The 42,055-nt window shown below is 60.4% G+C and carries 38 protein-coding genes; 25 read left to right on the plus strand and 13 right to left on the minus strand.

The annotated features are described in order from the left end of the window. The 3 genes from ENGE1_RS22225 to etfB form a co-directional block, all read left to right on the plus strand. Window positions 1–1,476, plus strand: a 1,476-nt coding sequence (locus tag ENGE1_RS22225; RefSeq protein WP_064360762.1) for a (Fe-S)-binding protein, incomplete at its 5' end; no start/stop codon positions are given. Next, window positions 1,476–2,714, plus strand: coding sequence for an electron transfer flavoprotein subunit alpha (gene etfA, locus ENGE1_RS22230; RefSeq protein ID WP_048254612.1), 1,239 nt, complete (start codon window positions 1,476–1,478; stop codon window positions 2,712–2,714). The genes ENGE1_RS22225 and etfA, both read left to right, overlap by 1 nt. Next, a complete protein-coding gene (gene etfB, locus ENGE1_RS22235; protein WP_043085441.1) occupies window positions 2,704–3,498 on the plus strand; it encodes an electron transfer flavoprotein subunit beta in 795 nt (264 codons plus the stop codon). Before etfA ends, etfB begins: the two co-directional genes overlap by 11 nt. 18 nt (window positions 3,499–3,516) lie before the next feature. Here etfB and gltP read toward each other — a convergent pair whose 3' ends face one another. Further along, entirely contained in the window at window positions 3,517–4,827 is a 1,311-nt protein-coding gene (gene gltP, locus ENGE1_RS22240; protein ID WP_048254614.1) for a glutamate/aspartate:proton symporter GltP, read from the minus strand. Between the two features lie 259 nt (window positions 4,828–5,086). On the opposite strand from gltP, the gene ENGE1_RS22245 reads away from it, so the two are divergent. Further along, a complete protein-coding gene (locus ENGE1_RS22245) occupies window positions 5,087–5,980 on the plus strand; it encodes a LysR family transcriptional regulator (RefSeq protein WP_045288079.1) in 894 nt (297 codons plus the stop codon). Window positions 5,981–5,997: 17 nt separating this feature from the next. Here the strand turns inward: ENGE1_RS22245 and ENGE1_RS22250 are convergent, their stop codons facing one another. The 3 genes from ENGE1_RS22250 to ENGE1_RS22260 all read right to left on the minus strand — a co-directional run bounded on the left by ENGE1_RS22250 (window position 5,998) and on the right by ENGE1_RS22260 (window position 8,901). Continuing rightward, window positions 5,998–7,209: an MFS transporter gene (locus ENGE1_RS22250; protein ID WP_064360763.1), complete on the minus strand. Its 1,212-nt coding sequence runs from the start codon at window positions 7,207–7,209 to the stop codon at window positions 5,998–6,000. A gap of 166 nt (window positions 7,210–7,375) precedes the next feature. After that, entirely contained in the window at window positions 7,376–8,641 is a 1,266-nt protein-coding gene (locus ENGE1_RS22255) for an aromatic ring-hydroxylating oxygenase subunit alpha (RefSeq protein WP_048254649.1), read from the minus strand. Between the two features lie 8 nt (window positions 8,642–8,649). After that, window positions 8,650–8,901, minus strand: a complete 252-nt coding sequence (locus tag ENGE1_RS22260; protein ID WP_043085430.1) for a hypothetical protein — start codon at window positions 8,899–8,901, stop codon at window positions 8,650–8,652. A 33-nt stretch (window positions 8,902–8,934) separates the two neighbouring features. Between ENGE1_RS22260 and ENGE1_RS22265 the strand changes: the two genes are divergently transcribed. The 5 genes from ENGE1_RS22265 (at window position 8,935) to ENGE1_RS22280 (ending at window position 13,918) form a co-directional block, all read left to right on the plus strand. Beyond that, on the plus strand, window positions 8,935–10,062 hold the full coding sequence (locus ENGE1_RS22265) for an FAD-binding oxidoreductase (RefSeq protein ID WP_269465007.1): 1,128 nt from the start codon (window positions 8,935–8,937) through the stop codon (window positions 10,060–10,062). Between the two features lie 3 nt (window positions 10,063–10,065). Continuing rightward, window positions 10,066–10,221 carry a hypothetical protein gene (locus ENGE1_RS28660; protein WP_155409082.1) on the plus strand — a complete coding sequence of 52 codons (156 nt, stop codon included), beginning with the start codon at window positions 10,066–10,068 and terminating at the stop codon, window positions 10,219–10,221. A 313-nt stretch (window positions 10,222–10,534) separates the two neighbouring features. After that, window positions 10,535–11,914, plus strand: a complete 1,380-nt coding sequence (locus ENGE1_RS22270) for an aspartate aminotransferase family protein (RefSeq protein ID WP_043086736.1) — start codon at window positions 10,535–10,537, stop codon at window positions 11,912–11,914. 55 nt (window positions 11,915–11,969) lie between these two features. Next, entirely contained in the window at window positions 11,970–13,034 is a 1,065-nt protein-coding gene (locus tag ENGE1_RS22275) for a GNAT family N-acetyltransferase (protein ID WP_048273368.1), read from the plus strand. After that, complete coding sequence (locus tag ENGE1_RS22280; RefSeq protein WP_048254620.1) at window positions 13,034–13,918, plus strand: arginase family protein; 885 nt, start codon at window positions 13,034–13,036, stop codon at window positions 13,916–13,918. Before ENGE1_RS22275 ends, ENGE1_RS22280 begins: the two co-directional genes overlap by 1 nt. Here the strand turns inward: ENGE1_RS22280 and ENGE1_RS22285 are convergent. Genes ENGE1_RS22285 through ENGE1_RS22305 form a run of 5 tightly spaced genes read right to left on the minus strand, consistent with a single transcriptional unit; the run spans window position 13,881 to window position 17,443 of the window. Next, window positions 13,881–15,110, minus strand: a complete 1,230-nt coding sequence (locus ENGE1_RS22285; protein WP_048254621.1) for a DegT/DnrJ/EryC1/StrS family aminotransferase — start codon at window positions 15,108–15,110, stop codon at window positions 13,881–13,883. The genes ENGE1_RS22280 and ENGE1_RS22285 overlap by 38 nt on opposite strands. After that, entirely contained in the window at window positions 15,107–15,487 is a 381-nt protein-coding gene (locus ENGE1_RS22290; RefSeq protein WP_048254623.1) for a DMT family transporter, read from the minus strand. Before ENGE1_RS22290 ends, ENGE1_RS22285 begins: the two co-directional genes overlap by 4 nt. Further along, complete coding sequence (locus tag ENGE1_RS22295; protein ID WP_048254625.1) at window positions 15,487–15,843, minus strand: EamA family transporter; 357 nt, start codon at window positions 15,841–15,843, stop codon at window positions 15,487–15,489. The genes ENGE1_RS22290 and ENGE1_RS22295 overlap by 1 nt, the downstream gene beginning before the upstream one ends. Further along, window positions 15,840–16,715, minus strand: coding sequence for an alpha/beta hydrolase (locus ENGE1_RS22300; RefSeq protein ID WP_048254626.1), 876 nt, complete (start codon window positions 16,713–16,715; stop codon window positions 15,840–15,842). Before ENGE1_RS22300 ends, ENGE1_RS22295 begins: the two co-directional genes overlap by 4 nt. After that, window positions 16,712–17,443 carry an HAD-IB family phosphatase gene (locus ENGE1_RS22305; RefSeq protein ID WP_048254627.1) on the minus strand — a complete coding sequence of 244 codons (732 nt, stop codon included), beginning with the start codon at window positions 17,441–17,443 and terminating at the stop codon, window positions 16,712–16,714. The genes ENGE1_RS22300 and ENGE1_RS22305 overlap by 4 nt, the downstream gene beginning before the upstream one ends. Before the next feature lie 383 nt (window positions 17,444–17,826). Between ENGE1_RS22305 and ENGE1_RS22310 the strand changes: the two genes are divergently transcribed. The 11 genes from ENGE1_RS22310 to ENGE1_RS22360 all read left to right on the plus strand — a co-directional run bounded on the left by ENGE1_RS22310 (window position 17,827) and on the right by ENGE1_RS22360 (window position 29,460). Continuing rightward, a complete protein-coding gene (locus ENGE1_RS22310; RefSeq protein WP_043085419.1) occupies window positions 17,827–18,600 on the plus strand; it encodes a winged helix-turn-helix domain-containing protein in 774 nt (257 codons plus the stop codon). A gap of 94 nt (window positions 18,601–18,694) precedes the next feature. Then, window positions 18,695–19,069, plus strand: coding sequence for a FidL-like protein (locus tag ENGE1_RS22315; RefSeq protein WP_053075606.1), 375 nt, complete (start codon window positions 18,695–18,697; stop codon window positions 19,067–19,069). 337 nt (window positions 19,070–19,406) lie between these two features. Further along, entirely contained in the window at window positions 19,407–19,904 is a 498-nt protein-coding gene (locus ENGE1_RS22320) for a LuxR C-terminal-related transcriptional regulator (RefSeq protein WP_064360764.1), read from the plus strand. 38 nt (window positions 19,905–19,942) lie between these two features. After that, window positions 19,943–20,485, plus strand: coding sequence for a type 1 fimbrial major subunit FimA (gene fimA, locus ENGE1_RS22325; protein WP_048254630.1), 543 nt, complete (start codon window positions 19,943–19,945; stop codon window positions 20,483–20,485). A gap of 107 nt (window positions 20,486–20,592) precedes the next feature. After that, window positions 20,593–21,273, plus strand: coding sequence for a fimbria/pilus periplasmic chaperone (locus ENGE1_RS22330; RefSeq protein ID WP_048254631.1), 681 nt, complete (start codon window positions 20,593–20,595; stop codon window positions 21,271–21,273). A gap of 80 nt (window positions 21,274–21,353) precedes the next feature. Continuing rightward, complete coding sequence (locus tag ENGE1_RS22335) at window positions 21,354–23,942, plus strand: fimbrial biogenesis usher protein (RefSeq protein ID WP_048254633.1); 2,589 nt, start codon at window positions 21,354–21,356, stop codon at window positions 23,940–23,942. Between the two features lie 11 nt (window positions 23,943–23,953). Next, entirely contained in the window at window positions 23,954–24,487 is a 534-nt protein-coding gene (gene fimF, locus ENGE1_RS22340; protein ID WP_048254634.1) for a type 1 fimbrial adaptor subunit FimF, read from the plus strand. Between the two features lie 12 nt (window positions 24,488–24,499). Further along, window positions 24,500–25,003, plus strand: a complete 504-nt coding sequence (gene fimG, locus ENGE1_RS22345; protein ID WP_048254636.1) for a type 1 fimbrial minor subunit FimG — start codon at window positions 24,500–24,502, stop codon at window positions 25,001–25,003. 15 nt (window positions 25,004–25,018) lie between these two features. Further along, window positions 25,019–25,927, plus strand: a complete 909-nt coding sequence (locus tag ENGE1_RS22350) for a fimbrial protein (RefSeq protein ID WP_043085408.1) — start codon at window positions 25,019–25,021, stop codon at window positions 25,925–25,927. Window positions 25,928–26,217: 290 nt separating this feature from the next. Next, window positions 26,218–27,636, plus strand: a complete 1,419-nt coding sequence (locus ENGE1_RS22355) for a sugar porter family MFS transporter (RefSeq protein ID WP_106913025.1) — start codon at window positions 26,218–26,220, stop codon at window positions 27,634–27,636. Between the two features lie 702 nt (window positions 27,637–28,338). Beyond that, window positions 28,339–29,460, plus strand: a complete 1,122-nt coding sequence (locus tag ENGE1_RS22360; RefSeq protein WP_045288058.1) for a ribosomal protein uL16 3-hydroxylase — start codon at window positions 28,339–28,341, stop codon at window positions 29,458–29,460. Window positions 29,461–29,633: 173 nt separating this feature from the next. On the opposite strand, the gene fumA is transcribed toward ENGE1_RS22360, so the two are convergent. Continuing rightward, window positions 29,634–31,283 carry a class I fumarate hydratase FumA gene (fumA, locus tag ENGE1_RS22365; protein WP_048254640.1) on the minus strand — a complete coding sequence of 550 codons (1,650 nt, stop codon included), beginning with the start codon at window positions 31,281–31,283 and terminating at the stop codon, window positions 29,634–29,636. Window positions 31,284–31,337: 54 nt separating this feature from the next. Continuing rightward, window positions 31,338–32,843 carry an anion permease gene (locus ENGE1_RS22370; RefSeq protein ID WP_043085404.1) on the minus strand — a complete coding sequence of 502 codons (1,506 nt, stop codon included), beginning with the start codon at window positions 32,841–32,843 and terminating at the stop codon, window positions 31,338–31,340. Window positions 32,844–33,496: 653 nt separating this feature from the next. Between ENGE1_RS22370 and ENGE1_RS22375 the strand changes: the two genes are divergently transcribed. After that, window positions 33,497–36,271 (plus strand): flavocytochrome c, encoded by a 2,775-nt coding sequence (locus tag ENGE1_RS22375; RefSeq protein ID WP_048254642.1) that lies wholly within the window; start codon window positions 33,497–33,499, stop codon window positions 36,269–36,271. Between the two features lie 85 nt (window positions 36,272–36,356). Beyond that, window positions 36,357–37,322 (plus strand): FAD:protein FMN transferase, encoded by a 966-nt coding sequence (locus tag ENGE1_RS22380; RefSeq protein WP_048254651.1) that lies wholly within the window; start codon window positions 36,357–36,359, stop codon window positions 37,320–37,322. Here ENGE1_RS22380 and dcuR read toward each other — a convergent pair. Together dcuR and ENGE1_RS22390 are read right to left on the minus strand one after the other, a co-directional pair. Next, window positions 37,303–38,022, minus strand: a complete 720-nt coding sequence (gene dcuR, locus ENGE1_RS22385; RefSeq protein ID WP_043085398.1) for a two-component system response regulator DcuR — start codon at window positions 38,020–38,022, stop codon at window positions 37,303–37,305. The two genes, ENGE1_RS22380 and dcuR, sit on opposite strands and share 20 nt — an antisense overlap. After that, window positions 38,019–39,641 carry a sensor histidine kinase gene (locus ENGE1_RS22390; RefSeq protein ID WP_048254653.1) on the minus strand — a complete coding sequence of 541 codons (1,623 nt, stop codon included), beginning with the start codon at window positions 39,639–39,641 and terminating at the stop codon, window positions 38,019–38,021. The genes dcuR and ENGE1_RS22390 overlap by 4 nt, the downstream gene beginning before the upstream one ends. A gap of 173 nt (window positions 39,642–39,814) precedes the next feature. Here ENGE1_RS22390 and ENGE1_RS22395 point away from each other — a divergent pair, with 173 nt between their 5' ends. From ENGE1_RS22395 to ENGE1_RS22400, 3 genes are all read left to right on the plus strand, one after another. Continuing rightward, window positions 39,815–40,732: an N-acetylmuramic acid 6-phosphate etherase gene (locus tag ENGE1_RS22395; RefSeq protein ID WP_045288053.1), complete on the plus strand. Its 918-nt coding sequence runs from the start codon at window positions 39,815–39,817 to the stop codon at window positions 40,730–40,732. A gap of 185 nt (window positions 40,733–40,917) precedes the next feature. Beyond that, on the plus strand, window positions 40,918–41,181 hold the full coding sequence (locus ENGE1_RS29525; RefSeq protein WP_139212191.1) for a hypothetical protein: 264 nt from the start codon (window positions 40,918–40,920) through the stop codon (window positions 41,179–41,181). Between the two features lie 52 nt (window positions 41,182–41,233). Then, window positions 41,234–42,052: an RES family NAD+ phosphorylase gene (locus ENGE1_RS22400; RefSeq protein WP_255265522.1), complete on the plus strand. Its 819-nt coding sequence runs from the start codon at window positions 41,234–41,236 to the stop codon at window positions 42,050–42,052. The last annotated feature ends 3 nt before the right edge of the window (window positions 42,053–42,055 follow it).

Raw genomic sequence — 42,055 nt, forward strand, 5'->3', positions numbered from 1 at the left:
CAGTGGCTGCTGTCGGCCCTGCTGGTGGCGGGGATTGTCTGGGGGCTGGGCGAGCTGCTGTTCGGTATGGGCTGGGGCGGGCCGATGAAGCACGCCTTTGCCGGGACGCTGCACCTGGCCTTCCACCGCCGCCCGGAGCGCTTCGGCGGCGGCCGCTCCACCGGCCTGAAAAGCGTCGATCTCAGCGCCCCGAAGCTGGGCGTCGAAAAGCCCGCCGACTTCAAGTGGAACCAGCTGCTGGGCTTCGACGCCTGCGTGCAGTGCGGCAAGTGCGAGGCGATGTGCCCGGCCTTTGCCGCCGGGCAGCCGCTGAATCCGAAAAAGCTGATCCAGGATCTGGTGGTGGGCCTGGCGGGCGGCAGCGACGCGAAATACGCCGGGAGTCCCTATCCCGGCACCTGCGTCGGCGAGGCGCAGGGCGCCCCGCATCAGCCGATCGTCGGCGGTCTTATCAAAGAAGAGACGCTGTGGTCCTGCACCACCTGCCGCGCCTGCGTCGAGGAGTGCCCGATGATGATCGAGCACGTTGACGCCATCGTCGATATGCGCCGCTTTATGACCCTCGAAAAGGGCCAGACGCCGGGCAAGGGCGCCCAGGTGCTGGAGAACCTGATCTTCACCGACAACCCCAACGGCTTTAATCCCCGCAGCCGCACCCACTGGGCGGCGGATCAGAACCTGCCGCTGATGAAAGAGGTCAAAGAGGCGGAGGTGCTGTTCTGGGTCTCCGACGGCGCGTTCGACATGCGCAGCCAGCGCATTCTGCGTGCGTTCGTTAAAGTGCTGCGCGCCGCGAGGGTGAACTTCGCGGTGCTCGGCGACGAGGAGCTGGACAGCGGCGATCTCGCCCGCCGCCTCGGCGACGACGCTACCTTTCAGCGGCTGGCCAAAAGCAACATCGGCACGCTGGGCAAATACCGTTTTAAGCAGATCGTCACCACCGATCCGCACGCCTTCCACTGCCTGAAAAACGAGTACCCGGACTTTTATCCCGAGGGCCAGAAGCCGGACTATGAGGTGCTGCACCACACCACCTTTATTAACGCCCTGGTAAAGGGCCACCGGCTGGTGCTCGATCGCTATAAGGGCGGCGACGTGACCTATCACGATCCCTGCTACCTCGGGCGCTACAACGGCGAATACGACTCGCCGCGCGAGCTGCTGGCGGCGCTGGGAATTTCGCTTAAGGAGATGGACCGCTCCGGCTTCCGCTCCCGCTGCTGCGGCGGCGGCGGCGGCGCGCCGGTGGTGGACGTCCCCGGCGAGCGGCGCATTGCCGATATGCGCATGGACGACGCCCGCCAGACCGGCGCGGCGCTGGTGGCCGTCGGCTGCCAGCAGTGTACCGCCATGCTGGAGGGCGTTCCTGAACCGCGCCCGGAGGTTAAAGACATTGCCGAACTAGTGGCCGACGCGCTGGTGGATGACGACGCCGAGCGCCGTCCGGCTGCCGCCACTGCTGCGGAGGCGATCTGATGAGCGACATCTTTCGCCGCGACCCGCGCCGGGAGTGGATCCTGCGCAACCGCCTGCACCCTGAGCACCAGCAGTTGGCGCAGCCTTCGCTGGAGACGCGCGGCCCGTCCGGCCTGCTGCGTAAAAATCCGCACGCGGTGGGCTTTATCGGCCCCAGCGGCATCAAGCGCATCGACCGGCTCAACGTCGGCAACCTCGTTAGCCTGGCCGGCCGCCGCGCCACCGCCGCGCCCGCGCAAGCTGAATTGCCGCTGCACTGCGTCGAACAGCCGGAGTACGTTGTTGCCGTGGTGCCCGACATGCCGGGCGGCCGCCTGAGCGCCCACGACAAAGACGTTATCGGCCAGGCCCACGCCCTGATCCGCCACGCCGGCGGCGCGGGTGCGGTGCTGGTGATTACCTTCGGCGAGCACCGCGAGGAAGGCTTCTGCACCGCCGGGGCCGACCGCCTGCTGGCCGTGAGCGGCAGGCGCTACGACGGCTACGCCCCGGAGCAGCGCACGCACGCGCTCGCCCAGGTCGAGCGCGAAATTGCGCCCCGCTACTGGCTGTTCCCGGACAGCGTTGCCGGCGGCTTCGAGCTGGGCTGCCGCCTGTCGGCGCGGCTCGGCGAGCGCCCGGCCACCCGGGTGTGGCGGGCGGACAGCGAGACCTGCGTCAGCCGGGCGGCCAGCGGCTCAGTGGACATCACCCGCGTTACGCCGCGCGTGCTGCTGCTGGCCGAAGAGTGCGCTGAACCGATTGACGAAACCCGCCACGAGGCGCTGCCGATGGCGCCCGGCAAAGTGCCGAAGCGGCCGTCGCGCATCGAGGACTGCGGCTCCGTTGCCGTCGATCCCGGCGCGGTGCCGCTGGCGGAAGCCGAATTTATTCTCTCCGCCGGCAACGGCATCCGCGACTGGCCGCAGTTTCACCGCACCGCCGACGCGCTCGGCGCCACCGAAGGCGCCAGCCGCGTCGCGGTGGACGACGGCCACATGCCGCGCGCCCGCCAGGTGGGGGCCACCGGCACCTGGGTCACCGCCCGGGTCTATATCGCCGTCGGCATTTCCGGCGCGGTCCAGCACCTGCAGGGCATCGGCCAGTGCGAAAAGGTGATTGCCGTCAATACCGATCCGGGCTGCGATATGGTCAAGCGCGCCGCCCTGAGCGTCATCGCCGATAGCAGCGAGATCCTGGCCGCGCTGGAGCAGCTGGTGCTGGCCCACCGTAAAGAGGAGCTACACAATGCAGCCTGATAACCATAATCTCACCTGCCGGGTGACGGCGCTGGTCTCCGTCGGCAGGCACCCGGAGTCCGGCCGCGCCCGCCGCGCCGAGCAGGACGCCCGCGCCGTCGAAATGGGCATGGCGCTCTCCTGCTACGGGCTGGAGGTACTCCACGCCGGCGATCCCGCCGCCGAGGCGCTGCGCAGCTACGCCGGAATGGGCGTCCCCTGGCTGCGGGTGCTGGCCATCGGCGAGCAGGACGACGCGGTAGCGGCGCTGGGCGACTATCTGCGCGGCCGGGATCCGGACATCATCCTCACCGGCGGCCGGGCCGAAAGCGGCGAATCCTCCGGCATGCTGCCGTTTCTGCTCGGCGAGGCGCTGGGCATTCCGGTGGTCACCGGCGTCGCCGATATCGTTAGCCTCAACGACAAAGAAGCCAGCGTGCTGCAGGCCCTGCCGCGCGGCCAGCGCCGCGCCCTGCGGGTATCGCTGCCGTTTATCGCCAGCGTCGATATGGCCGCCCCGGCGCCCCGGCAGAACGCCCTCGGCCCCGCCGCCCGCGCCCGCATCGACATAGAGGACAACGTCTGCCGCGAAGCGGACGAGGCCCGCCGGGCCTGGCAGGAGGAGCCCGCCCGCCCGAGGCCGAAGCGCCTCAAGGTGGTGAAGGCGAAAACCGCCGCCGACCGCTTCCGCGCCGCCACTGCAAAATCGCAGAGCGCGGGGGGGAGGGTGCTGCGCGATAAGCCGACGCGCGAGATGGCGCAGGCGATATTTGATTTGCTGCTGGAGGAGGGGGTGGTGCGCTAGCGCCGCCGGCCCCGCCGCTCAGCCCGCCGACCGCGCGCTGCGGTTGAATACCTGCGCTTCATAGGCCAGCGCCCGGCCGCTGTCGAAATCATTCTCCCACTTGGCAATTACCAGCGCGGCCAGGGCGTTGCCCACCACATTGAGGGCGGTGCGGGCCATATCGAGGATCCGGTCGATCCCGGCAATAAAGGCCAGCCCCTCTAACGGGATGCCGACGCTCCCCAGGGTGGCAAGCAGGACCACAAACGAAGCGCCCGGTACGCCCGCCACGCCTTTCGAGGTAATCATTAGCGTCAGCACTAAAATAATCTGCTGACCGACGCTCAGGTCAATGTGGTACAGCTGCGCAATAAAGATGGCCGCAATGCTCTGGTAAAGCGTCGAGCCGTCGAGATTAAAAGAGTAACCGGTCGGGATGACAAAGCCGGTGATGGATTTTGCGGCGCCATAGTGCTCCATCTTCTCCATGATCCGCGGCAGCACGGTTTCAGAGCTCGCCGTGGAGTAGGCGAGGATCAGCTCATCTTTCAGGATAACAATAAGCTTAAAGATATTGATATTGCAGCTTTTAGCGATAGCCCCGAGGACCACTATCGCAAAGAAGGCGATGGACAAATAGACGGTGACCACCAGCTTGAACAGCGGGATAACGGAGGCAAAGCCAAAGGTGGCGACGGAGGTGGCGATCAGCGAGAAAACGCCTATCGGCGCGTAGCGCATCACCATGTTAGTGACTTTGAACATCACCGCCGAGGTGGATTTAAACACCTCGAGCAGCGGCTTTTTATTCTCCTCGGGCAGCGCGGAAAGCCCTAATCCAAAGAGTACGGAGAAAAAGATGATCGCCAGAATATTGCCTTTAGCCATCGCATCAAACACATTGGCGGGGATCAGCGACAGGATCGTGGTAACCAGGCCGTGCTCGCCGCTGCCCACTTCGGCGGTGGTTTTTTCATAAGCAGAGATATCAACCGAGTGCAGCGCCGAGATATCAATGCCGCTTCCCGGATGGAACAGGTTGGCAATCCCCAGCCCGACAAAAATGGCGATAGTGGTGACAATTTCAAAATAGATAATGGTCTTAATACCGATGCGGCCAAACTTTTTGGCATCGCCCACGCCGGCAATACCGACAATCAGCGTCGAAATAACGATCGGAATGACGATCATCTTAATAAGTAAAATGAATATTTTCCCCGCCGGCTGTAAAAAACTCTCCAGCAGCAGGTCTTTATAGTATTCGTTATTGTGAATGAATGCGCCCACAATGATACCCAGCACCAGAGCAATTAATATCTTATAGGCCATCCCAAACTTCTTATCTTTCATTATCTCTCTGTCCTCGTTAGAAACACCACTTCTGCCACAAAACGCAAAATAGGGGTATGTCGGCTGTGCGTAATAAAGCATCCTGGGCATCAAGGATGCCAGGCCCGCTGAGCGGATTCGGGGGTACGGGAGGCAAAAGTGCCGCTGCTATTTTTGAGGTAGCCTAGCGCTTTCTACTGATATAAAAAAACGATTTTTAAAGATGACTTCTGAGTAGTAAAATTCATTAATCTCAGCGTGAGGGAATCAGGGTAATTTAATGACATTCAAGCAGTTAGAGGCGTTGTACTGGGTTGTCACCCTCGGCGGCTTTCAGCACGCTGCACGGAAACTGCACACCACGCAATCCGCCATCTCTAAAAGGGTGCAGGAGCTGGAGTCTTTTCTTGGTATTGCTGTCTTTGACCGCAACCACCGCAGCGTTAGCCTGACCGAGAAGGGCGAGGAGCTCTTTATTCAGGCAAAAAAGTTACTCGCTATGCGGCTGCAGGTTATCGAACAGGTAAGTTCACCGGAAATATTTAACCGGGAAATCGTTATCGGCGTTACCGAATTAACCGCGCTGACCTGGCTCCCGCGTCTGATAGGATTAATTCAGCAGCATTATCCGCGCGTCAACATCGAATCCGATGTCGATATGAGCATTAATCTGCAGGAGAAACTGCTGGCCGACGAAATTGATCTGGCGATTGTCCCGGACGCTTTTCACGATCCGCGCTTTTCCAGACAGCCCGTCGGTAAGGTAAAAAATGTCTGGATGTGCAAACCCGACCTGTGCGCGGAGGCGCAGCCGCGCAGGCTGTACGACCTGCATAAATATCGTCTGCTGATGGATAAATCGGGGCCGGGGATCATCTACGGGCGCTGGTTTGAGGAGGCGGGCTTCACCCCGCCGCGTAAGCTTATCAGCAACAGCATTGTTGCCCTGCTTTCCCTGACGGTGTCCGGCGGCGGCATCAGCTACTTCCCGGAGTCCTGCCTTGAGCCGCTGACCAGGATGGGCATCCTCCAGCAGCTCGATATCGCGCCAGCGCTCCCCGACATAACCTATGTGGCGATGCACAAAGTTCAGCGACACAGCGAACTGATCTCATCCATCATTATGCTGGCGCAGAACTGCTGTGATTTTAAAACGATTCTGCAGCGAGGCTAAACCGCGCGCTGCGGGCGTCAGCCGACCTTTTCCACGGTGGTTAAGGCGTGCCGCCTGACCGTATTGAGGTGGCTTTTTAAACACAGCGACAGCACGATGCTGATAAACGCGAGGAACGCCATCGCCGCCAGTAGCGTATTGGCGCCAAAGCGTTCATAGAGAAAACCGGCAACAAACAGCGTCATCCCCTGGGCAATCAGCGACGGCCTGGCGATTTTACCCATCACGACGGCAAACTCTTCTTCCTTGAGGATATATAAAGGCAACGTGCCCCTGACGATTGAACGTAACCCGTTGCCGGCGCCGTAGATAACCACCGAAATGGCCGCGAGGGCCGGAAAAAAGAGCAGCAGGACCAGTCCCGCCAGGACCAGCACAACCGAAATAATCAGGGTAAATATCGGGTTCTTAAAGTTGAGGAAAATATCGAATACCCGGGAGGCGACCTGGCTTGGCCCGAGCAGGGCGCTGATGCCAATGGCGGCGGCAATTCCCATTCCGCGCGACTGCAGGATATCAATCAGCTGAACCGAAAGGGCGGTCATGATCACCGCCGCAATCATAAAAATGGTCGACATCAGGTGGTAGGTTTTTCTGTCCACCGAGATAGCGCCGCCGGCGCGACGCTTTTTCACCGCCGGCGCGGCGCTGCCGGCGGGCAGGGCGCAGCGGTAAACGGGAATAATGGTAACCAGTAACACCGCGGCCAGGATATAGCAGGTATCCCGCCACCCGACGTGGACTACGCCTGCGGCCAGCAGCGGCCACATAATGGATGTGCAGAAGCCGGAGATAAGCGTCACGGTGGTGATGGCCGATTTGGCATTCCTGCCGTAGCAGTTGCCGAGGGCGGCGTACAGCGTGTCATACAGCCCCAGCGCCATGGCCACGCCGAGGATCACCCAGGCGAAAAAAAACAGGGCGAGAGAGTGGCTGCTGGCCATCAGCGCAACGCCCGAGGCGGCGGCGACACCGCTGGCGCACAGCAGCATCCGGCCTCTGTTCTGCGCCACTAATTTGCCGATAGCGGGCAGAAGCAGGCCGGAGAGGCAGATACTCATGGAGAGCGCACCGTAAACCCACTCCCTGTTCCAGCCGGTCTCTTTCACGATCGGGCTGGCGATAACCGCCAGAATAAAAAATGAAGAACCCCAGACTAAAATCTGGGCGATGCCGATGAGCACAATAGCAATTGGGCCGGGTCGGGGCCCTGTGGTTGTGGCGTGCATTTTACACTCTTGCGATAGGTCGGTGCGTCAGGTGAATGACGGTACATACGATGGTGAGTGGCGAAGATAACCCGGCGGTGTAAATAATGAAAAGCGATATATATTCATGCGAATTAATAAATAAAAGGAATGGCAGGGCGCGGCCAGCGGCGCCCTGTACCGGTCGCTAGCGGTCGAGATTCTTCATCACCGTCTCACAATACCAGTCGATAAAGTTGATCACCCCAAACTCGTAGGTTTCCGAATACGGCCCCGGCTGGTAGCCCACCGAGTTGATCCCGCGCTGGTTCTCCTCGCCGAGAATGCGGTCCTGCTCGTTGGTGGCGTCCCACACCTTGCGCAGGCGCTCCGGATCGTAGTCCACGCCCTCGACCGCGTCCTTGTGCACGAACCACTTGGTGGTGACCATCGTCTCCTGGGCGGAGATCGGCAGCACCCGGAAGACGATAAAGTGATCGCTCTGCATGTGGTTCCAGGAGTTGGGCAGGTGCAGGATGCGCATCGAGCCCTGGTAGTAGCTGGTGAAGCGCCCCATCAGCTTATTGCAGCCGACGCCGCCGTCGATGGTCATTACCTTGGTGCCCTCCTTGAGCGGCATCCGCACGATGCGGTTGCGCAGGCCGAAGCTCTGGTGGCGGTGGGGAATGCCCTGCTTGTCCCACTCGGCGGCCTGGGCGTTGTAGTAGTCGATAAACGACTGCGGGGCGCGCGGGTCCTGCACGTCGTCCCACTCCAGCAGGGAGTTGAGCAGCTCCGGGTGGCTGGCGGCGCAGTGGTAGCACTCGCGGTTGTTCTCAATGACCAGCTTCCAGTTGGCCTTCTCATACATGTGCGACTCGACGGCCAGCTTGGTATTCTCGACGTCGTAGGGCGCCATATACTCATCCAGCGTCGCCAGAAAAGCGTCCATGTCGGAGTCCGGCGGCTCTTTCGCCAGGCAGACGAAGATAAAGCCGCCGGCGGTTTTGCAGTGCGCCCGCTTCAGGCCGTGCTCCTTCATCTCGAAGGCCTTGCCCATTTCGGTGCCGGCAAACAGCAGATTGCCCTTCAGATCGTAGGTCCACTGGTGATAGGGGCAGACCAGGTTCGCCACTTTGCCCCGCTGCGCCGAGCACAGCCGCGAGCCGCGGTGGCGACAGGTGTTGTGGAAGGCGCCGATCTTGCCCTCGGCGTCGCGCACTACCAGCACCGGGTTTTGCCCGATTTCAACGGTAAAGTAGTCGCCCTTTTTCGGGATCTCGCTGCTCATGCCGACAAACAGCCACTCCTTTTGAAAAATCTCCTCCATATCGACGCGAAACAGCGTCGGATCGTTATACAGCGCCTGCGGCAGAGAGTAATTAGGGCGGCGCGCGCGCAGCAGCCGGGACATATGTTCGCTCGCATCGTTAATGCTTGCGCAGGTAATATTCAGCAGATCGTTCTGACTCATCATTCTTCTCACGCCGTTGACAGTGAAGTGTCCGGTGCCCGCTGCGGGCACGTCCCGATTACCGCAAGCCCGTATCCACGATATGGGTAACTTTCCGCCTGAATGTGCATGGGTTTACTGACCTCGGCTGTTCTGGCTGCGACATTGATCCCCCCTGTAAAAGACGTAATCAGAAAGTTTTTTTCCGCCGCGGTTTTTTCAGATATTTCGATGTCGTGAATAAATAACTCGCCGCCGGGGGTTGCGCCCAGAATCAGCAAATCGCTTCATCTCTCCTGACAGGAAATGTACGTATGAGCAACCAGACGATCACGGTAATGAATAGCGACGCGTTCGAACCGGTCATGACCCAGACGTGGAGCAACGGCCGCCACGCTGTGCGCTGCGTGAAGGTCATCCAGGAGACCTGGGACGTTAAAACTTTCTGCTTTATGGCCGAACAGCCGGTGATGTTCTTTTTCAAGCCGGGGCAGTTCGTCACCCTGGAGCTTGAGATCGGCGGCGAAGCCATCTTTCGCTCCTACACCATCTCCAGCTCGCCGTCGGTGCCCTACAGCTTCTCGATAACCGTTAAGCGCGTGCCGGGCGGGGAGGTCTCTAACTGGCTGCACGACAACATGAGCGAAGGGGCGAAGCTGGCGGTGCACGGCCCGGTAGGGCAGTTCAACTGCATCGACTACCCCGGCGACAAAGTGCTGTTTCTCTCCGGCGGCGTGGGCATTACGCCGATGATGTCGATGGCCCGCTGGTACTTCGACACTAACTCCGACGTCGATATGATCTTCGTCCACAGCGCCCGCACCCCGAAGGACATCATCTTCAGGCAGGACCTGGAGAACATGGTCTCGCGCATCGCCAACTTTAAGGTCAGCCTGATCTGCGAACACTACGAATCCGGCCAGTTCTGGGGCGGCTATCGCGGCTTTCTCGACGGTGCCAAGCTTCTGATGATCGCCCCGGATTTTATGCAGCGCGAAATCTACTGCTGCGGCCCGACGCCCTATATGAAGGCGGTGAAAAACATGCTCCGGGAGGCCGGATTTGACCTTAAGCACTACCACGAAGAGTCCTTCGGCGAAACGCCGGAAGTGGTGAAAGAGCAGGTGGTGCAGGAGGCCGAACAGGCGGCGGAGATGATTGAGGCCATCCAGCCCGCCGATCTGCTGGAGGTCTGTTTTGCCAACGCCGGTAAAAGCGTACAGATTGCCCCCGGGGAGACCATCCACGCCGCCGCCGCCAAGCTGGGGCTGCACATTCCCAAAGCCTGCGGGATGGGCATCTGCGGCACCTGCAAGGTGAAGCGCGTCGCGGGCGATATCGAGATGAACCACAACGGCGGCATTACCGATGAGGATATTGAAGAGGGCTATATTCTCTCCTGCTGCAGCGTGCCGAAGGGCAACGTGACGGTGGAGTTTTAGCGCGTGATGCGCTTCCTTTGGCGGATGTTGGGGCGTAAACCCGGGGGCGTTAATAATACGCCCCCGCCGGTTATCTACTGCGCCGTGGCCGAGGGGTTTATCCGGCGGCCAAAACGCGGCGGCTGCGGCGAAGGTAAAGACGACGATAAACGGGAATAATGCCCGACGGCGAATGCGCCGCATTTTAATGTTCCCCAGATCGCTATATTTCGCGCGCTGGCGATGATATTTTTTGTTGCACTACGTTATATTCAGACATCTTTTAAGTTATTTTTCAGCCCCACTAAACAAACCTTCTCCGCGCCGTTTATATATGATTGCGATTAAAATAAACGGTAGCTAAACGCTTTTTCAATAAACCTCAATAGAGCGTCAATATCCCACTGCGCGTACGGTAGCCGGTTTATTGCCGTTGATATACTTGTTCGGATATCAACATCACGCCGCACGCGGCTTAACCGGGCTGATTATTATGACTCCATACGAAGAACAACTGCTGGCGGACGAAGCCAGATATTGCTCCCACGGCGATACCGTTCACTACGTGAATCCGCCGAAGATTTTTGACGGCTGCGAAGGCAGCTATCTGTTCGACGCCGAGGGGACGCCCTATCTCGACCTGCAGATGTGGTACTCGGCGGTCAACTTTGGCTACGCGAATCCCCGCCTCAACGACGCCCTGAAAAAGCAGATTGACGTGCTGCCGCAGGTGGCCAGCCAGTACCTGCATCCGACCAAAATTGAGCTGAGTAAAGTCATTGCCCAGGACATGGAGCGCAAGTTCGGCCTGCCGGGCCGCGTGCACTACAACGTCGGCGGCTCCCAGTCTATCGACGACTCCCTGAAGCTGGTGCGTAACTACTGCAACGGTAAAAGCCGGATGTTCGCCTTTGAGGGCGGCTACCACGGCCGCACCCTCGGCGCCTCGTCGATCACCTCCAGCTACCGCTACCGCCGCCGCTTCGGCCACTTCGGCGAGCGCGCGCAGTTTATTCCTTTCCCGTATCCGTTCCGCCGCCAGAAGGGCATGACCCCGGAAGAGTACGCCGACAAGCTGGTGGCCGACTTTGCCCGCCTGTTTGAAAACGAGTACCACGGCGTCTGGGATCCGAAAGTGCAGCAGTCGGAGTTTGCCGCCTTCTACATTGAGCCGATTCAGGGCACCGGCGGCTACGTTATTCCGCCGCGCAACTTCTACAAAGGGCTGAAAAAGGTCCTCGACGATCACGGCATTCTGCTGGTGGTGGACGAGATCCAGATGGGCTTCTACCGCACCGGTAAACTGTGGTCGGTGGAGCACTTCGGCATCACCCCGGATGTGCTGGTGTTCGGCAAGGCGCTGACCAACGGCCTCAACCCGCTGGCGGGCATCTGGGCGCGGGAAGAGATGATCAACCCGACCACCTTCCCGGTGGGCTCCACCCACTCGACCTTTGCCTCCAACCCGCTGGGCACCGCCGTGGGTCTGGAAGTGATGCAGATGCTGGCGGAGAAAGACTATGAGAAGCAGGTGATGGAGAGCGGCGCCTACTTCCTGGAAGGGCTGAAAACCCTCCAGCGCCAGCATCCGGAGATCGGCGACGTTGACGGCCTGGGCCTGGCGCTGCGCGCCGAGCTGTGCCAGGCCGACGGCTTTACGCCCAACAAGGCGCTGCTCGATAAGATGGTCGATATCGGCCTCTCCGGCACCCTTGAGTATCAGGGCCAGCGCACCGGGCTGGTGCTCGACGTCGGCGGCTACTACAAAAACGTCATCACCTTCGCGCCGTCGCTGGAGATCAGCCGCAGCGAAATCGACCAGGCCATCGTGCTGCTCGATCAGCTGATTGTCCGCGCGAAGCGCGAACTGTAGGCCGCAGCCGGCGGACAGCCCGCCGGCTCCTTATTTCAGACGCCGGAGTTACCCTATGGCTGCCTGTCACCACGGCCTGGAGCCCCAGGCCCTTATCGACGCCTTCATCCGCCATCCGCCGGACGGATTTCTGGCTCATGCCGCGGCGGACGGTACGCCCTGGTTTACCACCCGCTTCGATCTGCTGACTACCCTCAACAATGACGACCGCGACAGGCTCAGCCGCCTGCCGGGCTTCCGCGTCTGGCGGCGGCTGCTGCGCTGGCCCGCCTGCTTCATCGGTACCACGGTCAGCGAATACTCCCCGCAGCCGGTGGGCATCGAACCTGCTGACTATCTGCGGCGCGCCCGCCGGCTCCCCGGCTCCCCGGCGCTGACCATTATCAAAGATCTGCCCTGCGACTCGCCGCTGCTGCCGGCCGCTGATAACCTCGCGGCGCGGCGGCTGTTCGCCCTCGCGCCGCGGGAGGGCTTTATCAGCGTCGCCGGGCAGGCGCTGGCCTACGTCCCGGTCCACTTCGACAGTATCGATGAATATCTGGCCCGGCTCTCCCACAGCCGCCGCCGCAACCTGCGGCGCAAGCTGCGCAGCCGGGACGCGCTGCGCCTTGAGATCCTGCCTACCGGCGATCCGCGCCTCGCCTCGGCGGCGTGGCGCGGGACGCTCTACCGCTACTATCTGGCGGTATACGACCAGAGCGAGATCCACTTCGACAGGCTCAGCGCCGACTTCTTCGACGCCCTGCTGCAGGACCCGGACAGCGGCGGACGCCTGTTCTGCTACTGGCACGATGATCATCTGGTGGGCTTTAACCTCTGCTACGTTCACGGCGGCAATCTTGTCGATAAATATATCGGCTTCGACTACGCGCAGGCGCTGCGCTTCAACCTCTATTTCGTCAGCTGGTTTGCCAATCTGGAGTACGCCATCGAGCAGGGGCTGCGCTACTACGTGGCGGGCTGGACCGACCCGCAGGTGAAGGCCCAGCTGGGGGCCAGCTTTACCATGACCCGCCACCTGGTCTGGGTGCGCAATCCGCTGCTGCGGGCGCTGCTTCGCCGTCTGTCGCACCATTTTGAGAGCGACAGCGATATCCTTCTGCAGCAGGGAGAAGCCTGATGTCGCGGCGGACGGTGGTGCTTAACTTTGACGATGCGGCCGGGCACTTTCCCGGCGCGCAGGCGGTGGATCTCCGGCGCTACCAGGAGGCCATCCGCTTCGGCTGCGGCTGGCGGCAGTTCCGTAACTTTGCGTGCTGGCTGTCGCCGCAGCTCCCGGCGCAGACCGGCGCGGTCTTCACCGGCAGCGGCGACTATCACCACCTGAGCTGGCTGCTGCTCAGCAGGCTCCCCGCGAACCGGCCGGTGCAGCTTATCGTCTGCGACAACCACCCGGACAATATGCGCTATCCGTTCGGCATCCACTGCGGCTCCTGGGTCTACTGGGCCAGCCGCCTGCCGCAGGTGGCGGCGGTACACGTTATCGGCATCAGCTCTGCCGATATCGGCGCGGGCCACGCCTGGGAGAACCACTGGCGGCCGCTGATGAGCGGTAAGCTGACCTACTGGAGCGTCGGCCGGCCCGCCCGCTGGACGCGGCTGATCGGCAGACCCGATGCCGCGCGCAATTTTGACCATGCCGATGCGCTGCTCGATGCCCTCCTGCCGCAGGTAGGCGCGCTGCCGGTCTATCTGTCGATTGATAAAGACGTGCTCAGTCCGGCGGTGGTCAGCACCAACTGGGACCAGGGGACTTTTCGCGAGCAGGATCTGCTGCGGCTGATTGCCCGCTGTCGGGGGCGGCTGGCGGGGGCGGATATTACCGGCGATGTGTCGCAGTGGCGCTACCGCAGCCGCTTCAAGCGCCTGCTCAGCGGCGCCGACGGCCAGCGCGTGCCGGAGGAGGAGGAGCTGCGGCGCTGGCAGGCGCCCCAGCAGGCGCTCAACCGGCGGCTGCTGGCGGCGCTCAGCGGGGCGTGGATAGCCGACGAAGCTGCAGACTGATGCAGGCCACGATGGCCGCAAAGTCGCCGTCGGTCAGCCAGGACGAGTTGGTCAGGGTGAGGGTGCGGGCGGCAAGGCTGCGCGCCTGCGCCTGCGGCGATGCATCAGTAAACCGGTCCGCCAGCGCCGGGTAGTCCGCCAGCGCGCGGGCAAACAGCCGGGTCACGCCCGCGCCCCGGTCCCACAGCGCTGCCAGCACCGCGTCGCGGGCGGCCCCGGTCGGCAGGCGGATCAGTAAAAAAGGCCACACGCCGCGCTCGCCGGGACGATCGGCGAATACCTCCACGCCCGGCAGCGTGCGCAGGGCGGCGATGCGCCGTTCGGCGCGCCGCTGCCCGCGGGACCAGTAGTCCGGCAGCCGCGCCGCCGCCCGCGCCGCGACGCCCGCCCGCCAGTGGCCCAGCGCATGGAGCGGAATGTCGCCGGCGGTAAAGTCGTCGCCGACGGCGGCGATGACATCGCCCCGGCGCAGCGCCCGGCGCAGCGGCAGGCCGTAGGCGGCGCGCAGCCCGACAGGGTTATAGAGCGCGGCGTAGCCCAGCAGCGCCGCGCTGCGCCGCAGTTCCCATCCGCGCCGCACGGGCAGGGCGGCCAGCGCTTCCCGCTGCAGATCGGCGCGGAGGTCGGGATCGCGGCTGAACAGCACGCCGCCTTCGCCGCTGGTCAGCCCCTTGCCAAACGCCAGGCTGAAAAAGCCGATATCACCCCGCAGCCCGACGCTCTCATCCCCGACCCGCGCCCCCAGCGCCTGGGCGGCATCCTCGATTACCGCCGCGCCGCAGCGGCGGGCGCAGGCCAGCGCCGGGGCGGTATCGCTGACTCTGCCCGCCAGGTGGGTGACAATAATCGCCAGCGGCGGCGCTTCATCGCACAGCCTGGTGAGCATCGTCGGGCAGAGGTCGAGGCTGTTTTCCGCCAGATCGCAGAGCACAAACTCCACGCCGGGGCAGAGGGCCGCCGCCAGCGGCACCAGCGGGCAGCTCCAGCCGCCGACGATCGCCCGCGAGCGTGAGGGAGACCGCTGCTTCAGCACCCGCAGGGCAACCACCAGCGCCGCCGTTCCCGAGCAGGTGAGCAGCGGGCGGGGAATGGCCAGCAGGCGGGCGAGAGTCGCGGCGAGATCGGCGTCTGCCCCGAACAGATCGCCGGCGCGCAGCGGCAGGCCGTCGGTTGGCGGCAGCTCCCGCTTCACGGCTGCGGCGCCTGCGCCTCGCCGCGCGCCAGGCACAGCACGCCGGCGAGGATCAGCAGCCCGCCGGCCACCTTCGACAGCGTCAGGGCATCGTCAAACAGCCAGATAGACAGCAGGGTCACGCTGACGATCTCCAGATGCGAGGCGGCGAAGGCCGGGCCCACCGGGGCGTACTTGAGCAGCGTCATCCAGGTAAAGAAGGCGCCGATATAGCCGACGAAGGCGCCGTAGATCCAGATGTGTCCGAACACCCGGCCCAGCCAGGCGATATCCATCACCAGCGGCCCGGCGTGCAGAGAGGCGTACTTAAAGCTGACCTGGGCGAGGGTATCGAACAGCATCAGCGTCAGGAAGCCCAGAAGATAGAAACGCTTCATTAACCTATTCCCACGACGCCGACGCCGGCGGCGATAAGCAGGATCCCCGCTACCCGCCAGCGGCTCAGCGCCTCGTTAAACCACAGGCGACCCGCCAGCATAATTACCACCACGTTAATGGAGCCAAGCATGACGCCCACCGACAGCGGCACCAGCGCGAGGAAGGCCAGCCACAGCACGAACTCCAGTACGTAGCTGCCGACCCCTAGCCAGATCCAGGGGCGCCTGAGCATGATCCGCCACTGGCGCAGGCCGCTGTGGCCGACGCTGTCGCGGGCCGCGGCTTTAAAGGCCAGCTGGCCGACGGTATCTACGATGACATTGAGCAGCCACAGCAGAAGAGTGAGTTGGCTCACAGCAGGGCACTCCCGGTGACCCGCTCAGGCTTCCACTCCGCGCCGTGCGATGGGGGCGAGGCGGGGCAGGCGTTGCGGGCAATAAACTGCAGGCTGCGGCTGACCAGCTCATCGCGGTCGTTATCGATGGTTATCATGTGGTAGCTGTTTTTCAGCAGCGCCAGCTCGCACGGGCCGCTGACGCGTTTACGCACCAGCAGGGCGTTGCGGCGGTGGGCCACATCGTCGTGTTCGGCGTGCAGTATCAGGCAGGGATCGGCCACCCGCCACAGGTTGCGCCGCACGTTGCGCGAGAGGTGGATCATTTCGCTCAGCGAGGGCCAGGGGTTACCCGGCAATCCCGCCGCGCCGCTGTCGCCGCCGAGCATCGCTTTGGCTATTCGCCGGCGCAGGATCTCATTGCGGATACCGTAGGGCTCCATTTCATCGACCGTGCGCCGCCGCCCGATGCGCAGCCTTGTCGCCAGCGGCAGCAGCGGCGCAAGCAGCCGGGCGCTGGCCGGGATGCTCCAGCCGTCGGCGCGGAAAGTGGCGCCGTAGACCAGCACCCCCGCTACCGGGTGCGCGCTGGCGTACTTCAGGGCCAGTATCGCGCCCATCGACAGGCCGCCGACGAACAGATAGTCCACCTCCTGGCGCAGCCGCGCGGCGGCGTCCACCACGCTCTGATACCAGTCGCGCCAGCCGGTGGCGATCAGGTCGTCAACGTCGCCGCAGTGTCCGGCGAGCTGCACGCAGTGCACCGTATAGCCGCCGCCGCTGTGCAGCCGCCGCGCCACGTCGCGCATCTCGCTGGGGGTCCCGGTCAGGCCGTGGATCAGCAGCACGCCGGTGCGGTTGCCCGCGAGGTGAATTTCGTGGTTGCCGATCATGCCAGCCTCCAGGGCCGCAGCGGATTGAACGCCGCTTCCGGCAACGGTTCTCCGCGCAGGCCGGTGAGCGCCTCCAGCGCGGCGCAGGCTTCGCGGAAATTGCTGACGGCGGTGTGGGGAAGGTTGTCGCGCCGGCACTCGGCCAGCAGGCTGCCGCGGGCGAAAACGTGGCTGGCCTCATGGGCCAGGCAGAAGTCGGAGCGTCCGTCGCCGACCAGCAGGGACAAGCCCGGGGCGCGCTGGCGCATCACCGCGCACTTGCAGACGCCGCTGCCGCCTTTACAGGCCGCGGAGGCCCACGGCGAGCGCAGCTGCCAGCGCCGTTCGCCAACCTGTTCCAGCAGGTTGGCGATAACCGGTACGCCGCCAATGCCGGCGCGCGCCAGCAGCCAGTAGATGGCAGAGTCCAGACCGTCGCTGACGATATGCAGAGGAAAGCCGCAGCGCGCGGCCAGCTGCGTGAAGCGCAGAAAGTCGGCATCAACGCGCACGGTGCTCAGCAGCGCCTCCAGTTCGCTGCGGGACATATCCAGCAACGCGACCTGACCGGCCATGCAGGCCGCGGAGCCTATCTCGCCATTCAGCCAGCGCGTCTCAAGATCCTCCCAGCCGGGGCGGCCAAAGTTCTCCAGCAGTCTGTCGGTCACATCGCAATCGCTGATGGTGCCGTCAAAATCACAAAAAATCGTCCAGGGGGCTTGCCAGTGGTGGGGCGGTAGTCTGGTCATGGTATCTGCTTACGGCCTCGGCCGTGATTAGAGTCGTGGAGAGTAAGCATCTTATCACGGTGAGGAGCCGGAGAATAAGGATGCATCAGTACCCGGCCAGTATAGAGCGCGGGTGATAAATAGATTCTCAACGATCAAAGTGATTACCGGCCCGGTTAGCCGTCCGGGAGCGGATAAGATAAATGAAACAAAGTGTAAAATGCGCGCATATGATGACTCAGCGATGTGCCGAAAACGTTATTATATTCAGGGAGTAGACACCTCTTATCTAATTAACAATCATTCAGTACCCGTATTTAATCGCCTGGCTGCAGAATATATAACCCGGAAGAGTTATTTTCCGATGCGGGCACGCGTTGGGTCCGAAAAGGACAAGGAGCGTTATGGTTTACACTATTGGCGGACTGGTTCAGTTCCGTAGCGAAGATGGCGCGGTATGGGTCAGTGAAGATATTGGCGTCACGCTGACGGTGACCACCAGTCGTCTGCTGGAATATCTTCTCCTGCACCGCGGCAGAGTCATTTTTCGCGATGAAATTCTGCAGAATGTCTGGGACGCACACGGCCTCAAGACTTCCGGAAATAGCCTTAATAAATATATCTCTGACTTAAGGAGCGCTTTTCGCAATCTCGGCTTTCAGCAGGAGCTTATTGTTACGGTTCCGAAAGTGGGATTTATGATTGCCGAAGGCGTTCATATTGAAGCCGAGGAGCGTGAGGAGAAGAAACGCGCCGTTAACCTGCCAGCGACGGCGCAGGAGAGCGAACCGCATCGCGAGCGTTTACGCCGGGTAAGCGTACTGCTGCTGGGGGGGCTCGCCCTGCTGTTTCTGGCCACGCATCTGGATTTTCTGGCCTGCAGCGATCGCAGCGAGGAGCGGCCGATGGGGAGCATCGATCGCTGTCAGGTCAGATCCCTGTCGCCCGTCAGCGAGGGTCAGAAACGCGACGGAATCAATATTGTCGCCGATGTGATCAAGCGTAACCGGATGTTTTGCTCCGGTGAGCAAGTCTACTATTTTAGCGCCTCGGAAAGTGTGCTGGCGGGGAAGAAAGGGCGGCTTTACCTCTCCCGCTGTTCTTTTAGCGATGCGGCGAAAAAAACAATTATGTCTTGCCTCAATTACTACAAATCTGATTATGAATATATCAAATAAGTATTTTTATACTTTTGTCCTGAGCTTTACTGCTGCGGCATTTTTCATCCTTATCCTTGAGTTTATTCTATGCAGCAGCCGTGACCTTGTACAGGTGGACTGCTCGTCCAATCTGATTGTCGATTCTGACGTATCTGATTTCCACGGCGAGCTGAGCACTTTTATGTTTATCGAGAAAAACACCCGCGGCTATATGGATGTTTCCGGGATAGTCAGGTATCACAATCATGAATACAACGTGGAGCGCTCTTATCGCTTTAACTACAGCAAGAATGAGGATGATATCTATCACCTGACCAACATTACGATCTCGAAACGAGGAATCGATAATGTTAATAACGAGGTGATGTCCAAGCTGTTTTTAAGCCCCGATATTCAGCACGGGCGCTACATTCAGATCAAGAAACAGGAAAACGCGTTCCTCATCAGCTCACTCTACTCTCCCTTCTTTCTCTGCATTCCTAAATAAAACGCGGCGTCAGCGTGGCGCAGATAACACTTTTGAGGTGGGGTCAGCGCCCGGACGCGCAACGCGTTTGCCGGCGCTACTCCCTGTCTTTTGAAGGGTTAACGCTCATTCCTGGTTGTATAACCTGTAATTTTCTTATAATTAAGAATTATATTCGAAATAAATAGATATTATTGATATTTATTGCCGTTTAGTTGCCGCGGCGTAGCATATGGGGTGTCAGAAGCAGTGCGGTAAATATTCCCCATCGCTCTACTGCGCCAGCACCAGAGGAAAACAGGCGCGCTGAGGATTAATTGCCGCCGGGGCTTCATCCCTGTTTAAGAGAGTTTGTCTGATGATGAAAAACGTGACTACGATTATCACCGATGACCGCTATTTCAGGCTCGGCCTGACGGAGTTGTTAGGCCAACAGGTCGCTACAGAGGCCGTCGTCATTATCGATCTCGATTGTTATGATGAGAATGAATATAACCGCGAAAGTTTTCAGGGAAAGCAGCTGGTCGCATTTGCTTCTGATGATCTCGCCTATTATAAGTCGGAAATATTTGACAATATCGTTGTGTTTAATAAAAAAAGTGATCTTACCGCAATACGTGATTTCTTTAGGGTAAAAGGAGGTGCTGAACGCTATCGCACCAGATTTACATTAAGTGAGCGTGAGAAGCAGGTGTTAAGGATGATGCGGCGCGGCCAGGGAAATAAAGAAATTGCTGAGTCAATGTGTTTGTCACCTAAAACAACCTACTCTTATCGCAATAGCCTGATGAAAAAGCTGGGGTGCGTAAACAGAATAAAGTTACAGGAACTCTGCATTAAAAACAGGCTTTCATAATGGAAGTGAGTATATCAGTATAAAACAGGAGCACTATCGTGAATAAATTATCCCTGGTTTTTGCCACCGCCTTATCGGTGGCCTGCGGCACGGCGCTGGCCGATCCTGTGTCGGTAAACGGCGGGAAGGTTCACTTCAGAGGCGAGGTCGTCAACACCGGCTGTGCGGTGGATGCCGGCTCCGTGGATCAGACGGTTCAGCTTGGCCAGGTGCGGTCCGCAAAGCTCGCTGAGGCGGGAGCAACCAGCACTGCCGTAGGCTTTAATATTCAGCTCGACGACTGCGATACCACCTTAGTGAGCAAAGCGTCCATCGCCTTCAGCGGCGCCGCCGTTGACAGCACCAATACAACGGTGCTGGCGCTACAGAGTTCAGCTGCGGGCGGGGCAACTAACGTCGGTGTTCAGATCCTCGACAGAACCGGTACGGCGCTGAAGCTGGATGGCGAGAGCTATAGCGCGGCGACCACGTTAAATAACGGCCCCACCGTTTTGCCATTCCAGGCCCGCTACTACGCCACCGGCGTTGCGACGGCGGGAACGGCGAATGCGGATGCCACGTTTAAAGTTCAGTACGAATAGGACGTCAATGCGCAAGGACGCAACCCGGGCCAGGACGGCCCACGGACGTTAACGGATATGATTTAACGACAGGGCTGTAAGGTAAGGTGAAAAAGATAAAACGGGCCATGCGAGTCATGCCATCCTGGCTGCTGATAGCGGGCATAACGCTTTTTTCAGCCGCAGCACAGGCCGGCGTAGCGCTGGGCGCAACGCGGGTTATTTTTCCAGCGGATCAGAAGCAGGTGCCGCTTGCGGTTATCAGCAATAAAGACAATGGTACCTGGCTTATTCAGTCATGGGTTGAAAATAGCGCCGGCAAAAAAGATCCGCGCTTTATTGTCACGCCGCCGCTGTTTGCCATGGCGGGAAAAAAAGAGAATACCCTGCGGATCGTCAATGCGACGGACAACCGGCTGCCGCAGGATCGCGAAAGTCTGTTCTGGCTGAACGTCAAAGCCATTCCGGCAATGGATAAGGGAAAACTGAACAGCAATACGCTTCAGCTGGCGATCATCAGCCGCATAAAGCTCCTCTATCGCCCGGAAAAGCTGACGCCGGCGCCGGAGCAGGCCGCGCAAAAATTAGCCTTTCGTCGCCGCGGTTCGCGCCTGATGCTCATTAACCCTACGCCCTATTATCTGACCGTTACCGAATTAAAAGCCGGGAGCCGCGCGCTGGATCATGCGCTGGTGCCCCCCCTGGGGGAGACGTCGGTCAGCCTGCCGGCTGATGCCGGTAACACGATTACCTGGCAGACGATCAATGATTATGGCGCTCTGACGCCGCCGCTACATCATTCACTGTAACCATTGCCGGGATCGGCCCGCAATATCGCTGAATATAACAATAAGAACTTATCGCCGGGTGATTTCACGCCGGAGGGACTATGTCATATTGGAAATATGGACTGTCGCATATTTATTTTCGCGCGATTAACCTGTTGATCAGGGCGCCGCTGGCATTCTGCGTTGCCGTTCAGCCGACCTTCGTCGAGGCGGCGCTGTGGTTTAATCCGCGCTTTCTGGCAGACGATCCGGCGGCCGTGGCCGACCTCTCGCGATTTGAAAAAGGGCAGGAGCTGCCGCCGGGGATCTACCGGGTCGATATTTATCTCAACGATCAATTTATCGCCACCCGCGACGTGACTTTTCACGAAGGGAAAAACCCGCAGGGGTTACTGCCCTGCCTGACGCTAAATCAGCTCGCCGCGATGGGGGTGGATACCCCCGCCGCAGCCCCGCAGGCCGACCGCTGCCGGGATCTTACCGACATTATCCGCGAGGCGACCAGCCGCCTTGACGTAGGCGAACAGCGTCTTTACCTCACTGTGCCGCAGGCATCCATGGGCAACCGCGCGCGCGGCTATATTCCCCCTTCGCAGTGGGATCAGGGCATTACGGCAGGCCTGCTGAACTATAACTTTAGCGGTGGCAGCATGCGCAGCGGGGGCAGCAGCAGCAGTACGGCCTACCTGAATGTGCAGAGCGGTTTTAACGCCGGCGCCTGGCGGCTGCGGGATAACACGACATGGCGCTACATGCGCGCCGATGGTGCCGCCAGCCGGAGCCGCTGGCAGCATATTAACAGCTGGCTGGAGCGCGATATTGCGCCGCTGCGCTCCCGGCTGACCGTCGGGGACAGCTACACCAGCGGCGATATCTTTGACGGTATCAACTTTCGCGGCGTACAGCTGGCCACCGACGATAATATGCTGCCGGACAGTCAGAAGGGATTTGCGCCGGAAGTTCGCGGTATTGCGCGCGGCACGGCGCAGGTCACTATCAAACAAAATGGCTATGAAATTTACCAGAGCACGGTGCCGCCGGGCCCGTTTGTGATTAACGATCTGTATGCCGCCGGCAACGGCGGCGATCTGCAGGTGGCTATCAAAGAGGCCGACGGCACAGCGCAGACCTTCACCGTGCCCTGGTCCTCGGTCCCGCTCCTGCAGCGCGAGGGGCACACCCGCTACGCGCTGACTGCCGGAGAATACCGCAGCGGCGGCGGCCGGCAGAAGCAGCCGACGCTGCTGCAGGCGACCTTTCTGCACGGGCTGCCCTCCGGCTGGACGCTGTACGGCGGCAGCCAGTTCGCCTCCCGCTATCGCGCCTTTAATTTGGGGGCGGGTAAAAATATGGGTGAGGCGGGAGCGGTCTCGCTGGATATTACCCAGGCGCAGGCCCGGCTGGCGGACGGCAGCCGGCACCAGGGGCAGTCCGTGCGGCTTCTCTACAGCAAATCGCTGAATGCCACCGGCACCAACGTCCAGCTTATGGGCTACCGCTATTCCACGCGCGGCTACTATACGCTGGCCGACACGGCGTGGCGGCAGATGTCCGGCTATCGGAGCGAGGAGGATGAACAGGGGCTGCCGGGCGAGCGCCGGATCGCCGATGAATATAATCTTCGCTTCAGCAGGCGCGGCAGGCTCCAGGTGAACATCAACCAGCAGCTGGGGTCAGCCTCGACCCTTTACCTGAGCGGCAGCCATCAGACTTACTGGTCAACCGGCAGGGCAGATGAGCAGCTCCAGATCGGTTTTAACAGCGTGGTGGAGGATATCAGCTGGACCCTCAGCTACAGCCTGACGAAAACGGCCTGGCAGCGCGGGCGCGATAGCCTGCTGGCCTTCAATCTCAATATCCCCTTCAGCCACTGGCTGAACTCCAGCAGCCATCCGGCCTGGCGGCGGGCCAGCGCCAGCTACAGTATGTCGCGCGATCTGCACGGGCGGGTGACCCAGCTGGCCGGGCTGTACGGCACGCTGCTTGAGGAGAGAAACCTCAGCTACAGCATGCAGACCGGCTACGCTCGGGGCGGCGCCGGCAGCCGCAGCGAAACCGGCTACGCATCGCTGAATTACCGCGGCAGCAGCGGCAATGCCAACGTTGGCTACAGCCGCGGCGACGGGGCGAAACAGCTCTACTACGGTATCAGCGGCGGTATTCTCGCTCACGCCAATGGCGTCACTCTCAGCCAGCCGCTCAACGACACCGTGGTACTGGTAAAGGCCCCCGGCGCGGGCGACGTTAAAGTCGAAAACCAGACGGGGGTGCGCACCGACGGGCGCGGATATGCCGTGCTGCCCTACGCCATGGAGTACCGGGAGAACCGCGTCGCTCTCGATACCACCACGCTCGCGGACAACGTCGATCTTGACGATACGGTGGTTAACGTCGTGCCGACTTATGGCGCCGTTGTGCGCGCCGATTTTAATGCCAGGGTGGGCGTCAAAATGGTGCTGAAGCTGCTGCACAACGGCAGGCCGGTGCCGTTCGGCGCCCAGGTCACCGCCGGCAGCGTCCACAGCATCGTGGCGGACGACGGTGAAGTCTATCTGAGCGGCATGGCGCCGGCGGATAAGGTTGAGGTGCGGTGGGGGAGCGGCCCGGGCGGACGCTGTGAGGCCCGCTATGCGCTGGCCGGATCGCGCTCCCGCACGGCGCTGGCCCGCACCACGGCGATATGCCGCTGAGGAAAATGATAATGATAGCCAGAGCCGTACCCCTCATCACCGCCTCGCTGCTGGCGCTCTGCGCCGGCGCGCGCGCTGACGGCGGCAGCACGATTGAGATTAGCGGCTACGTGCGGGACAACGCCTGCGAGGTGGCCGGGGATTCAAAGGATTTTGAGGTTGATTTGCTGAAAAACTCCGCCCGCCAGCTTCGTACGGTGGGCGCCGCCACGCCGCAGGTTCTCTTCCGGATCTTCCTCTCCCGCTGCGGTGGTTCAGCCACCGCCGTGAGGGTGGGGTATAGCGGCCCCGCAGACGATGAAAACAGCGCCCTGCTCAGGCTCGATCCCGGCGGCTCTGCGGCGTCAGGCGCCGGGATCCAGATTCTGGATCACCAGCAGGTGCCGCTGCCCATTAACGCACCGCCCGCTTCCCTGCGCTGGATAACGCTCCATCCGGGCGAGAGCAATACGCTTAATTTTTACGCAAGGCTGATGGCGACCCGCGTCCCGGTGACCGCCGGGCAGGTGCGCGCTACCGCGACATTTACCGTGGAATTTCAGTAACCGGAGTTGATGATGAGAGAAAAGGCCAGCCGCTACTTCGCGGTCTGCATCCTGGCCGCGACGGCGCTGGGCGCTGCGGCAGCGGACGTGACCATTACCGTTAACGGCAGGGTGGTGGCCAGACCCTGCACGGTGTCCACCGACAGGGCGACGGTCGCCCTGGGCGATCTCTATACCTACGACCTGCAGAGCGCCGGGGCATCGTCACCGTGGCACAGCGTTGAGCTCCGTTTAAGCAACTGTCCGACGGGCACCTCCAGGGTAACGGCGCTGTTCAGCGGCCCGGAGGACGGCACCGGCTATTACAAGAACCAGGGCAGCGCGGGCAATATTCAGCTGGAACTGCAGGACGACCGCGGAGTCCGGCTAAATAACGGGGCAAAAAAAACGGTGGCGGTCGATGACGGCGCCCAGTCCGCCCGCTTTCCGCTTCAGGTCAGGGCGCTGTCGGTTAACGGCGGCGCGACTCAGGGCTCTGTTCAGGCGCTTATCAGCGTCACCTACACCTATTTGTAATCCCGGCGGCAAACCATGATAAGCGTTGTGAAATTACTCCTGCTGGCGCTCACCGCAGTGCCCTTATGGGCCAGTGCGTTTACCTGCAAAATCCTGTCAACCGGCCAGATGGTACAAACGGGATCGGCCAATCTGTACGTCAATCTCACGCCGCAGATAGGCATCGGGCAGAATCTGATTGTTGACCTGACTCAGGAGATTAAATGTAAAAATGACTCCGCGCCGCCGGATATCGACGTCGATCATCTGAAATTACTCAGCGGATCGGCCTACCAGGGGGCGCTTGATAATTTTTCGGGCGCCGTCTACTGGGTGGGAAAATATTATCCAATCCCGCTGACGGCCAATACGCCCTATTATTCGATATCGAATACGAGCTACGCGCCGCTTCCGCTAAAGCTATATTTAACCCCGCTCGGCGCCGCCGGCGGAAAGCTCATCAGAAGCGGCGAACTGATCGCCGTACTGAGCGTGTATAAGATTGCCACCTTTGACGGCGGGTATCCCACTACCTTTACGTGGAATATCTACGCCAACAATGACGTGGTGCTGCCGACGGGCGGCTGTGATGTCTCCTCCCGCGACGTGACGGTTACGCTGCCCGATTATCCCGCCAGCATTAAGGTGCCGGTGAATATTCACTGCGCGCAAAGCCAGCGGCTTGGCTACTCGCTCTCCGGCGCCACGGCGGATGCGGCGCATACCATATTCAGCAATACCGCCTCCGCCTCCCCCGCGTCGGGCGTCGGCGTGCAGATGCTGCGCGCGGGGCTGGCCGTGCCGGCAAATCAGCAGGTTTCGCTGGGAACGGTCGGCACCGTGCCGGTCGATCTTGGCCTGACCGCCGCCTATGCGCGCACCGGCGGGCAGGTCACTGCCGGAAATGTACAGTCGATCGTCGGGGTGACGTTCGTTTATCAGTAGGACAGGCGAATTTTTCATGTTCCGGCACCGTTCAGGCGCCGGTCCGGCGGCGCAATCGGGCATTCAGCGCAGGGGTTTTTCTGTGGTAGGGAAAATAATTTTAGTTATCTTTATGAAATGAAAGGTGATTATTTACATTCTGGTTGAGTTATCTGCGTTACTCGATCCACGTCACAATCTTATGCCAACAGCTGTAATGTCCATATCCAGGGAGGGATAGACGCTAATCCTCATTGTCCAGGCTTTGTATGCTTCAGGGCATATTATGTTCTGAATAAGCGAGTCTGATGATGTCTCATGTTAATAACGCCCTGGACCTTGCCGGTGAACACCGGCAGAAGGCCAGGAGAATGAATCTGTTTGTCTCGGTTTCTGCGGCGCTGGCGGGCCTGCTGTTCGGGCTGGATATCGGCGTTATCTCCGGCGCGCTGCCGTTTATTACCGACCATTTTAGCCTCACCAGCCGCGAGCAGGAGTGGGTCGTGAGCAGCATGATGCTGGGGGCCGCCCTCGGCGCCGTTTGCAACGGCTGGGTTTCGCACCGCCTCGGGCGCAAGTACAGTCTGATGGCCGGCGCGGCGCTGTTTATCATCGGCTCGCTCGGCTCGGCGTTTGCCAGCAACCTTGAGCTGCTGCTGCTGTTCCGCGTGCTGCTCGGGGTCGCGGTGGGCATTGCTTCCTACACCGCGCCGCTCTACCTCTCCGAAATGGCCACCGAAGACGTGCGCGGCAAGATGATCAGCCTCTACCAACTGATGATCACCTTTGGCATCGTGGTGGCTTTTCTCTCCGATACCGCCTTCAGCTACAGCGGCAACTGGCGGGCGATGCTCGGCGTGCTGGCGATCCCGGCGGTAGTGCTGTTTGCGATGGTTGTTTTCCTGCCCAACAGCCCGCGCTGGCTGGCGGCGAAAGGACTGCATGTTGAAGCGGAAGAGGTGCTGCGCATGCTGCGCGATACCTCCGACAAGGCGCGCCAGGAGCTCAACGAGATCCGCGAAAGCCTGCGCATGAAGCAGGGCGGCTTTACGCTGTTTAAAAGCAATAAGAACGTTCGCCGGGCGGTGTTTCTCGGCATGCTGCTGCAGGGGATGCAGCAGTTCACCGGTATGAACATCATCATGTACTACGCCCCGCAAATCTTTAAAATGGCCGGCTTCCGGACCACCCACGAGCAGATGATCGCCACCGTGGTGGTGGGGCTGACCTTTATGTTCGCCACCTTTATCGCCGTGTTCACCGTCGATAAGGCCGGGCGCAAGCCGATCCTCAAAATTGGCTTCTCGGTGATGGCCTTCGCTACCCTGGTGCTGGGCTACTGCCTGATGAAGGCCGGGGAGGGTGATATCAGCAGCGGCCTCTCCTGGGTCTCCGTCGGCATGACCATGCTGTGCATCGGCGGCTACGCCATGAGCGCCGCGCCGGTGGTGTGGATCCTGTGCTCGGAAATTCAGCCGCTGAAGTGCCGCGACTTCGGCATCACCTGCTCAACCACCACCAACTGGGTGGCGAATATGATTATCGGCGCCACCTTCCTGTCGCTGCTCGGCAGCATCGGCGCCGCCGGCACTTTCTGGCTCTATACCGGCTTTAACCTGCTGTTTATCGCCATCACCTTCTGGCTGGTGCCGGAAACCAAGGGCGTCACGCTGGAGCATATTGAGAAGAACCTGATGGCCGGGAATAAGCTGCGCGATCTGGGCAAGTAACCATTTTGCCTCCGCCTGCCGCAAAGCGATCGGTGACGATCGCTTTGTTTCTCCCGCCTGCGTCTCCGCATCGCCGGATGCTATTTCGCCCGCCGCACGCGGGGTCAGTCCGGCTGGCAATCATAAGCCGCGTTAAACGATCAGCACGTTTTGTGCGGCAGTTTTGCGAACCAGAGCACATTCACTGTTCGCAGGACGCCACATCTGTTGCTACCATTTAGATCATTTCATTGACATATATTATACATGGCCCTACCGCATTCTCTGCGGGCGGCGCCAGCGATTTACCCCGCCGCGCGGCCTGAAGCCTCCAGCAGCCGGCGCGAGGCGGATTAGCGTGACTGCAGGCATGAGGAACGCGCTGCAGTTTTGGTGTCTGTTTTCCACTGCGAGAGTTTCACTCTTTTCGGGAACCGACATTTGGGTCCTGTCAGACTATCGCAACGCCAGGGAAAATTATTTGCCAGAGCTGCAGTGCCTCTTCCGTGATTAACCCTGACAATCAGCATTGCGCTATTGTTGCCGGGATCCGCCTGCATAAATTTGCCGGGCGCAAAATCGAAGCCCTTCGCAATAAATGCCCTCATTTTCCCGGGCGGATAATCACCGCCGCATTTTTACGGCAACCCTTGACCCGCAGCAAGGTAGCGCCAATAAACCCCGCGCATAATCAGCGCCGTTTCTTATTAACCTGGTGTCACTATGGCGTATCAACTCAATCTTAACTGGCCGGAATTTCTTGAGAAATACTGGCAAAAAAAACCTGTCGTGCTGAAAAACGCATTTCCGAACTTTGTCGATCCGATTACGCCCGATGAGCTGGCGGGACTGGCGATGGAGCCGGAGGTCAGCAGCCGGCTGGTGAGCCATAGCGACGGTCAGTGGCAGGCCAGCTACGGCCCGTTTGAACACTTCGATGAGCTGGGCGAAACCGGCTGGTCGATTCTCTGCCAGGCGGTGAACCACTGGCACATGCCCTCCGCCGAGCTGGTGCGCCCGTTTCGCGTTCTGCCGGAGTGGCGGCTGGACGATCTGATGATCTCCTACTCGGTGCCCGGCGGCGGCGTCGGGCCGCACATTGATAACTACGATGTGTTTATTATTCAGGGCATGGGCCGCCGCCGCTGGCGGGTGGGCGACGCGCTGCCGATGCGCCAGTTCTGCCCGCATCCGGCCCTGCTGCACGTCGATCCCTTCGAGCCGATCATTGACGAAGAGATGGAACCCGGCGATATCCTCTATATTCCGCCGGGATTCCCGCACGATGGTTTTACCTATGAAGATACGCTCAACTACTCCGTCGGCTTTCGCGGGCCCAACGGGCGCGACTTCCTCTCCGGCTTTGCCGACTATGCGCTGGAAAACGATCTCGGCGGCGTCCACTATGCCGATCCCGACCTGACGGTTCGCCAGCACGCGGGGCGCGTGGAAGGCTACGAGCTGGATCGCGTACGCGGCATGATGATCGACATGCTGAAGCAGCCGGAAGATTTTAAGCAGTGGTTTGGCCGCTTTGTCTCCACGCCGCGCCACGAGCTGGATATTGCCCCGGCGGAGCCGCCTTACGCGCCGGAAGAAGTGCGCGAGGCGCTGCTGAATGGCGAGACGCTGACCCGCCTGAGCGGCCTGCGGGTGCTCAACGTTGAGGGCAGCTTCTTTATTAACGGCGAGGCCTACGCGCCGGCCGATGCCCGCGCCACCGATCTGCTGAGCCGCTATACCGAGGTTGACGCTCTGTTGCTGGGCGAGGCGCTGGACAACCCGGCGTTCGTTGCCGCGCTGGCGGAGCTGGTGAATCAGGGCTACTGGTACTTCGGTGAGTAAATGAAAACGCCTGCGGATGCAGGCGTTAAACGGTGAGTAAAGCGTCAGCGTCGGCGAAATGCCCGGTGGCGCTGCGCTTACGGCCTACAATGCGTGAATGCCATAGCAGTATCAACAGCACTGAATTGGTAGGCCTGGCAAGCGAAGCGCCGCCCGGCAATATACTCACTTCATTACCGCTGAGCGCACCCCGCGCACTGCTTATTCTGGATCTGCTGGAAGAAGTCATTCCCCTTATCGTCCACCAGAATAAACGCCGGGAAGTTCTCGACTTCAATTTTCCAGATAGCCTCCATCCCCAGCTCCGGGTACGCCACGCACTCCAGGCGCTTAATGCTCTGCTGCGCCAGCACCGCCGCCGGGCCGCCGATGCTGCCGAGGTAGAAGCCGCCGTGTTTCTCGCAGGCGTCGGTCACCTGTTGGCTGCGGTTGCCCTTCGCCAGCATCACCATGCTCGCGCCGTGGGACTGGAGCAGATCGACGTAGCCGTCCATGCGCCCGGCGGTGGTCGGGCCGAGGGAGCCGGAGGCGTAGCCTTCCGGGGTCTTCGCCGGGCCCGCGTAGTAGATCGGATGATCTTTCACGTACTGCGGCAGCGCCTCGCCGTTATCCAGCAGCTCTTTAAGCTTCGCGTGGGCGATATCGCGGGCGACGATAATGGTGCCGCTGAGGTTCAGGCGGGTGGAGACCGGATGGGCGGAGAGCTGTCTGCGGATCTCGCTCATCGGCTGGTTGAGGTCGATATTGACCACGCGGCCTTCGCCCTGCTGGCGCAGCGCCTCGGGGATGTACTGGCCCGGATTAGCCTCCAGCTTCTCGATCCAGATGCCGTGGCGGTTGATTTTGGCCTTGATGTTGCGGTCGGCGGAGCAGGAGACGCCCATGCCGATCGGGCAGGAGGCGCCGTGGCGCGGCAGGCGAATAACGCGGATATCGTGGGCGAAGTACTTGCCGCCGAACTGCGCGCCGAGGCCGAGATTCTGCGCTTCGGCCATCAGCGCCTGCTCAAGCTGCACGTCGCGGAAGGCCCGGCCGTGCGCGTTACCTTCGGTGGGCAGGCCGTCGTAGTAGCGGGCGGAGGCCAGCTTCACGGTTTTCAGCGTCGCTTCCGCCGAGGTGCCGCCAATCACGAAGGCGATGTGGTACGGCGGGCAGGCGGCGGTACCCAGGGTGCGCATCTTCTCCACCAGGTAGTTCTTCAGCCGCGCCGGGGTAATCAGCGCCTTGGTTTCCTGATAGAGGTAGGTTTTGTTGGCCGAGCCGCCGCCCTTGGCCATGCACAGGAACTTGTACTCGTCGCCGTCCACGCTGTAGAGGTCAATCTGCGCCGGCAGGTTGGTGCCGGTATTGACCTCTTTATACATATCCAGCGGCGCGTTCTGCGAGTAGCGCAGATTGTCTTCGGTGTAGGTGTCATATACGCCGCGCGCCAGGGCCGCTTCGTCGCCGCCGCCGGTCCACACGTTCTGACCTTTTTTACCCATGATGATGGCGGTGCCGGTGTCCTGGCAGGTCGGCAGCACGCCCTTGGCGGCGATTTCCGAGTTGCGCAGGAACTGCAGCGCCACGTACTTGTCGTTGTCGCTGGCTTCCGGGTCCAGCAGGATGGACGCTACCTGCCGCTGGTGGGAGGCGCGCAGCATAAAGGCCGCATCGTGAAAGGCCTGCTTCGCCAGCAGGGTCAGCGCTTCGGGTTCGACCTTCAGCATCTCCTGACCGTTAAAGTCGACGACGCTGACGTGTTCTTTGCTCAGCAGGTAGTATTCGGTATCGTCAGCGGCCAGCGGGAAGGGGCTCTGGTAGACAAAAGGTTTGTTTGACATAACTCACTCCACAAATTGAAAAAAACCGCCGGGGAGTACCCCGGCGGTTAGTAATCAGAACAGCATCAGCATCCACGGATAGCCAATCAGCAGCAGGGCGGCGAGGAAGATGGCGCCAAAGATAGTGCCGAGGCGCCAGTAGTCTTTGGTCGGCAGGTAGCCGCTGCCGTAGTAAATCGGGCTCGGCCCGGTGCCGTACGGGGTGATGATCCCCATAATCCCCAGCGAAGTGACCATCAGCATGCAGAACACCTGCATGTTAATGCCCGGAATGGTCGAGGCGATGGTCAGCATCGCCGGCAGCAGGGCGGTGGTGTGCGCCGTGGTGCTGGCAAACAGATAGTGCAGCAGGTAGAAGGCCAGCAGCAGGACGATGGTCGCCGTACCCGGCGAGATGCCGCTCATCAGCGCGCCGCCCTCTTTACCCAGCCAGGTGATAAAACCGGTGGAGGAGAGGCCGTCGGCCAGCGCCACCAGGGTGGCGAACCAGACGAAGGTGTTCCATGCGGCCTTGTTGCTGGTGATGTCGTTCCACTCCAGTACGCCGGTCCACAGCATCAGAACGATAATCAGCAGGGCGGCCATCGCCGGTTCGATCCACTGGGCGGCGAAGATCCACATCACCAGCGCGCAGCAGACGAACACCAGCAGCAGAATTTCATTGCGCGACAGCTTGCCGAGCTTTTCCAGCTCGCGGGCGGCCCACAGCGGCACTTCGTCGTTGACCTTCACTTCCGGCGGATAGAGCCAGAAGGCCAGCAGCGGCATCACCAGGATCAGCAGGATGCCGACCGGCAAAAAGGCCATAAACCACGAGCCCCAGGAGATATCCAGGCCGGTAATGCTTTTCACCAGCGCCTGGGCCAGCAGGTTCGGCGCCAGCGCGGAGAGGAACATCGAACTGGTGATGCAGGCGGCGGTAATGGCGACCCACATCAGGTAGGAACCGATGCGCTTAGAGCTGGGATCGTTGGGCTTCGAGCCGTACAGCGGCGGCAGGTTCGCGATGATCGGGTAGATGGTCCCGCCGCTGCGCGCGGTGTTGGATGGGGTAAACGGCGCCAGCAGCAGATCCGCGAAGGTAATGGCGTAGCCCAGCGTCAGGCTGCGGCGGCCGAGGTATTTCACCAGGATCAGCGCCAGGCGGCGGCCGAAGCGGGTTTTATCATAGCCAGCGGCGAACATAAAGGCGCCGAAGATAAGCCACACGGTAGAGTTGCCGAAGCCGCTCACCGCCCACTTAAAAGAGGCGCTGGCGAGCTTAAACTTCTCCGCCGACATCTGCTCGGGGCTGAACAGCAGCCACTGGCTGGCGAGCGCGATGACCACCACGCCGGTGAGGCCGATAACGGCGCCCGGCAGCGGCTCAAAGATCAGACCGACGATCACGCCGACGAAGATAGCGAAGTAGTGCCAGGCATACGGCGGCAGGCCGTCCGGCACCGGAACGAATAGCAGAAGCACTGCCACCACGATCGGCAGCGCCAGCATGATAAGGCGCTTGCTGCTGCCACCTTTCACGTTACCCGCAGGCGGGTTGGTTGCTGTTTTCTCTTTCATAGGAGTTACCCGTAGTTTAAAAATTCTTTTTGCCTGCGCCAGCTCTGCTTATTTCCTGTGATGCACTGTTAATTACTTTAGTTATTTTACTTTCTTTAATTAATAATGCCGCAGATGATTGCCGTCTGACGCATGTATTTAACGCTGGAAAACGTGCGCTAAATTAAATTGAGTGATTAATTGATATATTGCGCTCTGGTGATGAATTACAATTGATCGAGATCAAAAAACGCAGTTAATGACATTTATTTTTTAATTTTTGAATAACCACAATGTAGCATGTTGGTATTATTTTGTGGTGAAGGTAAATGTTAAATTTTATTTGCATGAAAATTCTTTTGACACAGGTGCTTTCTTTCATCTGATTGATTTATTATCGTTTTTTATTTTTTCTGTTACTCTATCTTAGTTAACAATGGTAGCCTGATTGTTATTATTAATGTGATATTTGTAAAATTTACATTTTTAAATGATAATACTTTATGGCTAGTGCTGTTTTTGCAGGTATTAAATAGTTTTTTAACTAATGTAATTGTTTTAGTAACTAAAAATAGCTCTATATTATTACTATGAAAGGCGAACCAAGAAATACAACGAAAATACTCTCGCCAGCGAATTCGTAATTTTTAAATTTTAAATTTCTGGAGCCTGTTATGACCAGCCACTCTACCATTCTGAGTCCTTTCACATTACCCAACGGCAGCGAGCTGAAAAACCGCCTGCTGATGGCCCCGATGACCACCTGTTCCGGCTATTTTGACGGCACCGTCAGCAGCGAACTGGTGGAGTATTACCGCGTTCGCGCCGGCAGCATCGGCACCATCATCGTCGAGTGCTGCTTTATTGACGATCTCGGCCTCGCGTTTCCGGGCGCTATCGGCATTAATAACGATGCTAAAATTGCCGGGCTGGCAAAAATCGCCGCGGCCATTCAGGCGGAAGGGTCAAAAGCCATTCTGCAGATCTACCACGGCGGGCGCATGGTCGATCCGCTGCTGATCGGCGGCCGCACGCCGGTGGCCCCCAGCGCGGTGGCGGCGCCGCGTCCCGGCGCCGCCACGCCGCGCGCGCTGACCGGCGAAGAGGTCGAAGCCACCATTGCCCGGTTCGGCGACGGCGTGCGCCGCGCCATCCAGGCCGGCTTTGACGGCGTGGAGATCCACGGCGCCAACACCTATCTTATCCAGCAGTTCTACTCCCCGAACTCTAACCAGCGCACCGACGAGTGGGGCGGCAGCCGCGATAACCGGGCGAAATTCCCGCTGGCGGTGCTCGATATTACCCACAAAATGGCCCGCCAGTACGCCGACGATGCCTTTATCATCGGCTACCGCTTCTCACCGGAAGAGCTGGAAGAACCCGGCATCCGCTTCGAGGACACGATGTACCTGCTGGAGAAGCTGGCGGCGCGCGGTCTCGACTACCTGCACTTCTCGCTGGGCGCCAGCCTGCGCCCGTCGATCAACGATACCCGCGATCCGACGCCGCTGATTGAAAAATACTGCGCCCTGCGCTCTGAAGCCCTGGCCCAGGTGCCGGTAATGGGCGTCGGCGGCGTAGTTAATCTCGCCGACGCGGAGGAGGGCATCCGCCACGGCTACGACCTGATCTCCGTGGGACGGGCCACCATCGCCTGGCCGGACTGGACCGACCGCATCGCCCGCGGCGATACCCTGGAGCTGTTTATCGACAGCACGCAGCGCGAGGCGCTGAACATCCCCGAGCCGCTGTGGCGCTTCTCGCTGGTGGAGGCGATGATCCGCGACATGAGCATGGGTGAGGCGAAGTTTAAGCCGGGCGTCTTTACCGAAAGCGTGCAGGACGAACAGAACGAGCTGGTGCTGAATATCCGCCTCGACGGTGACCGCATTGCCGATATCGAGATGGTTGATGGTCCGCAGCAGGTCGAGTTTGTGACCACCTTTGAAGAGATCAAAACCCGCATCCTCGATGCCAACACCCCGCACGTGGACGCCATCTCCGGGGCCACCAGCCAGAGCGAGGCGGTGAAAAAAGCGGTCTCGAAAGCGATGGTGAAATCCAGCAGGGCCCGGGCGCTGGAAGAGGGCGCCGACGCCCGCGCGCCGAAGAGCTACGACGTGGTGGTGGTCGGCAGCGGCGGCGCCGGGCTGGCGGCGGCGATCCAGGCCCACGACGAAGGCGCCAGCGTGCTGATCGTCGAGAAGATGCCGACCATCGGCGGCAACACCATCAAGGCGTCCGCCGGGATGAACGCCGCTGAGACCCGCTTTCAGCGCGTGAAGGGTATTCAGGACAGCAAGGAACTGTTTTACGCTGAAACCCTTAAAGGCGGCGGCAACAAAAACAACCCCGAGCTGCTTCAGCGCTTCGTCGAAAATGCCCCCGAGGCCATCGAGTGGCTGGCGCGCCGCGGCATCATGCTTAACGACATCACCACCACCGGCGGCATGAGCATCGACCGCACCCACCGCCCGCGCGACGGGTCGGCGGTCGGCGGCTATCTGATAAGCGGCCTGGTGCGCAACGTCAACAAGCGCGGCATCGACGTCATGCTCGACACCGAAGTGGATGAGATCCTGTTCGACGGCGGCGAAGTGCGCGGCGTGCGCCTGCTGACCGACGAAAAAGAGGTCATCACCGTTCAGGCGAAAAGCGTGGTGGTCGCCACCGGCGGCTTCAGCGCCAACAGTCAGATGGTGGTGAAATACCGTCCGGACCTCGAAGGCTTTGTCACTACCAACCACAAAGGCGCCACCGGCGGCGGTATCGCCCTGCTGGAGCGCATCGGCGCGAATACCGTTGATATGGGCGAGATCCAGATCCACCCGACGGTCGAGCAGAACACCTCCTACCTGATTTCCGAGTCGATTCGCGGCGGCGGCGCTATTCTCGTCAATCAGCAGGGCGAACGCTTCTATAATGAGATGTCGACCCGCGATAAAGTCTCTGCCACAATCATCGCCCTGCCGGAGCACTACGCCTATATCGTCTTCGACGAGCACGTGCGGGCGAAAAACAGGGCGGCGGACGAGTACATCGCTAAAGGTCTGGTGACCAGCGCCAGCTCGCCGCGCGAACTGGCGGCGACCCTGGGGCTGGAGGAAGATGCCTTCCTCGCCACCCTTGAGCGCTACAACGGCTTTGTGGCAAAACAGCACGACGATGATTTTGGCCGCACCACCGCGCTGCGTGCGCCAATAAATGAGGGGCCGTTCCACGCGATCCGCATCGCGCCGGGGGTTCACCACACCATGGGCGGCGTGACCGTTAATACCCGCACCGAAGTGCTGAACGCGCGCCAGCAGGTGATACCGGGGGCCTTTGCCGCCGGGGAAGTGGTCGGCGGGATCCACGGCGGCAACCGCATCGGCGGCAATGCGGTGGCGGATATTATTATTTTTGGTACCCTGGCGGGGCATCAGGCGGCGGTGCGGGGGAAATGTTAAGTCGATCTCCCGGCCCGCGCCTTTTCAGGCCCGGAGCCGGGGATGAAGATAAAGGGGAAGCATCATCATGATGAGGGCCACCGCAATGCCGAAGGATGAGTCCGTTTACAGCTACTCGGCGGTCCTGATGGGCTCCCCCATTCTGCTCAAGCTCTTTCGCCACGATGAGGCCCTCGCCGGGCGCGTTTTCGCGCTTATCAAACGCTACGAAGACCTCTTCACCGTCAACCGCGCCGAGTCCGAGGTGATGGATATCAACCGCGCCGCCGGCCAGCGGCCGGTCAGCGTCAGCGCGGCGGTTTATCAGCTTATCAAGTGCGCGAAGGCGGCCAGCGTTCCGCCCGCCAGCGCCTTTAATCTGGCCATCGGCCCGCTGGTCAAGCGCTGGCGCATCGGCTTTCAGGGCGACAGCGTGCCGCCGGAGGCGGATATTCAGGCGCTGCTGGCCATTACCCAGTCGCAGGACGTGCTGCTCGACGACGCGCGGCAGAGCGTGTTTCTGGCGAAGAAAGGAATGGAGATCGACCTCGGGGCTATCGCCAAGGGCTATATTGCCGACCGCGTGCGCGACCTGCTGCGCAAAGAGGGCGTGAGCGAGGGGCTGATTAACCTCGGCGGCAACGTGCAGACTCTGGGTGCGCCGGAAGGGGGCTGGAGCATCGGCCTGCAGAAGCCGTTTGCCGCCTCGGGCGAACTGGTGGGGGCGATTGAGGTGGTGGACAAGTCGGTCGTGACCTCCGGCACCTACGAGCGCTACTTCGAGCAGGACGGCAGGCGCTATCACCATATTCTCAACCCGCATACCGGCTATCCGCTGGACAACGAACTCGACAGCGTCACCATTATTTCCACCGACTCGCTGGACGGCGATATCTGGACCACGCTGCTCTACGGCGCGGGCGTCGAGGCCGGGCGCCAGTGGCTGGCCCGCAGGCCGGACATAGAGGCGATTTTCGTCACCAAACGCCGGGAGATCTTCCTCTCTTCCCGGCGCCACTTCCGCTTTACGCTGCTCGACGACGGCTACCGGCTTATTGACTGTACTGCTTAAGCAGGCCGTACTGTTCGGCCACCAGCCGGTAGCGGTACACCGGTCGGCCGGTGGCGCCGTAGTGAATGCTGGTAAACAGGATATTGATCTGCGCCAGCCAGATAAGATACTTGCGGCACGATACCCGGGAGATGTTGACCGCCTGGGCCAGCTCGTCGGTGGAGAATTCGCTATCGGGATGGGCGTCAATCCACTGGCAGAGGGTGCGCAGCGTCTGCGCCGTCAGCCCTTTCGGCAGCTTTTTGCTGTCCGCTACCTCGGGCGCTCCGCCGTGCAGAAGCAGGTCCACTTCCGCCTGCTGATAGTAGTCGTGGTTGTCCATCAGCTTTTTCTTGTGCAGCCAGCCGGTGAGCGCCTCTTCAAAGCGCGGGAACTGGAACGGCTTGATCAGGTAGTCCACTACGCCGTAGTGGATGGCGGTCTGCAGCGTGGCGGCGTCCGCGGCGGAGGTTATCATGATAACGTCTATCGGGCGGCCGCTGGCGCGAATGGCCGGCAGCAGATCGAGGCCGCTGTCCTGCTGCATATAGACATCCAGCAGCAGCAGATCGATCTCCGTGGCGCGGTCTTCCACCAGGGCTTTCGCGTGCGCGAGCGTCGACGCAGTAGCGCTGCAGCGGAAGCCGGGCACTCTGGCGATATACATCCGGTTCAGCTCCGCGACCATCGCATCATCATCAACAATCATTACATTAATCACGCACTCTTCCTCTCGCTGTCCCAGGGGAGATGAACAAAAAATTGGGTATAGACGCCGGGCTCGGATTCGACGCTGATGGTGCCGCCCAGTTCCCCGAGCTGCTGGCTGGCGAGGAACAGGCCCACACCGTGATTTTCGCCCTTGGTAGAAAAACCTTTAGCAAAAATAGCGCCAATATGCTCCGCTGAAATCCCCGGCCCGTCGTCGCTGACTTCACCCGAGAGCCAGCCGTTCTGATAGTGCAGCAGCAGGGTTATCTCCCCTTCCTGCTGCCCGCGCATGGCGTCCAGCGCGTTCTCAATCACGTTGCCGATCGCCGTGACCAGTACCGCCACCTGCTGCGGATTGGGGTTGTCCGGTACCTGCGTCTCGTCGGCAATGGTCAGCCGTATGCCGCACTCCCTGGCGCGGTTCATTTTCCCGAGCAGAAAGCCCGCCACCACCGGCGATTTTATCTGATGCTGCAGTGCGCCGATGTCGCTCTGATAGGTTTCGGCGGTTTGCAGGACGTAGCGCTCCAGCTGGTCGTAGCTCTTCATGCTTAGCAGGCCGAGGATCACGTGCAGCTTATTCATAAACTCGTGCGAGGTGGTGCGCAGGGCGTCCACGTAGTTGACCATGCCGTCCAGGCGCTGCATGAGCTGGCTGACCTCCGTCTTGTCGCGGAAGGTGCCGATGGCGCCAATCACCGCGCCCTGGCTGCGTACTGGCACGATGTTGCTGAGCAGCAGACGGCCGTTGCAGCCGAGCTCCCGGTCCTGCAGCGGTTCGCCGCTGGCGAGCACCTTGCGCAGATTCTCCACCAGCGCCTGATGTCCCGCGCTGTCGCCCGGCTGTCCGGAAGGCGTTGAGGCCAGCATCTGCTGCGCGGCGTGGTTAATCACCGACACCCGCCCGCGGGCGTCCACCGCCATTACGCCCTCTTTGAGCGACTGCAGCATCGCCTGACGATGCTGGAAAAGGGTGGTGATCTCCCACGGCTCCAGTCCCAGCAGCAGCCGCTTAAGGACCCGCACCAGGCAGGCGACGCCGACGGCGGCAACCAGCACGCTGAACAGGCCGCTCCACAGCATGTTTCTGCGGCTCTGGCTGACCTCTTCATCCACCTTGTCGAGCGAAATGCCGATCGCCACCACGCCAATCTGGCGGTGATTGTCATCATACACTGGCGTAAAAACGCGCAGGGCCTGGGCCAGCACGCCGTGATTGACCGCGATGTTCTCTTTTCCCGCCAGCGCCGGGCCGAGATCGTCGCCGATAAAGCGCTGGCCGACCAGCCGGTCATTGGGATGCGAATAGCGGGTCCCGCGCATGTCGGTCACTACCGCGAACAGCAGATCGTTACGCACGCGCACCGCCTGGGCCAGGGGCTGAATGATATTCAGGTGCGGATCGAGCGTCAGGGCGCGCTTCACCTCCGGGGCGTCCGCCAGCGTGCGCGCCACTGCCAGCGCGGTATCTTTCACGCCGTCGCGGGTGGCGTGGCCTATCTGCACCAGCCACAGGGTCCAGGCGAGCAGCAGTACCGCCCCGACCACGCCGCAAACCATCAGCGTGACCCGGGTGCCAAGCTTCATCGGCGGCTTCTGTTCGGCGAGAGGAAGGGGCGAGTTGCTCATGGTGAGCCCTTGATTATGCATAAAGTCTTCATTATTACCCAAAGGACATGTTTCATAAAGGCGCTTAAAAGAAGGGAATTTTCCGACTCGCGGAGGAAGCGTGAGCCTACTCGCAGGCAGGCGCTCAGAATTTACTTATAGTAAAGCGGCAACCCTATTAAATGGAGGTGATTATGAGCAGTACAGCAGCCAGTGCAGGGGCATCGCGCCGCAATCCGCAGACGGCTAACATCGATCGCCTTACGACGCGGGAAATGCTGGAGGCGATAGGCCGCGAAGACGGGAAGGTTGTGGAGGCCGTGACCGCTTGTCTGCCGGACATCGTTCGCCTTGTTGATAATGCCACCGCCACCATCAGCCGCGGCGGTCGCGTGGTGCTGGCGGGGGCGGGGGCGTCCGGGCGCGCGGCGGTGCTGGCCGCCGGTGAATTCGCCCCGGATAACAAACACGCCCTGATGGCGCTGATCGCCGGCGGCGCGCTGTCGATGATGCAGACCGTAGACGGCGTAGCGGGCGATTACGATCGCGGCCTGAAAGATCTTAAGGCCATCGCCTTTAGCGAAAATGACATGCTGATTGGCCTGAGCGTCAGCGGCAAAACGCCGTGGCTGTGGGGCGCCATGCGCTATGCCTGGTCGCTGGGAGCCCGGGTAGCGCTGATTAGCGAGGCGCTGGATACCGAAGCCGCCCAGCTGGCAGAGATTGCCATCCTGCCGCAGACCGGCCCGGAGGTAGTAGCCGGCTATAACACGCCGAAGGCGCATCTGGCGCAGAAGCATATTCTTAATATGCTCACCACCGCCCTGGCGGTGCGCAGCGGGCGGGTCTTCGGCAATCTGCGGGTAGACGTCGCCGCCAGCAGCACCCGCTGGCAGGAGCGGCAGATCGCCATCGTGATGGAAGCCGCCGGCTGCGGGCGCGAAGAGGCGAAGTCAGCCCTGGCCGCCTGCGGCAACCACTGCCGCACGGCGATCCTGATGCTGCTGAGCGGGCTGGACGCCTGGCGCGCGCGGGAGCTGCTGAGCGAAAACGGCGACAGTCTGCGCATCGCGCTGGCGGAGGCGATTGGCAGGAGTACGGTGGCGGGGTAATGGGCTACTCCCGTCAGCGGCGCGAGCGGCTGGCGGGGGATGTATGCTGGGTAAGATCATTTAGCGTCAATTTGTTTTGGCACATGCTTGGGCCTGAGTTGACAGGCAGCTTTGTGCCAGAAGCGGAAGTATTAGGCCTTCGACGGCTGCGGAAAACGCGTTGTGAACGGTGAGTCAGGGCCGATATGATTACCTGTTCTTCGGCTCGGATCATGGCGGCGATTGTGGCGCCGGGGAATAATCTCCGGGTCATGCTGCCAATACGGCTCTCGCTAGACGCTTATCGAGAGACTCAAACTATCTTCACTGAAAATACAGTATCCAGTGAAGTTATCATTTCTAATTCTCCTGATAAGGATCTGTATGGTCCTCCTTTCGGTAAAACTCTCTCCGTTATTTCTTATTTTCAAACTTACCAAAATATCGAGAAGGCACGCGAAGTATTTTGAAAAATTTTAACTTTCTGAAATGTAGAATTTTTTTGGTATAATCGAGATTGAGATGCACGTGGTCTCGCGAACCCTGCTGGGCAAGAACGGCAGGGATTTTTTTTCAATCAATATGGAGAGGAGCCTATGGCTTAATCTGTTTATAGAAGGAGAATTAAAAATGACTAAATGGACATTTGATAAAACTGTTGTTGCACAAGGGATTGCTGCACAAAACAATTCTGGACGTATTCCGGCGATTGACATTCAACAAGGCCCTGGTCTTTTGAAGCGTCATCAAAGGAAGTTGTATAAAAGCGCAATCAACTTCAGCGCGCCAATTGAGAAAGACGACTGTGGGCGATACAACCCTCCCGGGGGAAGTGTGGCGGTATGGTATGCTTCTGACTCGGCGTTAACGGCGGCGGCGGAAGCATACGGGCGCTTGTTCCATCTCAAAGGAACGATTTCTTATCCTGAATCGGTACTTTCACAACATTATATGTGCTCTGTGGATGTCGCGAGAACGGTGAAAGTGATTGATGTTGTGGCACTCTGTGAGTTGTTACATATCCCTTTGGATAGCTTAGAGAACGAGGATTACACCTTTCCTCAGTGGCTAATGGAACATCTTTATACGCATTTCGGGCATGACTATGACGGGATTGCCTATACCTCAAGACATAAGCGCTATAAGCGTTGTTATGCCTTTTGGGAACGACCGGGTAGTACACCAGCCTTTACCGATACCCCTCAGGGGATGTGGCCTTATGCTAGTTACGTCGAAACTGACGAAGGTATGTTCCCTAAGGGGTGGCACAAAGGAACGATGTCAGGTGAAGAGATGTTCGAAGAATTGCTTGGATTCGAAATTACGCCAGAACCAATGTAAATC

Origin of the sequence: Pluralibacter gergoviae ATCC 33028 = NBRC 105706, assembly GCF_001598855.1 — a bacterium.
Taxonomy (GTDB): Bacteria; Pseudomonadota; Gammaproteobacteria; order Enterobacterales; family Enterobacteriaceae; genus Pluralibacter; species Pluralibacter gergoviae.

Bases quoted from the DNA above. Each gene is read 5' to 3' on its own strand.
- etfA (WP_048254612.1), top strand. From the start codon at position 1,476: ATGAGCGACATCTTTCGCCGCGACCCGCGCCGGGAGTGGATCCTGCGC.
- etfB (WP_043085441.1), top strand. From the start codon at position 2,704: ATGCAGCCTGATAACCATAATCTCACCTGCCGGGTGACGGCGCTGGTC.
- gltP (WP_048254614.1), bottom strand. From the start codon at position 4,827: ATGAAAGATAAGAAGTTTGGGATGGCCTATAAGATATTAATTGCTCTG.
- ENGE1_RS22245 (WP_045288079.1), top strand. From the start codon at position 5,087: ATGACATTCAAGCAGTTAGAGGCGTTGTACTGGGTTGTCACCCTCGGC.
- ENGE1_RS22250 (WP_064360763.1), bottom strand. From the start codon at position 7,209: ATGCACGCCACAACCACAGGGCCCCGACCCGGCCCAATTGCTATTGTG.
- ENGE1_RS22255 (WP_048254649.1), bottom strand. From the start codon at position 8,641: ATGAGTCAGAACGATCTGCTGAATATTACCTGCGCAAGCATTAACGAT.
- ENGE1_RS22265 (WP_269465007.1), top strand. From the start codon at position 8,935: ATGAGCAACCAGACGATCACGGTAATGAATAGCGACGCGTTCGAACCG.
- ENGE1_RS22270 (WP_043086736.1), top strand. From the start codon at position 10,535: ATGACTCCATACGAAGAACAACTGCTGGCGGACGAAGCCAGATATTGC.
- ENGE1_RS22275 (WP_048273368.1), top strand. From the start codon at position 11,970: ATGGCTGCCTGTCACCACGGCCTGGAGCCCCAGGCCCTTATCGACGCC.
- ENGE1_RS22280 (WP_048254620.1), top strand. From the start codon at position 13,034: ATGTCGCGGCGGACGGTGGTGCTTAACTTTGACGATGCGGCCGGGCAC.
- ENGE1_RS22290 (WP_048254623.1), bottom strand. From the start codon at position 15,487: ATGAAGCGTTTCTATCTTCTGGGCTTCCTGACGCTGATGCTGTTCGAT.
- ENGE1_RS22300 (WP_048254626.1), bottom strand. From the start codon at position 16,715: ATGATCGGCAACCACGAAATTCACCTCGCGGGCAACCGCACCGGCGTG.
- ENGE1_RS22305 (WP_048254627.1), bottom strand. From the start codon at position 17,443: ATGACCAGACTACCGCCCCACCACTGGCAAGCCCCCTGGACGATTTTT.
- ENGE1_RS22310 (WP_043085419.1), top strand. From the start codon at position 17,827: ATGGTTTACACTATTGGCGGACTGGTTCAGTTCCGTAGCGAAGATGGC.
- ENGE1_RS22320 (WP_064360764.1), top strand. From the start codon at position 19,407: ATGATGAAAAACGTGACTACGATTATCACCGATGACCGCTATTTCAGG.
- ENGE1_RS22330 (WP_048254631.1), top strand. From the start codon at position 20,593: ATGCGAGTCATGCCATCCTGGCTGCTGATAGCGGGCATAACGCTTTTT.
- ENGE1_RS22335 (WP_048254633.1), top strand. From the start codon at position 21,354: ATGTCATATTGGAAATATGGACTGTCGCATATTTATTTTCGCGCGATT.
- fimF (WP_048254634.1), top strand. From the start codon at position 23,954: ATGATAGCCAGAGCCGTACCCCTCATCACCGCCTCGCTGCTGGCGCTC.
- fimG (WP_048254636.1), top strand. From the start codon at position 24,500: ATGAGAGAAAAGGCCAGCCGCTACTTCGCGGTCTGCATCCTGGCCGCG.
- ENGE1_RS22350 (WP_043085408.1), top strand. From the start codon at position 25,019: ATGATAAGCGTTGTGAAATTACTCCTGCTGGCGCTCACCGCAGTGCCC.
- ENGE1_RS22355 (WP_106913025.1), top strand. From the start codon at position 26,218: ATGTCTCATGTTAATAACGCCCTGGACCTTGCCGGTGAACACCGGCAG.
- ENGE1_RS22360 (WP_045288058.1), top strand. From the start codon at position 28,339: ATGGCGTATCAACTCAATCTTAACTGGCCGGAATTTCTTGAGAAATAC.
- fumA (WP_048254640.1), bottom strand. From the start codon at position 31,283: ATGTCAAACAAACCTTTTGTCTACCAGAGCCCCTTCCCGCTGGCCGCT.
- ENGE1_RS22370 (WP_043085404.1), bottom strand. From the start codon at position 32,843: ATGAAAGAGAAAACAGCAACCAACCCGCCTGCGGGTAACGTGAAAGGT.
- ENGE1_RS22375 (WP_048254642.1), top strand. From the start codon at position 33,497: ATGACCAGCCACTCTACCATTCTGAGTCCTTTCACATTACCCAACGGC.
- ENGE1_RS22380 (WP_048254651.1), top strand. From the start codon at position 36,357: ATGCCGAAGGATGAGTCCGTTTACAGCTACTCGGCGGTCCTGATGGGC.
- ENGE1_RS22390 (WP_048254653.1), bottom strand. From the start codon at position 39,641: ATGAGCAACTCGCCCCTTCCTCTCGCCGAACAGAAGCCGCCGATGAAG.
- ENGE1_RS22395 (WP_045288053.1), top strand. From the start codon at position 39,815: ATGAGCAGTACAGCAGCCAGTGCAGGGGCATCGCGCCGCAATCCGCAG.
- ENGE1_RS29525 (WP_139212191.1), top strand. From the start codon at position 40,918: ATGATTACCTGTTCTTCGGCTCGGATCATGGCGGCGATTGTGGCGCCG.
- ENGE1_RS22400 (WP_255265522.1), top strand. From the start codon at position 41,234: ATGCACGTGGTCTCGCGAACCCTGCTGGGCAAGAACGGCAGGGATTTT.